The following is a 49,947-nucleotide window of genomic DNA, read 5'->3' on the forward strand; positions in this document are numbered from 1 at the left end:
GGCGAACGCGGCGGGCAGCGCGTCGTCCAGGAGCCGGCCGATGAGGGCGCCCGCCGGGACGCCCATGGCGAGCGCGGGCAGCACGGCGTGCCGGGGGGTGCCCCAGCCGAGCGCGGGGAGCCAGCCGAGCTGGACGGCGACGACCGCGGCGAGCACGGCGGCGATGAGGAACTCGGGGAGCGCGGCGAGGACGGCGGCCGCGGTACCGGCCCGGGGGGCGGCGGTGCGGTGCCGGGCGCCTCGGCGCAGGGTGCGGGCGGTGAGGGCGGCCGCGGTGAGGAGGGCGGCGGTGAGCGAGACGCCCATCAGGGCGAGGGAGACGCCGAGGGCGGACAGGGTGTCGGGCGCGACGGGCTGTCCGGAGACCCAGGAGGTGCCGAGGTCGCCGTGGAGGAGGCCGGTGAACCAGTCGCCGAGGAGGCGCAGGGGGTGGCCGTCGAGGCCGGTCTCGGCCCGGATCGCGTCGAGGGTCTCGGCGGTCGGGGGCCGGTCGGCATAACGGGCGTGGAGGATGGTGCGGGCGGGGTCGGTGTGGGTGAGGCGGGGCAGCAGCCCGATGACGGCGAGGACCGCGAGGAGCGCGGCGGCCCGTCCGGCGAGGTGCTTCACCCCGGTCACCCGACGCGGGTGTCGGCGGTGATGAGGGTGCGTTCCAGCGGGTCGAGGGCCACGCCGTGCACGCGGGAGTCGTCGTACCCCTGGACGAAGCGTTCGTGGACCAGCGGGACGAGGGCGTCGGTGCCGAGGACGCGGGCTTCGGCGGTCGCGACGGCGCGGTGCCGGGCGTCGGTGGCGGCGGTGGACGCGGCCCGGGCGACGGCGGCGTCCACGCGGGCGTCGCAGAGCTGCGAGATGTTGAAGCTGCCGTCGCAGGTGAAGTCGGACGCCAGGTAGGAGACGGGGTCGGCGGTGTCCAGGAGGGTGTTGCGGGCCTGGATGAAGGCGTCGTACTTGCCGGCGAGGGCGTCGGCCTCCATCTGGGCGTAGTCGCGGACGACCTGCTTGACGGTGAAGCCGCGCTTGCGGAGCTGTTCCTGGACGACGGTGGCGGCCTCGGGGAGTTCGGGCCGGTTGGTGTAGGTGGCGAGGACGATCTCCCCCGCCCCGGCGACCTGGGCCCGGTCGGCGGCCTCCGCCCGTCCGGTGGGGGGCGTGCGGACGGCGCCGGCCCAGGGGACGCCGGGGCCGAGGAGCCCCTGTCCGGCGTCGGCGCGCCCTTCGTAGACGGCCTTGACGAGGGCCGGGGAGTCGATGGCCTCGCGGGCGGCGGCGCGCATCGCGGGGTCGGCGAAGACGCCGCGCCGGGTGTTGAGGGAGAGGCCGTTGGTGCGGGCCGAGGAGAAGGCGTGGGCGAGCCCGTCGCCGAGGAGGGACGCCTGGGAGACCGGTATGTACTCGGCGACGTCGACGGCCCCGGTGCGCAGGGCGTTGGCGCGGGCGGTGCCGTCGGCGACGAAGGTGACGTCGGCGCCGGGGGCCTTGGCCTTGCCGCCCCAGTAGGCGTCGTTGCGTTCCAGGGTGGCGCTGACGGCGCCCTTGACGGCGGTCAGCGTGAAGGGGCCGGTGGCGTGGCCTGCGGGGTTCACCCTTCCGTCCTTGTAGGCGGCGCCGGACAGGATGGCGAGGGAGGGGTTGGCGAGGCGCTGGGGCAGCAGCGGGTCGGCCTCGTCGGTGACGATCCGTACGGTGCGGGCGCCCCGCGCCGTGGCGGTGATGCCGGTGTCGGACAGGACGCGGGGGCCGGGTGACGCCTTGTCGGCGGCGTTCAGCGAGCGGGCGACCGAGGCCGCGTCCACGGCGGTGCCGTCCTGGAAGGTCGCCTCGCGCAGGGTGAAGGTCCAGGACGTGGGGGTGTCGCGCTTCCAGGAGGCGGCGAGCGCGGGCGTGGCCGCGCCCTCGTCGTCCAGGGCGGTGAGGCCCTCGACGACCGCGAGGCGGCTGAGGGTGACGGCGTCGTCCCCGTAGGGGGACATGGCCTGGGCGGGCGGGAAGGCCATGACAACCCGGAGGCGCTTCCCGTCCCCGGCCGCGGCCCCGGCATCGGAGCCGCCGGAACAGGCGGTGGCCAGCGGGACGAGGAGGGCGGTCGCGGACAGGATCAGCGGCAGCGCGGAGCGACGACGGCGGGGGGTGGGCATGGCGACGACCTTATATGAAAATCATTGTCATTTACTCGGCGGGGTGCGGCCCGCTCACGACTCCGGGAGGCTCCCGGCCCCCGGCAGCGGCAGCTCGAAGTGGACGATGCCCTGGCCACCGCCCGGCAGTGCGCGCTCGTCGCACACCTCCCGCGCGAGGGACCGCCAGAACGGCTCGGCGCCCGGCACGGCCGGGTCGGTGTGCAGGTAGACCGCCTCGTAGCCGCCGACCCGCGCCGCGAAGGCGCACAGCTCGCGCACCATCCGGCGGGCCAGGCCGTGCCTGCGGTGCTCCGGTCGTACGTAGATCCGGCACAGCTGCGCCGTGGTGCCGGACGGGAAGCGGTCGGCGACCCACTGCGGATTGGGCGGCGCCTGCGGACCCCGGTCGCGCACGGCGCCGGTGGCGACGATCTCCCCCGCGTACTCGGCCACCAGCAGCGTGCAGCGGGCCGGCCGCAGATAGGCGGTCTCCGGATCGATGATGTCGGCGTGCCAGCGCGGTACATAGCCGGAGCGCAGGTCGCGGTAGACGGTGTCGAGCATCACGGCCCGCGCCCCGCCCACGTCCCCGGGGCCCGCGGTGCGCAGGACGTACTCCCCCGCACCGGCCCGCAGCGCCGTCGCCTCTGTGGCCGTCGTCATCCCGCAGCCCCACCGATCCTCGCCGTCACATACTTGCCGTACCAGCGTACGTGCGAACGATGTGCAACAAGGGCGGGGGGCCGGGGACGCCCGTGGCCGGCGGGAGGCCGCGTCAGCCGGTGCGGTACACCAGGGCGGTCGCGATCCCCGCGATCCCCTCGCCCCGGCCGGTGAACCCGAGCCCGTCGGAGGTGGCGGCGGACAGCGAGACGGGAGCGCCGACCGCGTCCGAGAGCACCCGCTGCGCCTCGTCGCGCCGCTTGCCGATCTTCGGCCGTACGCCGACGACCTGGACGGCCACGTTGCCGATCTCGAAGCCCGCCGCGCGGACGATGCGGGCGGCCTCGGTGAGCAGCGTGACGCCCGCGGCGCCCGACCACTCGGGGCGGCCGGTGCCGAAGTGCTGCCCGAGGTCGCCGAGCCCGGCGGCGGAGAAGAGGGCGTTGCACGCGGCGTGCGCGACGACGTCCGCGTCCGAGTGCCCCGCGAGTCCGGGGCCCTCGCCGTCCCAGCGCAGCCCGGCGCACCAGAGCTCGCGGCCCTCCTCGAAGGCGTGGATGTCGGTGCCGATGCCGACGAGCGGGATCACGGGCCCGGGGGCCGGGCCGGTGGTGGGGGTTTCCCCGGGGGCGGGGGTCTCAGAAGCCATCGTTGGCCCTCCTGCGCGCGAGAACGGCCTCGGCCAGGACGAGGTCCAGCGGCCGGGTCACCTTGAACGCCTCCTCGTGGCCGGGCACGACGACGACGGGCTCGCCGAGCTGCTCGACCATGCCGGCGTCGTCGGTCGCGCCCTCGCCGTCCACGGCGACCCGTTCATGGGCGCGCAGCAGCGTCTCGCGGTCGAAGCCCTGCGGGGTCTGAACGGCCCTGAGCCGGGCGCGGACCGGGGTGGAGAGGACCGGCTCCGGCGCGCCGGGGGCACCGGGCTCGACCTCCTTGACGGTGTCGGCGAGCGGCAGGGCGGGGACGACGGCGGGGGCGCCGTCGCGGACGGCCTCGACGACCGCGTCCACGGTGTCCACGGGAACCAGCGGGCGGGCCGCGTCGTGGACCAGGACGGTGGAGACCGTGTCCGGGAGGGCGTCGAGACCCCGCCGCACGGATTCCTGGCGGGTCTCGCCGCCGGGCACGACGAGGAAGTCGGTGCGCTCGGGCAGCGCGTGTTCGTCGAGGAGGTGGCGTACCTCGGCCGCGCCGGCGGGCGGGGCGACGACGACGACCAGGGACACGTGCCGCGAGGCGGCCATGGCCCGTACGGCGTGGATGAGCATGGGCGTACCGCCGAGCGCCCGGAGCGCCTTGGGGGCGCCCGGACCGAGCCGTACGCCGCGGCCGGCCGCGGGAATCACGGCGGCCGTACGGGAAGGTCGCGGTTGTTCAGACATCGGTTGCACTCCGAGGCTTCGGCATGTTTGTGTCCACGGCCGACGTGGGTATGGCCAGAAGCGAGCCGGGCCACCGCGCCATGACTCGACCGGGCCCCTTTCCGTGACCCCGGACGAGCCGGGGCACGCCGTGGCCGCTCGGAGCCGGTTCCGCACGCCGGGTTCAGCAAGATCGCGAGCAACGTACCAAGGTCGTGTACCGGGACGCCGGGCATGGCAGGTGGCTGGAATTCGCCGTTGGATTGCGGTCCGGACATGCCGCAGCGCCCGACGACACACCGTGTACAGGGGTGGTCAGCGGGCACCGCGGCATATTCTCTACGGCCGGTGCGATCCGGTGGTCGTCATGACGACCGGCGCCGTCCGGTTCAGGAGGCGAGAACCTCGTCGAGGAGCGCCTCGGCCTTGTCCTCGTTGGTGTTCTCCGCGAGAGCGAGTTCGCTCACCAGGATCTGGCGGGCCTTGGCGAGCATGCGCTTCTCACCTGCGGAGAGTCCGCGCTCGCGCTCGCGACGCCACAGGTCGCGCACCACTTCGGCGACCTTGATGACATCGCCGGAGGCGAGCTTCTCGAGATTTGCCTTGTAGCGCCGGGACCAGTTCGTCGGCTCCTCGGCATACGGTGCGCGCAGCACCTCGAAGACGCGGTCCAGCCCTTCCTGCCCGACTACGTCGCGCACGCCCACGAACTCCGCATTGTCCGCCGGTACACGCACCGTCAAGTCGCCCTGAGCGACCTTGAGCACCAAGTAGGTCTTGTCCACGCCTTTGATCTGGCGAGTTTCGATAGCCTCGATCAGCGCGGCCCCGTGATGGGGATAGACCACGGTGTCGCCAACCTTGAACGTCATGTGACAGGTACCCCTTCCGTGGCTATCAAGCGTAACACGAGAATCGCAACTCCTGAATGGCGTTTTCGCAGGTCAGGGCATATCTCGGGGCTTGACAACTGCGACACGGACGTGCTGCGGGCGGCCTCCGGAAGACGGTATTCGCAGGTCGGAGCGGCTGTACGGGGACGGAGAAACGCGGACCCTACACGCGCTCCGGCACCCACCGAAGGGGGCGAAAGTCCCGTTTTGTCGGGTTCCGGTTACCGAGCTTTCCGTAGCCCGTTCGATGCTGGATCACTCGTTCGGGCGTAACTGCCGATGGCCCATGAAATTGATCAACGTACGGCCGCGCCGGAGATTATGCGCAAGGAATGCGCCACCGTCCGTGAACAGCCACGGAGCGCGTGGTGAACGCCGGGCCGGAATTTGATCACGCGCGTTTTGTGAAGAGACCGCGAATGCGCGAACACGGCCGGGCCCCGGGATCGCCGTCCCGTCAGGGGCGGGTCGGGTGCGAAGCGGCGAGGAGGGCTCGGTAACCTGGCGGCTGACAGACTCTTAGGGCAGCTTTACAACACCGCCCGACCCGTCCGTACCCGTCCGCTCGTTCAAGGAGTTGCCGCCGCCGTGAGCCGCAGCCTTCGACACGGCGCTCTCGCCGCCACTGCCATCGCGTTCTCGATCACCGCGCTCTCCGCGTGCGCCGCGGGCAACAACGCGGCGACGCTCGGGGTCCGGCCGGACAACGCGTCCACCCACTCCGGCGCGATCAAGGTGCAGAACGTCAACGTCACCACCGAGACCGCGTCCTCGGTCGTCACCGCCACGGTCTTCAACGACGGCCCCAAGGCCGAGACCCTCGACTCCATCACCCTGGACGGCGGCAGCGGCTCGGTGCGGCTGCAGGCCGCGAAGGGCTCCGGCCCGGTGGTCGTCCCGGCCGGCGGCCGGGTCATCCTCGGCGGCAAGGGCAACGCCTCCGCCGTCATCGAGAACGGCGACGAGGCTCCCAAGAACGGCGACGTCCAGCCCCTGGTCTTCACGTTCAGCGAGACGGGCGAGGTCTCCCTCGGCGCCTCCGTCGTCCCGGCCGACGGCTACTTCAAGGACTTCGGCCCCAGCGCGCAGCCCTCGCAGGCGCCGCAGGCCTCGCCGTCCGCCTCCGCGAGCGGCTCCACCGGCCCGGACGCCTCCGCGAGCCCCGACGCCTCCGCCAGCCCGGACGCCTCCGGCGAGTCCGCGGCGAACTAGCCCGGCGCACGGCACGCGCATACGGCTGAGGCGCCTTCCCCGCCGGGGGGAGGCGCCTCAGCCGTATGCGGCGTACGGACCGGCGGACGGGGCCGGTCCGGGCCGCGGTTTACGGCTCGAACTTGTAGCCCAGGCCGCGCACCGTCACCAGGAACCTCGGCGCGCCCGGGTCGGGCTCGATCTTGGCGCGCAGCCGCTTCACGTGGACGTCGAGGGTCTTGGTGTCGCCGACGTAGTCCGCGCCCCAGACCCGGTCGATGAGCTGCATCCGGGTCAGCACCCGGCCCGCGTTGCGCAGCAGCATCTCCAGCAGGTCGAACTCCTTGAGCGGCAGGTCGACCTTGCCGCCGGAGACCGTGACGACGTGCCGGTCCACGTCCATCCGGACCGGGCCCGCCTCCAGGGCGGCGGGCGCGACCTCCTCGGGCTCGCCCCGGCGGCGCAGCACGGCGCGGATACGGGCGACCAGCTCGCGCGAGGAGAAGGGCTTGGTGACGTAGTCGTCGGCCCCTATCTCCAGGCCGACGACCTTGTCGATCTCGCTGTCCTTCGCGGTGACCATGATCACCGGCACGTTGGAGCGGCTGCGCAGCTGGCGGCAGACCTCGGTGCCGGGGAGTCCCGGGAGCATCAGGTCGAGCAGTACGAGGTCGGCGCCGTTGCGCTCGAACTCGTCCAGGCCGTCGGGCCCGGTGGTCGCGATCGCGACCTCGAAGCCTTCCTTGCGGAGCATGTAGGACAGGACGTCGCTGAAGGATTCCTCATCCTCGACGACAAGCACTCGGGTCACGGAAGGGCCTCCGGGGAAGAAGACGGTTCGAAGGGATCGGGGGCGGCGTCCGGGTGGGACGCCTCGTCGCCGTTGACGATGAGCGGGCCGCCCGTCGCGCGGTCCCGGCCGCGTGCGGAGCCCGCTTCGGGCAGCCGCAGGGTGAAGGTGGAGCCCTGTCCTTCCGAGCTCCAAACGGTGACCTCCCCGCCGTGCGAGGCGGCCACGTGTTTGACGATGGCGAGGCCGAGACCCGTACCACCGGTGGCGCGTGAGCGGGCGGGATCGACGCGGTAGAAGCGTTCGAAGACCCGTTCCCGGTCCTTCTCGGAGATCCCGATGCCCTGGTCGGTCACGGCGATCTCGATCTCGTCCCCGCCGGGGACGACCACGCGGCGGGCGGCGATGCCGACGCGTGTGCGGGCGGGGCTGTAGTTGACGGCGTTCTCGACGAGGTTGCCGAGAGCGGCGGCGAGCTGGCCGCGGTTCCCCCATATGCGCAGGTCCGCGGTGCCGCCGGCAGCCATGGTGATCTGTTTGGAGCCGGCCTGCTGACGGCAGCGGTCGATGGCCTCGGCGACCAGTTCGTCCACCCGGACCGGCTCCGCGTCCTCCAGCGGGTCGTCGTTCTGCACCCGGGAGAGGTCGATCAGCTCCTGGACGAGGTTGGTGAGCCGGGTCGCCTCGATCTGCATGCGGCGGGCGAAGTGCTCCACCGCCTCCTGGTCGTCGGAGGCGTCGAGTACGGCCTCCGAGAGCAGCGACAGGGCTCCGGTCGGGGTCTTCAGCTCATGGCTGACGTTGGCGACGAAGTCACGCCGGACCGCCTCGATGCGGCGGGCCTCGGTGAGGTCCTCGACGAGCAGCAGCACCAGCCGGGAACCCAGCGGGGCGACCCGCGCGGAGACCGCCAGGGCCTCGCCCCGGCCCGTGCCCCGGCGCGGGAGGTCCAGCTCGACCTGGCGTATCTCGCCGTCCCGCCGGGTGTCCCGCGCCATGTTGAGCATCGGTTCCACGGCGAGCCGGCCGCCCCGGACCAGTCCCAGCGCGTACGCGGCGGAGCTGGCCTTGACGACGCCGTCGCCCTCGTCCAGCACGACCGCCGAGGAGCTGAGCACGGACAGGACCGTGTCGACACCGGGGGGCAGGGCCGTGCCGCTGTCGGGCCGCGGAGAGGTGCGCGTCGGCTTCTTCTGGTCGCGCTCGCTCCAGCGGAACGCCAGCATGGCGATCACACCGGTACCGACACCGGCGATCGCGGCAGCTGCGGCGACCGCCGCGTTCACGTCCATGTGTCCAGGTTAAGCGGCCTCTCGGACCCCCTCCCAGCCGTCCGGTGGCCTCCTCGGCGACTCGTCGCCCAGAGTTCACCGAGGGGCAAGGGACGGTTCACTTGGCCGGTCGGAATCCGACGCGTACGCCCGTCACGGTGAGGGTGTGGGGCTCGGAGCCGATCGTCGGCGGCCCCCGGGCTCGGACCAGGACTGGAGAGGGACACCCATGCGTGACGCGTACCACGAGGAACTCGACTCGATCGGCGAGGGCCTGGTCGAGATGGCCCGGCTCGTCGGGTCGGCGATCGGCAGGGCGACGACGTCGATGCTCGACGCCGATCTCAAGCTCGCGGAGTCGGTGATCGCCGCCGACCAGAAGGTGGACGACCTCCAGCACGAGCTGGAGGCCCGCGCGATCGCCCTGCTGGCGCGCCAGCAGCCGGTGGCGACCGATCTGCGGATCGTGGTGACGTCGCTGCGGATGAGCGCCGACCTGGAGCGCTCGGGCGACCTCGCCCAGCACGTCGCCAAGCTGGCCCGGCTGCGTTTCCCGCAGACCACGGTCCCGAACGACCTGCACGCCACCATCCTGGAGATGGGCCAGCTCGCGCAGCGCCTGATGGCGAAGGCGGCCGAGGTCATCATCACCAAGGACGTCGACCTCGCGCTCCAGCTGGAGCAGGACGACGACGAGATGGACCTGCTGCACCGCGCGCTGTTCCAGCACCTGATGGACGACCGCTGGAAGCACGGCATCGAGACGGCCGTCGACGTGACGCTGCTCGGGCGGTACTACGAGCGGTTCGCGGACCACGCGGTGTCGGTGGCCAAGCGCGTCGTCTACCTGGTGACGGGCGAGCACGCGGACGAGATCCAGCAGCCTGCCCCCGTGGAGGGTGCGTAGGCGTACGGAGCCGGGGCGCACGCCCGCGCGCACGGCTCGTACTGACGTTCCTGCGCATGTGCGCCGTTGATGCGCCCGTACGGGTGGGCATGCAATGGGGTGGGGCGGCACGACGTGTCCGTACGCCCCGGGTCGCGCCGCCCGTACGGGCCTGCGGCCCCGACGTACGCCTTGAGGAGGAACCATGGCCGATTCCCCCATGACCGCATCCGAGCAGGAGGCCCCCGTCGAGGTGGTGCACCTGACCGTTCTGGGCGCCTGCGGCTGCGGATCGGGCTGCGGGTGCGGCTGCCAGTCCGGTGCGCCGTGCCAGTGCGGGGGCTGCTCGGGCTGACCCGCCGGACCGCACGGGTCACGAGGGCGACGTCTCCGCCTTCGTGACCCGGACCCCGGTCCCCGGCGCGGGCACCGCAGGGACGCTCTCCTTCGGGCCGCCGTCCCCCGTCGCCGGCAGGCCGCGCATGAGCAGCCAGTACCCGGCGGCGGCGACGGTGCCCAGGACGGCGCAGGTCGCCCACAGCCAGCCGGCCCCGAAGTGATCGATGACCACGCCGGACATCAGGGGCGCGACGAGCGCGGCGGCCGACCAGGACAGGGTGTACATCCCCTGGTAGCGGCCCCGGCCGTGCGCGGGCGACAACTGGACGACCAGACCGTTCTGCACGGGCGCGTTGATGATCTCGGCGACGGTCCACACGCAGATGGTCAGCGCGTACACGCCGACCGATCCGGCGAAGGCGGTCAGCCCGAACCCGTACCCCGCGAACAGCGACGAGGCGACCAGCAGCCGGCGCGGGTCGCGGCTCTGGATGAACCGGGTCACGGGGATCTGGAGCGCGACGATGAGGACGCCGTTGACCGCGATCGCCGTGCCGAAGTCCGAGCTGCTGAGCCCGTCCGCGCCCATGGCCACCGGCAGGCCCACGTACCCCTGCTGGAAGATGAGCGCGATCACGAAGGACAGCCCGACGACGCCCATGAAGCGGCCGTCGCGCAGCACGGTGGAGAGCCGCACGCCGTCGTCCTCCCGGCCCCTGCCGGCCGCGGGCGCCCCGGAGCGCTCCGGGCGGGACTCGGGCACCTTCAGGAAGACGACGATCGCGCAGACGAGCGTCATGGCGGCCTCGCCGACGAAGCCCGCGAGGTAGCTGTACTCGGCGATGAACCCGGCGCCGGCGGAGGAGACCGCGAAGCCGAGGTTGATGGCCCAGTAGTTGAGCGAGAAGGCCCGCACCCGGTCCTCGGCGGGCACGATGTCGGCGATCATCGCCTGGACCGCCGGGCGCGAGGCGTTGCTCGCCATGCCGACGAGGAAGGCGACCCCGGCGATGGCCACCGGATGCGTCATGAAGCCGAGCACGGCGACGGACGCGGCGGTGGAGAGCTGGGCGATCAGCATGGTGGGGCGGCGCCCGAAACGGTCCGTCATCACCCCGGCCCCGAGCGAGGACACGACCCCGCCGAGCCCGTGCAGGGCGGCGACGAGACCGGCGTACGAGGCGGAGTAGCCGCGGTCCAGGGTCAGATAGAGGGCCATGAAGGTGGCGACGAACGCCCCGAGGCGGTTGACCAGGGTGCTGGTCCACAGCCACCAGAACTCCCGGGGGAGACCGGAGACCGTCTCCCGGGTGGCCCGGGCGGCTCGTCCGAGACCGGTGGCAGACATACGGGTTCCCCCCAGGGACGTACGAAGGACGGAGCCGGGGCGGTAAGCGGCCCGTCGGCGCTCCGAACCTTACGAATCCGCAGGGCCCGCAGGCCACTCGTTTGACGGCCGCCGTCAAACGTCTCAGGCCGTCCCCTGCCCCTGTCCGCCCTGTGACCGGTCGCGCGCGGCCCGGACCGGTTCGATTACGCTCGGACCCATGGCCGACGCACCGTACAAGCTGATCCTCCTCCGCCACGGCGAGAGCGAATGGAACGCGAAGAACCTGTTCACCGGTTGGGTGGACGTCAACCTCACCGAGAAGGGCGAGAAGGAGGCGGTCCGCGGCGGTGAGCTGCTGAAGGACGCCGGTCTGCTCCCCGACGTGGTGCACACCTCGCTCCAGAAGCGCGCCATCCGCACCGCCCAGCTCGCGCTGGAGGCCGCCGACCGCCACTGGATTCCCGTACACCGCTCCTGGCGTCTGAACGAGCGCCACTACGGCGCGCTGCAGGGCAAGGACAAGGCCCAGACGCTCGCCGAGTTCGGCGAGGAGCAGTTCATGCTCTGGCGCCGCTCGTACGACACCCCGCCGCCCGCCCTCGAGGACGGCACCGAGTTCTCCCAGAGCGGCGACGCGCGCTACGCGACGATCCCGCCGGAGCTGCGCCCGCGCACGGAGTGCCTCAAGGACGTCGTCACGCGCATGCTGCCGTACTGGTACGACGGCATCGTCCCGGACCTCCTGACCGGCCGCACGGTCCTGGTCGCCGCCCACGGCAACAGCCTCCGCGCCCTGGTCAAGCACCTCGACGGCATCTCGGACGCCGACATCGCGGGCCTGAACATCCCCACCGGCATCCCGCTCAGCTACGAGCTGGACGCGGAGTTCCGCCCCCTGAACCCGGGCGGCACCTACCTCGACGCGGACGCGGCGAAGGCCGCCATCGAAGCCGTGAAGAACCAGGGCAAGAAGAAGTAAGCAGAGCCGAAAAAGCCCCCCACCTGCTGGTTTTCCGCGTGGTGGGGGGCTGTTTGGTGCGCTGGGCCATCTGTGGGCCCTCAAGCTCGACCGCGCCAGAAGCGCACGCGGATGTCGAGCATGATCAGTAGCGCCGCCGGGATGGCGATCTCAGGGGATGCGTCTGCCCACAGCGCGAGTGCCCCGCCACCCGTGCCGATCAGAACAATTGGTAGATCACGTGGGCGGACGTCGATGCTCATGCCCGTACGTGGGACCATGAAGTTCTCCTGCTGTGCTTCGGATACACCGGATCAAGGTCATGACTGAAAAGCGGCACGGAGACGAATGCCGCCCCTGGCCGGGCGGCATTCTTATGCCGCTGAGACTTTGACATAGCTGCCACCCCTGAGCCAAATCTGCAGCGCGGCCCGGGTAAATGCGGTAGGGCCGACGCAACCTCCACATCGACTGTAGAAATGTAGATGGATCCAGCAGGATGTAGCGGCTGCCCATCTCCATGGATGAATTGTCCACGCCCGTGGACGTGGGCAACGCGGCGAGCCCGCCTAGGTTGACCTGGCCGACCCTCTCCCAGATGACCCGCTGACGCTTGCGCACCTACACCTTGACGCTCAGCTCTCTAGCGTGCACCCAATACGAGGTTGCAATACGGCATCGCAATACGAGGTTGCAATACGGCATCGCAATACGAGGTCGCAATACGGCATCGCAATACGAGGTCATGATGCACGCTAGGCACCCCCACGAGTACCAGCACCTGTAGCATCTGCCTCAGCGGCAGGCATTGCCGGAGCCTCAGATTTGTACGTTGCAGCAACTGCACTCCGAGTACGCTCCTGGCTCGACGGCATCAGCTGCGCGTACACTCGCAGCGTCAAGCCAGGGTCCGAATGGCCGGGGTACTCGGCAACCACCTTGATGCTCTCTCCGGCATCCAACAGTGCCGACGCGTAGAAGTGCCGCATGGCATGCATGCCGTTTTCGCGTGACTCGGCGTGCGGAGCGCCGGCCACTGGGATCGGGATAACTCCGGCCGAGGCGAGAGCCGGTTTCCACGCCTCGTCATTCAGCGAGGTGCGCCAGACGTGACCATCGCGCGGTCCATGAAGATGAGGCGCTTGGTCACAAGCGGTCCGCCCACGACCTTCCACGGCAACGTGATCTCGACCGCCGGAAATTGCTTCATGTGTGCCCGCAGCGCCTCAGCGACTGGACCGGGGAGCGGTACGTCCCGCTGCTTGCCCCTCTTGGGCGGAGCGAAGACGGGCTTGCTGCGGCTCAGCTTGAGCTGCTGGACGCTGTGCAAGGTGTTCGACCGGAAGTCGATCGCATCCACCGCGACACCCAGGATCTCGCCTTGCCGCAGGACGCAGCCGCCGCCCAGATCGACCATCGCTTGATACCGCTCGGCCAGGCTCGCGCGCTCAGCGAAGAGGCGTTCATCCGTCCACGGCGTCACGCGCTTCGTGTCCACGGTCGGCGGCCGTACCGAGCGGGCAGCGCGAGGGTTCCGAGGAAGGTGCCCGTCGTCCACAGCCGCGCTCAAAGCCGCCCGGACGTTGGAGTAGATCGTCCGGGCGTACGAGCCGCGGACACCGTTCGCTTGGAGCTGCTGCAGCCGGTCACGGATGTTCGCCGGCTGGGACGAACCAAGCGGACGCGTGCCGAGGTACGGGAATGCGTGCAGTCGGAGCTGCGACTCCATCGACGCTTGCGTGTTGGGGTCCGCCCCTTGGGTGGACACCCAGGCCTCCGCGTGCTGCTGGAAGGCGGTCCGGGCCGCGCGGGGATCGATGTACTGTCCCCGCGCCGTGTCCGCTTCGGACTGATCAGCGAGCCGCTTCTGTCGGTCCGGGAAGCTTTTCGACTTCTCCGTGCCGTCCGGCCCGACGTACCGCGCGCGGTAGCGCATGCCCGTGCCGTACCGCTCCGTCCTGACCTTGCGCGTCTTTCCGCCCGGCCCGACTTCAGCCTTGTACCAGCGGTCCTGGATGTGCCCAGCCATCAGGCGGCCACCCCTTCACACTGGGCGTCCACCCAGGCCCGCACGTCCGCCGGGTCGAAGCGCAGGTGTCGACCGACGCGGAAGCCACGGGGACCAGTCCGCTTGCGGCGCCACTGGTAGACGGTCTCGACGCTGGGCAGCTCGAACATCTCGACCAGGTCTTCGGGGGTCAGGTACCGCGAGGGCAGGGGGCGCGATTCGGTGGCCACGTCGGCGAGGGCGAGGCGTCGGTTAGCCACGGGTGGGTTCTCCTTCGGTTCCGGGGCGGGTTCGAGGGATGCGGCGAGCCAGGCTTCGGCGTCGGAGAGGCCGGTCCCGGCGAAGACCCAGTGAGCGAGGACGTACGTCGTCCCGGTGTCGGGTCCGTTCGCGCCTGCCTGTGCTCGACGCCATTCGGCGCGGGCGTCGCGGAGGGCGCCGAGGGTGGTGGAGTAGCGGCGGGACTTGGTGGAGAAGTGGCCGCGGAAGCAGAGCATGTGGGCCCAAGCGCGCAGGCGGAGGTGTTCCAGGTCCTTGCGTGCGCCGAGGTTCCAGGCGGTGAGGATGAGGCGGCGGGCGTGGTCGCTGAGGTCGAGCTGGGCGAGTTCGGCGACGAACTTGAGGGGGCGGTCGAGAGCTCCCGTCGCGGTCTCGGCGCCCTTGGTGGCGTACTTGGCGATGTAGGCGGCGACGGCGCGTTCGGTCAGCTCCTGGCCGTCGTTGAAGTCGGCGGATCGGATGGTGCGGACGTCGAGTTGGCGGCCGAAGGTGAAGGTGTGCGTGCGGCCGTCGAGGATCGGGCCGTCGACGCGGACCTTGGATGCGGCGGCCTGGATGGCGTCGGTCAGCAGGTCGGCGGTTGCCCAGGCCGGGGGCGGGGTGTCTCCGCCGCCGGGGCCGTCGAGGCGGATGACCGCGTGGAAGTGGACGGCGCCGCGTTTCTGGTACTCGGCGACCTTGGCGAAGGAGACGCGGGCATGGTCGCGGAAGCGGCGTTGGGTCAGGCCACGCGCGCCTGGCGACTACCCGGCGGAGGTAGGTCGAGAAGCGCCGCCACAGGGCGCCAGCGTGTGCGTTCCAGAGGACGGCGGCCTCGGAGTCGTAGGTGTCGGGGTCGAGCGGGGTGCCGAGGGCGGGGTCGTGCTGGTCGTGGTGGGCGCCGCAGCGGCAGGGGCGGCCGTCGTTGCGGCGGTTGTGGACTGGGCCGAAGCCGGGGGCGGTGAAGGTGGCGAAGACGCGCGGGTGTGCGGCGACGCGTTCGGGGGTGCCCTTGCCGCCCCGGAGTCCAGCGGTGATCAGGTGGAAGGTGTCGCGGCGGTAGACCTCTGCACACGCCGGGCAGCGGGTGGTGCGGCGGTTGTTGCAGCGGACGAGGAGTTGGCCGGCGGGGAGGGTGGAGGAGTCGAGGTGCTGAGCACGCGGCCGATTTCGCCGGTCGTGGTGTCGATGCCGTACTCGGTGCGGTGGCCGTCGAGGCGGATGGGATTAGTGCAGCCGCCGAGCCCGGAGAGCTGCCGGAGGATGCCCGGCAGAGTGCCGTGCTGGGCGAACTTGGTCAGTTCCGAGAGCGGGGGCGGGGTGGTGCGGGTGAAGATGGCTGTCTCCTTCTGGCTGGATCGGTCAGGAGGGATGGGCCCCGGGGCGGCCGGATGCTTGGCGGTGTCGTGGCCGCCCCAGGGGTCGGGCGCGGTTCAGCGCCGGTGGTAGTCGCGGAGCAGCGAGCGCAGAACGACGGCGGCGATGGCCACGGAGACGGCCGAGACGGCGACGGCGGCCAGGAGCGCGGTGAGGACCACGCCGCCCGTGAGCACGGCGACGACGGCACCGGTGCTGACGGAGACGGCCGGGAGCACGGGGCGCCGGGCGGGAGTCGGTTCGGTCGGGGTGTGGGTCTGCGCGGGCGGCGGGGTCGGGTTGTCGGGTACTTGGGCAGGAACACGGCCGAAGCCTCCTTATCTACTCGTCTAGTCATGTGAGCCGTCTATGACGTCCACGCCGGAGCGCGTGCCGGTCTCGATGGCGGGGGCCAGGAAGGTGTGCGAGAGCCAGAAGCCGAACAGGGCGACCAGGACGACGATCCACGGGCGGACGCCGAGGAACTTGACCGCTCCCCAGGCGAAGAAGCCGAGAACGACGACGAGCGGCAGGTTGACAGTCACGGTGGTTGGGGGTCCTCTCAGCGGACGGGGCAGCGGTGGGCACGGGCGGCGAGTTCGGCGGCGGCGCGGCTGTCGTAGTCGGCGGAGAAGCCGCAGCGCGGGGCGGTGCAGGCGGCGGTGTGCTTCTCGCGGTCCCGGTTGTCGTAGGCCGTGCCGACCTGGACGGGACCGATGCGGATGACGTTGCGGAAGCGGTTCGAGCGGGGTGTCACGGGCGGTCCTCTCCGATGAAGTCGCGGGTGTGGTCGGTGAGCCACTGCCGAATCTCGGGGTGTTCGTCGTCAGTGGACCGGTTGATCGCGGCTTCGGCGACGGCCACGGCCTCGACGAGGTGGTTGTTCCGGGTCAGTTCGGCGGCACGCTCCAGGGCAGACCGGATGGACGGGCGCATGCGCGGGTCTCCTTCGTTGTCAGGTGAGTTGGGCGGCGATGGCTTCGGCCATGGGTGCTGGGACGCCGAGTCGGGCGCGGAGAGTCGGGGTGTCGATCGGGGCGCCGGTGCGGGTGTGGTGTTCGGCGGCGACCTTTCGTGCGTGGTCGACCAGGGCGGCCGGGACCGGGACGGGCGGGTGTGCTGGAGGTGGCTCGACGGCGGGTTGGAAGGGCGTTCCGGCCGGGGTTTCGGGCTCGTCCTCCTGGTCCTCGATGACCTCTACGGCGGTGGACGCCGCAGGGGACGAGTGGGCGAGGAGGGTTCCGCCGAGGAAGGCGACCGCAGGCCAGCCTGCGACGAGGATGCGCAGCCAGGCCGGGACGTTGCAGAGGTCGAGAAGGCCGGCGGTGGCCACGTTTGCGCCGAGGGACGCGGCGAGGGCGTTGACGAACCAGCACCAGGCGGCCGCTTTTGCCGTGCCGGAGCGCAGCCGACGCCAGGCCGCGACGAGCAACAGGTCAACGCTGATCGGGTAGGCCCATGCCTTCCACCCGTCCTGTCCGGCCGCCATGGCGACATCATGGAGGTGAGCGAAGGACAGGGCGGCGGCGATGAGCGCCTGGACCAACACCGCGTCGACGCGAGCCAGGTGGGCGCGCATGATGCGGCTCCTTTTCGGTTCGGGCATGGGAGGGGTAGGGACGTGGCGCGAGACGGTCACGCCGACCGGGGTGAGAGGTGAGGTGAAGGTCAGTCGGCTACCGGATGCGGTCGAACAACCGGGGCCGGAGTCTCGACCGGGCGCACGGGCACGGCGGGCCGGAGGGGCTTGAGCGCGGGCAGGTCGGGCGCCATGTGCGCCGTCTCCCGGCAGATCTCGGCGGCGTCGCCGAGGGAGAGGTAAGGGGTGCGGATGCGGGACCAGCCGCCGGAGGTGTCGCCCGCGACGGCGAGGCCAGGCATCTCTGGGGCGATGGCGCAGGCGGCGAGGACCGCTTCCGGGGCGATGTCGCCGAGGGCCATCTTTGCGGAGGCTTCGTCGTTGACGCGGTGGCAGACGCGGCCGGTGAGTTGGGCGCGGAGCATGGTGGCGCCCTTGCCGAGTTCGGCGCCGAAGCGCTGTCCGCACACCTCCAGGTAGATGCCGGCCGCGCGGCCGAGCTGGGCGAGCCGGATGAGGTGGGTGACCATCTCGTCGCGGCGTTCCTCGTCCTTGCGGGTGGCGGTGAGGAAGAGTTCGGCCACTTCGTCGACGAACAGGACGACGGGCACGGGCCGTTCGCTCTCGGGCAGGCCCCAGATGTCGGAAGTGATCTCCTCATCCGGGGTGTCGGGGGCGATGCCCTGCCCGTCTTTGATCAGGTCGTATCGGTCCTTCATTTCCTTGACCAGGACGGGCAGCAGCTCGGCCGCTTGCTCCGGGTCGGTGGCGAGTGCCGAGAGCCGGGGCGCGAACGGCGCCAGCTCGACGCCCCGCTTGCAGTCGATACCGACCAGGGCGACTGGCTGCGGGGCAAGTCCGGCGACGAGATGCCTCAGGTACATGGACTTGCCCGACAGCGTTGCGCCGAGGGTGAGTTGATGGGGAACGGTCCGGTAGTCGCGTACGAAAACCGTGGCGTCCTCCCGCAGCGCGACGGGCACCCTGAGGAACCCGCCGTCGGTCTTGCGCGGCATGCGCACCTTGCGCAGGACGTCGAAGCCGACGAGCCGCAGTTCGACGACACCGGGCTTGACTGTGTGGACGTAGACAGGCGTGCCGCAGTCGTTCGGCCGAGGCGGCGATGTCAGTGGGTTCCTGTCCCGGCGCCAGCCGGAGCCGGAGCCGCAGCCCGGTCGAGGTGGGCCGGATGATACCCCGCCGGGGCGGAAGCGGCCGCACCTCCCGCCGAGTGGTGGCCTTGACGGCGAGGACCCGCAGCCGGGACGGCGCCACAGTCAGGCCGCAGGCTTCCATGACGGAGGCGTACGAGCTGAGGAGGCGGATCGTGGATATCGGACCGCCGACGGCGGACCAGTACAGGGCGGGATGCTGCGCCCGGGCGTAAGTGGTCCCGCCACCGAGCGCGGCGGCGGGACCACCCACCTCCAGAAGCGTCGTCAGGTCGGTCATCAGGCCGTGGCTCCCATCGTGGCCGGGAACGCGGCCGGGGTGACGGCGGCGGCCCGGAAGGCGATGCTGTGACGCTGCTGCCCGTTGAACACGGACTCCCAGGGCCGGGCGAGGAGGCCCTGCAGCGAGACCGGAGCGCCGAGGGTCAGCCCCTCGGAGACGCCGCCTTCGGGGACGGTGACCTTGATGAGCGAGGACTCGCCGTCCTCGATGTAGACGACGCCGATGGTCATCAGCGCCTCACCGCTCACGGCATCCTTGGCGATCTCGCCCGTCTGCCGGTCGCGGACCTTCGGTTCGGGAGCCTCCGTCAGGAGGATCGTCGCGGCGGAGGTCTCAACACGGATGGTACGCAAGGCACATTTCTATCTACTCGTCTATACAAGAGTCGCCGCGTGTACCCGATCCTCGGGATCACGCGGACCACCCTGCCACATAACTTGCCCACTCGTCTATACGAGTATGCCTGTTGGGGTGTACGAGTTGAGGAACACGGCCCCGCGCACCACCGCTGCTCACGCGATTACGTCGCCGGGAGCTGGTACGACAACACGTACGCGTCCGCCGCCCTGACCGTGTCGCAGATTTCGACGGCTCGACACTCGGTGTCGAACGCGGTCCGGATCAGATGGATCACGGGCACGCCGGAGGCCAGGTGGAGCGTCTTGACCTCGGCGGGCGAGGGCATCCGGGCACGGATCTCTTCCTCGAAGTGGTCGAGGCGGTGCCCCAGCTCTTCAAGTCGGGCATAGATGCCACCGGGGCAGGGGTTCGGTTCGGCGATCTGCGTACCGCGAGCGATGTCGAGCGGCAGATAGGAGGCGGCGAACTCGACGGGCCGCCCGTCGAGGAGGTAACGGCGCCGCCGGGCGAGCACCCGCCGCACGGAGCCGAGCCGGGTGGAGATGTCCTGGCTGGCCTTCTCTTCCTTCACCTCAAGACTGTCGACCTTGGGGTGACTGCCGGCCGCGTCGGCCTCCACGATGAACGCGGACTTGCCCTGCTCGCGATGGCGCCGGGCGAACCGGTCGGAGGCCAGCCGCCGCACGGGAGGCCGGGGCCGGACGAAGACGCCCTTGCCGTGCTCGGCGTGCACCAGGCCCTCGCCCTGGAGGACGGAGAAGGAGTTCCGGACAGTCATCCGGGACACCCCGTAGTGCTCGACAAGCTCAGCTTCCGAGGGCAGCTTTTCACCCTCGCTGAATCGCCCACGGTCGATGGCCTCACGCAGCTGGTCGGCGATCTGCCGGAAGACCGCACGATCGCTCGTGGGGTCGAGATCACCGAGGAGGCCCGAAGGAAGGGCAGGGCTCACGTGTGTACTCCTTTAGGTATCTAGACGAGTGGGCGAGTGTTGTTGCTACGGTGGAGAGCCTAGTCAGCCGAGAGGGCCGAGGAACGTGAGCACAGAACGCCCGCACTCCGTCAGCGTCGCCGGAGTCGTCGTAGACGACCACGGCCGGGCCCTCCTGATCCAGCGCCGGGACAACGGCAAGTGGGAACCGCCGGGCGGTGTCCTCGAACGCGAGGAGACCATCCCCGACGCGCTGCAACGCGAAGTCCTCGAAGAGACCGGCATCAAGATCGCACTTCCCGCGACCCTCACTGGCGTCTACAAGAACATGACGGGCCTGATCGTCTCCCTGGTCTTCCGCTGCGAAGCCGCCGACGGCACGCCCACCACCGGAAGCGAGACCCGCGCACTGCGCTGGGCCACCCGCGAAGAAGTCACCGAGCTTGCCGACGAGGCATACGCGATCCGCGTCCTGGACGCGATGGACGCGGCGTCTCCGCCGGCCATCCGCGCCCACGACGGCGTGAAACTCGTCTAGCCCGAACCCGCTGCACATGGCGGCCTACCAGCATGAAGAAACTTATATGCACGAGTATACGAGCCGGTCCCGGGTCTGGGGGCTCAGTTGCCCAGGATTCCCAGAAGAGGTGAGCCGGGCCCGCCGCTGGACCCGCGACATCTTGCGCGGCTCCCCTTTAGCCGAAGACGCCGAACTGATCGTGAGCGAGCTGAGCGCCAACGCGATCCTCCACACCGCCAGCGGCCAGGAACACGGCAGCTTCCATCTGGCCGTCGCCGTCTCGGCACAGGTGGTCGCAGTCTCCGTGACGGACGACGGAGGCACATGGACGGCCCCCAAGGCCGAGCACCAGGACCAGGACGCCGAACACGGCCGGGGTCTGGGCATGGTCAGTGCCATCGCTCACCGGGTCGTCATCCACGACAGCGAACACGGCCACACGGTCACCGCGGAACTGTTCGCCGGTGCCCGGCGGGGAGGCCACCCGTGCTGATCAAGGAACCCCAACGCGGCTACTGGTGCGAGTGCTGGACAGAAGACCTCACCGAACACCGAAGGCCGGCACTACTGGCATCCCTCGACGCCTACACGGCACCCTAGGCAGACCGATGGGTCGCGGTCACACTCCGCACCATCTCACCGGCCCTCGACGCAGACGCGTCCGACGCAGCGTGGGAGTGGCTGTACGACGGCCGCATCGAGACCCGACGAGCACTGTTGCGCTCCGAGCCCTGCACGGTGTCAGTGACCCACGAGACCACCCGCATCACCTGGACGATCCGGCCCGTGATCTACCTGCCGATGGTCCACCGCCAAGAAGCTGAACTCCCCGCCTGCGCATACGGCTTCAAGCCCCACGCGTCCGACTGAGTTACAACTTTCTCTACGGGTTCAAGGCGGCTCGCTCCGCTCCCCGCGCGCGGCCCGGCCCCCGGCCGGGCCTGCGCTCCTGTCTCCGCCCCGCTCCAGCCCGGCCGGCGCCCGTGCCGCGCACACAGCAATCAGCCACTTGATGCAAAAGAAGGGTATGTCGTGGCTGGGGCGGGCGGCTCCACGGCTTTACGGAGCCACTTTGGCGCGAGCCTCGAAGATCATGGCCCCAACGTCGTGCTTTACCGGGCAGGTCCACAGACTGCCCGACGCGCCGGAAGCTTACGGGGCCATGATCACTCGCGCCAAAGCAGCGCCATCCCAAAGCCGCTCCACCGACCGTTGGAATACCATCGGCCGACGCCTCGGCGGCAGTCGCTCACTGTTGTCATCGCTGAGACTGCGTCGGCAACGCAGGAATCGAGCCGGATTCTAGTTGAATGATGTGATTCTGAAACTCCGACACCCAAGCCAGAGTTTCTGTCTCCATCACCAAGGAGAACCCATCTACGAAGTTGACAAGATCTTGCACCGCTTGTGAAAAATGCTCTGCATTCGGCTCGTGTGAAATTGTCGCCTCAATGCGCGGCCAAGACGCCTGGAACATGACCAGTTGGCGATTCAGAGAGATTGCCGTGGAAACGTACCTCATCCACGAAGATGAGAATCCGCATACCTTATCTACGGCCACACAGCATGCACCCATCCCTATGAGTCCGTATCCCCAAATCGCCTCCTTCGACCACCCCATCCCCACCGTCACTACTGGCGTTACAGTCCCAAGCGCGAAGCTCAGAACCGCCGACAATCGAAGAAAACGCGACCATCGCGCCTTGGATACCTTTTCACGCGAATACCAGTTGATCGATTCGACGGCAAAAGACTCCACCCAGGCAAACAACTCCCGAATGATCGCTGCCGCATCATCCCGCTTCGAAAGGTCAGGAATCTCAACAGCACGCAAATCGCCCGAAAGGTACCGATTGGGTTGCACAACATTGCTCGCGTCACTAGATGACACCATATCCCCCGCCCCAACGCTGCCATTTACGGGTATCAAAAAACTCAATTACACTATCATCGGAACGCGCGATCCTCGCAAATTCCGGCCAGTCGACTAGGCCCAACAGACCCCGCCTCTGCAATGTTTCTTGAGTTTCTGCAGCAGAAAATCCCTTCCGGGAGGCGGTGTAGCGGAGTCTACGCTGCTCATCGACACCCGTTCGTTGCGTGATAAGCCAACAGAGCAGAAGCAAACGAACTTCAAATTCTTCTGCTTCATACTCCCCAGCAAGGGCGTCTACCATCGATTGCCAAGGGTGGCCGGGTAGAAGGTAGCGTTTTTCTCCTGCAATGAATCCCTGCATGGTACTAGTGAAGCCAGAAACCGTGACTTTACCGATCGGAAGCCTGACAAGCGGTGCCGGTGGCCCTCCATAATAGCCGTCGCGCTCTCGCTCCAAAGGCTCAAGAGTGCTGTTCATAATGTGTTCCGGCGTCCACCGCCGGTTATCATCCTTCTTCTGCCACGTGACGCTGCAACTACGGCTACTGATATTTCCAGTAACTGCGCAGATCTCCCACCCAGCCAGAAACAGTTCATCCACCTCATCCGTACGCCCCAAGCGTGTACACAAAACAGGACTCTGCGCTTTGACTTGATCCTGTTGGTCAGCGCTAAGAAGGTTGATTACGGACTCCCGAGTGCCACCGGGGAGTTCCCGAAGAAGATATTCCACGTGCTCCGTTACAGCACTCTCCATCGTCTCGATTTTGTCATACTGGTCCAGCTCCTGAGATGTCACTCGCTTTCTGATACCGCCTTCCTCGACAAGGAAGAACGGTACGTTTTGAAGCGTCTCTCTGAGCATAAGCGGCGAGACGGGGTTTCCTCCGCTTCTGAGAGGCCCTGCGATGAAGGCTGCTTCTTCGGTAGCCCATGTAATGGAGTGCTGACGTTCAGTCTGCAGCTGTTGGATCTCCTCGATTACATGCTGGCAATAAGCTTCGTAGCACTGTCGGACGAAAGTGTTCAGCTCAGGAGTGGGCTCCAAGGCCGACCGAGCAACATTCGTGCGAGGTGACGTCGGACCGAATGTGTTCGCAAGGGCCGCGATCGGCCCAATACTGCGGAACCCAGGCGTGAATTGCTCAACACGAATTCCAGCCACGCAAACACCCGTAGTCGGTACCCACTCGGGCGTAATCCTTCTAGTCGCACCGGGTTGTTGACTGCGCAAGAACGTCCATTCCCTGAAGTGTTCGTTCCACTGCAGCGCGTAGGCGATAGACATGTTTTCGCTTTGTCGCTCCACCACTCTAATCTTGCCCTGTTCCAGCGCTCCCGCATAGGAAGAGTGCGATCGCTTTAGCGCATCCTCTAGGGCCTCGCTTACGGAGGTATAGCCGATTCTCTGTGGGGCATCCTTATCTTCTTGGGCAGTGACATCGCATCCAGGCAAAACGATCCAGTGTTGCGCGGTCTTGGATACATTTTTCAACTCAGCGCTCGGTCGGAGTGTCAATTTCACGATTGTTCCGTGAGGCCGGATACTCGCAGGAACTTCGTGATTCTTATCCAGTGTTCGAACAAGGTACTGCCCGTGTACGGAGCGCAGCGACAACTGTCGAGCCTTCTCCTCGTCTGGGTGGCAGGTGATGATTTCTACTTGGTCTGCCACCATGAAGGTCGAGAGAACGCCGATCCCAAAACGGCTAATAGGATTGAAGGTTGGGTTCTTTTTTCGGAACTCAGGATCCTGATAGAGACTAGACCCTGCTCGGAGAAGGTTGTTCTCAATCACTCCTTGTGTCATTCCTGTACCGTTGTCGCAGACTTCGAGAGTACGTGCCTCGCTATCCCAGCGGATTTTCACATCGCCATCGTTTGATGCCTTAGTGCCGTGTTGCACACGAACCGCGTCAATCGAATTTTGAACAAGTTCTCGAAGGACAACGTTAGTATCATTGTAGAGGGTGTGCCCGGTTAGTAGTTCAAGAACCTTTTCTTGGTCAATGGTGAACTGAAACGGCTCGGTAAGGAAACCTCGTGCCTCAACGCGCGTTGTATCGATCACCCTCCACGGAAAGTAGTACTTAGTACCTTGATTCGAGTTGGAGCGCTGTACCCAGTCGTAGCTCTTACGCAACTGATCGGCAGCATATTTCAGGTACGAGGTGAGTCCGAAGAATCCATTTTCGTCCGTGAAAGTTGCATGAACAGCAATGGTGTCCTGGGGTGCAGAATCGGAAGGAATGCCCTCCTTGTCGATTCCCTTCAACGGCACGACCGCACGGACGGCAGCCTGCTTAGCCCATTCGTTCTGGCTAATGGGGTCGGATGGGTTGAACACGCGAAAAGCGACTGAAGGCGTGCGGTCGCGCGTGATGTGCAGAAGATCTACCGTGCGGAGAAGGATGGCTGCGAACTGCACATTTGCTCGTTCACTTTCGGAGGAGCCATAGTATTGGTCAACTGGATACTTTTTAACGTCATACAGGTCATCCAAGTGGTGACTTTCACAGACCTTGGCTAGATCCTCTTTGAATACAGGGTCGACCGTAGACAGAAGTCGCTGGACTTCAGCTACGATTGCATCGTTCACGCCAAGGTTATGAGACGTGTCTCCCTCAATCCACTTTCGAACCCTGGCAGCGTGATGGTAACGGACGAATTCTTGGTATAGGAACTTCTCCCTTTCGGAGTCACTCAAGCCGCTGAGGCGGGCAAAGTAATCTCGACCTTCGGCGTCAGGAGTATTTAGGGTGCTTTTGCAGAACTCTTCAAAATCAGACTCGTTGCGCTTTTCATATTCACTCTTCGATACCAGCATTCCAAGGTCGTGGAAGTAGACCGAGAGGACAACTAGTAGCCAATCCGCTGGTGTCATCGCCTCGCGCGTTTGCGGGGTAACCAGCCAGTCCAGCTTCATGAGCATCGCATCAATGTGCGTGATGTCGTGTTTGGTGTATTCGTCAAAGAATCCGAACTGCCCAATTCTCCCGAGAAGCTCTTCCAGTTCCCTTCGCGTTTGAGTAAGGCTGAAGCCGCCGAAAGCAGCGAGGTAACATGCCTCGTCTGCGTACTGCTCGGCACACGATGGAAGCGAAGTCACGGAAGCCCCCCTTGGCTGTCGTCTTGAGCACGAGGCTAGCGTTCTTCGGCCAACCATGTGGGGACTCTCGCTAACTAAGATGCCCCTGGCAGCAGGCCGTTGTTCTACACCGACCGAGGCGGAGACCGAAGCGCTCTTCAAGGTCATGGCGCCGACACTTCGCAGCCTGCCGTTCAGGCCGGCGCACATCGTGCTGCGACAGGGGCCCGTGAGACGGACGCATGAGTGGATCCGCCACGCGGTACAACAGTGAAGTACAGCAACTCCATAACCGCAGGCCACCGGTGTCTCTCACGATCTAACCGGCACCCTGTTGACCCTCGTTGACCAAACTGTGTAGAGCTACGTACCAGCAGGTTGTAGGGGATACTACGGAGTCATTCGGCGTCCCGGCCCCAGCTGGTCGGAAGACACCTATCGGCCCCCTCGATCGGCGTGCTCATCTCTGCGGTGGGTAACAGCCGCCGCTGATAACGCTCTTGTGCCTGATGCCAGCACCTACGACAGACGTGCCAGAACCCTGCCAGGTTGTGCGGGGAGCCACGGGGAACACCGGGTACCGACTCGGAGGTCGTACGGGGCCACGGGCGCCTTAGCCGCAGGTCAGCGCGGAAGACGAAGCCAGAGCACACGAGCTTCCCAAGCTGAGGGCTCCGGCATCGTCGTCGCGGATCGGTCGTCGTGGCTTGCTCTGGGCGACGGCATTGGCAGCGTGGCTGAGGCCGGCGGGGGGCAACGAGACACACGCGCGCCTGATCGGTCGGCGCATCCGCCATCGTGGCTGACTGTCGTCGGCTGAGGTTCGGGCGGGCCACATCGAAGGTGCCTGCCTCAGTTAAGCGAGGCCCTGCAACCGTTAAAGCTGGGCCGTCCCTGGGCCGTCCAAGGCCGCTCAGCAGTGGCCAATGACGACCAACGACGACCACCTGGTGCGCGAGCCCACCGCCCCTGACCAGCAAAAACCCAGCTCACCAAGATCCCCGACAACACCCAGGGCAAGAAGTAACGCACCGCCCGAGGAAGCCCCCTGGGCGCGGAGTGTTCCGCGCCCAGGGGGCTTTTCGTCGCCGAGGACCCGGGTCCGTGTGACGCCGCTCACCCTCCGCCGTACGCTGTGCGGCATGCGGGGAAGAGTGGGAGGGCGGTCATGGGTGAGCCTTTGAAGACCTTTGTCGGGGGTGCCGAGGTCGAGGTGCCCAACAGCATTCCGGCGATCCGCGACGCGCTGCCCGAGGGGCGGCGGGCGGAGTTCGACCGGGCCATCAACGAGGCCGGGGTGCACGAGATCCAGGCCGTGATGCGGCACTGGATGCTGGAGGCCGTGCCCGATCCGGAGGCCGAGCGCATCCTGGACCGGCTGGCGCGGGACGAGGCCGAGAGGCGGAGCGTCGCTTGAGCTTCCGGATCTCCTACGCGCCGCCCGCCGACGACACCCTGGCCAAGATGCGGGACGGCGACACGTTCCGGGACCGGATGGCGGCCACCCTGGGGGCCGAGCCGTACGGACACGGCTCGACCGCCGTCAAGGGGGAGCGCGACCGCCGGGAGGCGACGGTCGCCGGGGCGATCGTGCTGTACTACGTCTCCGGGTCGGTCCTGACCGTCACCGTCGTACGGCTCGTCCCGCTGCCCTGAGCGCCCGTCAGGCGAGCTTCTTCGCCTGGGCGTCGACGACCGCGGTCGGCAGGTCGAAGTCCTTGCCGCTGCCCGCGGCCGCGAGGTTCATCGCGCTGAACGAGGCCAGCGTGGTGCCCTGGCGCAGCGCGACCAGCTTGAGCGCCATGTTCCCGTCGTCCGTCTTGATCGTCACCGTCCAGGCCGCGGCCTCCTCGCCGCCCTTGACCTGCGCCTCCTCGATCTTGGCGACCTTCTGCTTCTCACCGGCCGCGGTGATCGTGAAGCCGCTCGCGCAGTCGGTCGCGGCGGTGCGCAGGGAGGCCAGCGTCTCCTCGGCGCCCTTGCCCTCGTAGGCGGCGAGCGTGGTCATGGTCGTCGTGATGTCGAAGGCCGCGTCGAACGCCTCGTCGAGGCCCTCGGTGCCCTTCGCGGGGTCCGACTTCGGCTCGCTGATCACCTTGCGCTGCGTGGAGGCGGCGGGCGCACCGGCCTTGGCGCCCATCAGCAGGTCGGCGACGATGTCGCAGGCGGCCTTGTCCGCGGTGACGTCCTTGGCGTCGATCTTGTCGACCGCGCCGGCCTTGGTGACCTTGTGGCCCGCGACGTCGCCCTGCTTCAGCGAGACGGCCTCCAGTTCGGCGGCGGTCAGGACCTTCGCGGCGGGCTGGTCCGCGCCCTTGTCGGCACCCTTGTCCGAGGGCTGGGCCGACGAGCCGGCCGCCTTGCCGCTGTCCTTGTCGTCGCCGTCCGAACCGCAGGCGGCGGTGAACAGGGCGAGGGACATCACGGTGGCGGCAACGGCGGTACGGCGTATGGCAGTGGGTCGCATGGACCGTCCTTCTGTCTCAAGGTGTTCCGCCCGCACGAGAGCAGCCGCACCGGGGCTCGGCGCGGCCTGGAATGGGGGGTCTTCGTGGGGTGAGCCAACTCTATGAGCCCGCCGAGGTTTGGCAATCCTTTACTTTGGCAAGCGCAGTTGATCGTGACGTCGTCGTGATCACTTCGCGCCATTGCCCGGCGAAATGGGCCGGTTCGGCCGTACGGGCTGACGCGAGGTCAGAGGGCGGGACGCCGGGTGAGGTGGGCGAAGGCGTCCAGGTTGCGCGTGGACTCGCCGCGCGAGACCCGCCAGGCGTACTCCTTGCGGATCGCGGTCGCGAAACCGATCTCCAGCAGCGAGTTGAACGCGCCGTCCGCCGCCTCCAGGACCGAGCCGAGCAGCCGGTCCACCTCCTCGGGCGTCACCACGGAGAGCGGCAGCTTGCCGGTGAGGTAGATGTCCCCGAGCCGGTCGATCGCGTAACCGACGCCGAACAGACGCAGGTTGCGCTCCAGCAGCCAGCGGTGCACCGCCGCGTCGTTCTCGTCGGGGTGGCGGATGACGAACGCGTTGAGGGAGAGGCTGTGCGCGCCGACGATCAGCGAGCAGGTGGTGGCGAGCTTGCGGGTGCCGGGGAGCTGGACGACGTAGTTGCCGGGGGCGGGGCTCTCCCAGTCGAGCCCGGCGTCCGCGAACACCGCTTCGAGGACCTGCGCGGCGCGGGCGGCCTCGTCGTCTGCCGGTACGGGTGCGTCAGCCATGTTTCGAGCGTACGTCAGGCGGTGAAGGCACGCGGTCGGGGGCGGACGCGGGACGGTCCCCGGGGGACGCGAAGGCGGGCCCTGCAAACACGCAGGCGCGAGGGTTACGCGTGGCGGGTCCGGGTACGCCTGCGGTGGCCCTGGACCGCCGCCGTGTAGACCTCGGCCGTACCGGCGGCAGCCGTGTCCCAGCCGAACCGCTGCGCGTGCTCGGCCGCCGCCTCGCCCATCCGGTCGACCAGCTCCGGCGCCGCCGCGAACCGCTCCAGCGCCTGCGCGTACGCGGCCGGGTCGTGCCCCGGTATGAGGAAGCCGCTCACCCCGTCGCGCACGGCCACCGGAAGGCCGCCCACCGACGCCGCGACGACGGGCGTGCCGGCCGCCTGCGCCTCGACGGCGACCAGGCCGAAGGACTCGCTGTGCGAGGGCATGACCAGCACGGACGCGGCCCGGAACCAGTCGGCGAGCTCGTCCTGCCCGACTGGCGGGTGGAACCGGACGACGTCCGCGATGCCCAGCCGGGACGCGAGCTTCTGCAACCCCTCCGGCTTGGCGAGGCCGCTGCCGCTGGGGCCTCCGACGACGGGCACCACGATGCGCGAGCGCAGCGCGGGGTCGCGGTCGAGCAGCACGGCGACCGCGCGCAGCAGCACGTCCGGCGCCTTCAGCGGCTGGATGCGGCCCGCGAAGAGCGGGATCAGGGCGTCCTGCGGGAGACCGAGGCGGGCGCGGGCGGCGGCACGGCCGTCGGCCGGGCGGAAGCGGTCCAGGTTGACGCCGGGGTGGACGACGGCCACGGAGCGCGGGTCTGCGTCGTAGAAGCGGACGAGTTCGTCGGCCTCCCCGGCGGTGTTCGCGATGAGCCGGTCGGCGGCGTCGACGATCTGGGTCTCGCCGATGACGCGGGCGGCGGGCTCGGGGGTGTCGCCCTCGGCCAGCGCGGCGTTCTTGACCTTCGCCATGGTGTGCATGGCGTGGACGAGGGGAACGCCCCAGCGCTGTGCGGCGAGCCAGCCGACGTGTCCGGAGAGCCAGTAGTGGGAATGGACGAGGTCGTAGTAGCCGGGGCGCTGACCGGCCCACGCCTGCATCACGCCGTGGGTGAAGGCACAGAGCTGGGCGGGCAGCTCCTCCTTGGCCAGGCCCTCGTACGGCCCCGCGTCCACGTGCCGGACGAGCACGCCGGGCGCCAGCTCCACGGCGGCGGGCAGCCCGCCGGTGGTGGAGCGGGTGAAGATCTCGACCTCGATGTTGATGGCGGCGAGCCGTCGGGCCAGCTCCACGATGTACACGTTCATGCCGCCGGCGTCGCCCGTCCCCGGCTGGTGCAGCGGGGAGGTGTGCACGGACAGCATCGCGATGCGGCGCGGTCTGCGGTGGCCCGCGGTGAAGGAGCCGGCCAGTCCTGCGGGGAACCTGCGACGCGGTGCGCCACGGCTGGTGCCGAGCCGAGAGACGTACTGGGTCACGTCGTCCGTCCTCCTCGCTGGGCCCCGGTACCGGCGCGGTTCACGGCATGGCACCGAAGGGCGCACGATCCTTCGAAGGTGGCGAACAGCGGAATCTCTCCTTTCATTTCCGCTTTGCCAAATCGTTACGGCGGAAAGCTGGCGCGTCGCCCCGATCATCGCCCGACCGCCCGGCGCCCGCATCCGCCCGGATCGTTACGCTCGGTGCCATGCGCCCGATCGGCACCGCGACGCGCGGCACCACCCATCCGAACCGGCTGCGCCGCATGGACCGCTGGATCGCCGCCACGCACGGCCCCGCCCTGCGCCGCGCCGACGCCCCCGTCGCCGTGGACCTCGGTTACGGGGCGGCGCCCTGGACCGCCGTCGAACTGCTGGCGCGCCTGCGCACCGCCGAGCCGCGCACCGAGGTGGTCGGCATCGAGATCTCCCCGGACCGGGTGGCCGCCGCGCAGCCGTTCGCGCGCGAGGGCCTGACCTTCCGGCACGGCGGCTTCGAGATCGCGCTGCCCCGGCGGCCGGTGCTGATCCGGGCGGCGAATGTGCTGCGCCAGTACGACGAGGGCGAGGTGGCCGCCGTCTGGGAGCGGCTGTGCGGCCGGCTGGCGCCGGACGGGCTGCTGGTGGAGGGCACCTGCGACGAGGTCGGACGCCGGCACGTGTGGGTGGCGCTGGGGCCCGAGGGGCCGCGCACGGTGACCTTCGCGACCCGGCTCGGCTCGCTGGACCGGCCGTCGGATCTCGCCGAACGGCTGCCGAAGGCGCTGATCCACCGCAACGTGCCGGGCGAGCGGGTGCACGCGTTCCTGCGCGACTTCGACCACGCGTGGGCGGCGGCCGCGCCGTACGCGTCGCTGGGTGCCCGGCAGCGCTGGGTCACGGCGGTGCGGGCGCTCTCCGGCGACTGGCCGCTGGCGGACGGGGTACGGCGCTGGCGCCAGGGCGAGGTCACGGTCGAGTGGACGGCCCTGGCGCCCAGGGGGGCGTGAGGGGGCGCGCTCGTACCCGACCGCGAGAGGGGGGGCGGCGCCGGATTTCACCCGTGGGACGGGAACGGCCGACGGCCATCGTTCGTCGGAGTCAGTGGGCACCGAAGCCGCGGGGGCGGCGGGGGGATGACGAAGAGGCGTGCGGGTGCCCGACGGCCGGGGCGTGCCTGCCTCTGTTGCTTTTCGGTACGGCGTGGCACGATCGCGTCGACGCTACATGTTACTGGCGGTTAACCAGATCATCCGGAACTGCTCGACCGGTTGGGAACTGCTCGGAGGGGGAGCTCGTGTACCGACGTCATTGTGGAGCCGCCGCGATCACTCTGGTCTGCGCGCTGGCGGTCCTCGCCTCGCCGGCCCAGGCGTTCGCCGCCCCGGCGCTGCCCGGGCCGGCCGACCCGCCCGTCCCCTCCTCGGCGCCGGCGTCGCCCGGCGGGAAGAGCCTCGAAGAGGTACGCCTGGAGATCGACGAGCTGTACCGGCAGGCGGGCGCCGCCACGGACGCGTACAACCTCGCCGAGGAGAAGGCCAAGAAGCAGTCGGGCGAACTGGTCGAGCTGGCGCAGTCGATCGTCGAGGGCCAGGCGAAGATCGCCGAACTCAAGGACCGGGCAGGCGCCCAGGCCCGCGAGCAGTACCGCAACGCCGGACTGCCCCCGGGCGCCCGGCTCATGCTCAGCGGCGACCCGCAGCTGTTCCTCGACGGCATCAGCCGCGCCCGCCAGGGCCAGCACGCCACCAAGGGCCTCCTGGGTGAACTGACCCGGACTCAGCAGGACTTGGAGACGTACACCAAGGACGCCAACACCAACTGGAAGAAGCTCGAAGCCGACCGGGTCAAGCAGGCCAAGGCCAAGAAGAAGATCAACGCACAGATCGCGGCGGCGAAGAAGCTGGAGTCGCGGCTGGAGAAGCAGGAGCGGGCCCGCCTGCGCGAGCTGGAGCGGGAGGCCGCCCTGCGCGCGCAGAACGCCTGGCTCGGCTCCGGCGCGCTGACGGAGATCAACCGCGAGGCGAGCCCGCTCGGCAAGAAGGCCGTGGCCTTCGCCACCGCGCAGATAGGCAAGCCGTACGTGTGGGGGGCGGAGGGCCCCGGGTCCTACGACTGCTCCGGGCTGACGTCCCAGGCGTGGGCGGCCGCGGGCCGGCCCATCCCCCGCACCTCGCAGGAGCAGTGGCGGCTGCTGCCGCACATCGCGATCGGGGACATGCGCCCCGGCGACCTGATCATCTACCACGCCGACGCGACGCACGTCGGCATGTACGTGGGCGACGGCCAGATCGTGCACGCCCCCCGCCCCGGCCGCGACGTCACCCTGGCGGGCGCGGGCTCCATGCGCATACTCGGCGTGGTCCGCCCCGACGCGTAGCCGCGCACGGGCGGCAGGCGGAAACGGGCACGCCGGGCGGGCGGAACGCGGGTTTCGGGCCCCCAGACACGGCGTGAGCTTCGTCATGCCACCGGGGGCGGCTTCGGGACGATTCATCACGACTGATCCGAGGTGGGAAGCGGTGCGGGCCGGTGCATATGCCGTCCGGCGCCCGCGGGTCGCCATTCCGTTCCCGCGCCCCGGGCCGCTATGGTCCCCGTCTGGCGGGTCGTCGATCGGCGCTCCGCCGCGCCCTCGGGGGGAGGGAAGGAAACCCGAACCGATGCCCGTACCCGAACCGCAGCAGGACTCCGCCGCGGAGAACAGCTCCGGCGCCGCCCTCACGCTCCTGGTGATCGAGGACGATCCGGCGGGGATCTTCAGCGCCCCCGAGCTGTCCGCGGCGGCCGGTGGCCGGGTCCGCATCCGCGCCGCCCGCAACCTCACCGAGGCGGGCCGCCTCCTCACCGACGACGTGGACTGCATCCTGCTGGACCTGGGCCTGCCGGCCGGCGCGGAGACCCGGGCCAACCGGGAGGGCGAGGCGGACGGGCTGGCCACGCTCAAGCACGTCCTGCGGATCGCGCCCCGGCACGCCGTGCTCGCCCTCACCGCCGAGGACGACGCCGAACTGGCCGCCGAGGCCGTCCGGGTCGGCGCGCAGGACTACCTGTTCCGGGACGAGCTGGACAGCCGGCTGCTGAGCCGGGCCATCCGCTACGCCGTCGCCCGCAAACGCGCCGACGTCACACAGCACCAGCTCACCGAGTCCCGGCTGCGCGCCCAGGAGAACGCCCGCCTGGAGCGCGGCCTGCTCCCCACCCCGCTGCTCGACGGCTCCGACCTCCGCTTCGCCGCGCGCTACCGGCCGGGCCGTAGCCGGGCCCTGCTCGGCGGGGACTTCTACGACACGGTCCGCACCCCGGACGGCACGGTGCACGCGATGATCGGCGACGTCTGCGGGCACGGCCCGGACGAGGCGGCGCTCGGCGTGGAACTGCGCATAGCGTGGCGGGCGCTGACCCTGGCGGGGCTGTGCGGCGACGAGTTGCTGTCCACGCTCCAGCAGGTCCTGGAACACGAGCGGGAGAGCGAGGAGATCTTCGCGACGCTCTGCACGGTGGACATCGCCCCGGACGGCCGCCGCGCGGGCCTGTGCCTGGCGGGCCACCCCGCCCCGCTGATCGCCCGCGACGGACGGGCGGCGCTGCTCCCGTACGAGGACGGCGGCCCCGCCCTGGGCCTGCTGCCGCGTGCGCGGTGGCCGCGCACGCAGGTGGAGCTGGGCGGCTCCTGGAGCCTGATGATGTACACGGACGGCCTGATCGAGGGCCGCGTCGGTGAGGGCACGCGGCGGCTGGGCCAGGACGGCATGGTGGCGATGGTCAACCGGCAGCTGGCCGAGGGGCTGACCGGCGAGGACCTGCTGGAGGCGGCGGTCACCCGGGCCCGCGAGCTGAACGGCGGCGAACTGACCGACGACGTCGCCGTCCTGCTGCTCGACCGCGACGAGTCCGCCGCCCGGCGGCGCCCGGCGGGCGGCGGGGCGCACCTGAGCATTCCCCGCCCGCGCCCCGGCCGGGCCCCGTCCTCCGCGTCGGCTCAGCGCCCGCCGTTGTAGGGGCCGTACGGGCCGTCGCTGCTGGATCCGCCGCTGCGGCGCCCGCCACCGGAGACGGCCCGCAGGGCGGGCCGTACGTCCACGAAGAAGACGATGCTGGCGATCAGCCCCGCGAGCTGGAGGAACAGGAACGGCACCCAGAGGTTCACCGCCACCGCGACGCCGAGGACGATCAGCCAGAAGGACTTCTTCTGCTTGTCCGCCGCGCGGTAGGCGTCCTCGCGGGCGACCAGGGCCATGACGAACGCGACCACGGCGAGGACGAGCATGGCCAGGTAGAGCAGCCCGAGGAACGAGTTGAAGCCTTCGAGCAACATGATGTGTACCGCCTAGTCAGTGGAGAGCGCCTCGCGGCCAAGGTACCGGGACAACGACCGGGCCACCGGGAATGTGCCCACCCGCCGCCCCGGCACACCTGCCCGGCGCCTGCACGGCTACTCGCCCGCGGGCGGCGTGGCCTTCTTCGCGGCGGGCTTGCGCGCGGGCGCCTTCTTGGCAGCGGCCTTCGGCTTCGCGGCAGCGGGCTTGGCGCTGGTCGCGGTGTCGGCGGGCTGCGCGGTGTCGCTCGGCTCCGCGGCGGCCGGCTTCGCGTCGGCCGGCGCGGACTCCTCGCGCGGCTCGACGACGACGGCGATCTCGACGATCTCCTCGGCGGCCTCGCCCCGCCACGTCCGCACGGTGCGCTCGCCGCGCTCGGCGACCTTCTCGTACGTCTCACGGGCCCGTACGGCGTACTCGGCGGCCACCCCGACCCCGCGCAGCGCCAGGTCCTGGGCCATCTCACCGAGCTTCTTCGGGTCGTTGTCGAGCGCCTCGATCACCTCGGCGACCTTGGCCTGCAGGGTGGCCTGCGCCTCGCGCGCCTGCCCGGCGACCTTCTCCTGCACGGCCTTGGGGTCGGTGTTGCGGACGGCCTCGATGCGCTCGGGCGCCTCGGCACGCAGCTGCTCGATGAGCGCGGGGACCTTGCGGGCCTGGCTCACGGCGAGTTCGGCGGTGCCGGCGGCGAAGTAGAGGGGGGTGGGGTCGGTGAGGGTCTTGCGCAGGTCGTCGGTGATGGCCATGAGGGGTCCTCCCGGATCATGTGCTCGGTATGAGGGTGGTCGGGACGGTCAAGCTCTCTCGGCGGCACTCCCGCCGGCGTGCTCCTCGCCTGCCCCCGGGGGCTCGTCGTCCAACCCGTTCTCCTTGCGGAAGGAGGCGTAGATCTGCAACAGCACGCTCTTCTGGCGCTCGTTGATCGACGGATCGGCGAGGATCACCGCCCGCGTCTCCAGCTCGTCCTGCTGCCGCTCGTCCAGAATCCCGGCCCGTACGTACAGGGTCTCGGCGGAGATGCGCAGCGCCTTGGCGACCTGCTGCAGCACCTCGGCACTGGGCTTGCGCAGCCCGCGCTCGATCTGGCTGAGGTAGGGGTTGGACACCCCGGCGGCATCGGCGAGCTGCCGCAACGACAGCTGGGCAGTGCGGCGCTGCTCACGCAGATAGTCGCCGAGGCTGCCGACGTTGAGTGAGGCCATACCCCGATGCTGCCCCCAACCGCTAACTTTTGCAAGCACCCGCTTGCAAAAGTGTCCCTCACCACGCTGCGGAGCCCCTGCGACGCTCAGCGGGGACTGTCCCTTCCCAGGAATCTCTGTCACCAGTCGCCCGGAGTCGCCGAGCGGTGAGCCCGCAGGCCCTGGCGGTGTGCGCCGCTAGGTTGGTGTGCGTGGAGACGCGGGGGCAGAGGTATCGGTATGTGGGTCCGGCTGCGCTGAAGGCGCTCGTCCGGGCGGGTGGTGAGGGGCGCAGCATCCGCTCGGCGACGGACTTCGGCGAGTGGGTCTCGGCGCTGACCCCGGAGGAGTTGGCCGAGCCGTTCACGTTCGTCGTCGATGGCGGCGGGGTGCTGCGACTGGCTCCGCGCCGCAGTGAGCACGTGGTGTGCGTCGGCGGCGGAGAGGTCCTGAGCGCCGGTGAGATGAGCTTCCGCGAGGACTCCGGGCGGTGGGTGGTCGAGCAGGTCAGCAACCAGTCGACCGGCTACTGCCCGGACGTCAGCTCATGGCCCGCCGTGGCCGAGGCTCTGGATCGGATCGGGATCCATCGACCGCCCGGATTCACGCACGAGGTCGTCTTTCGCCGATGCCCCTCCTGCCGGGAGCTCAACATCGTGCGGGAGGAGGACTTCGTATGCGTCTTCTGCGGCGAGGGTCTGCCTCAGGGGTGGAACGTCGGTGAGCCCGGGTGACGGGGCAGACCGCGAAGATCGCATCGCTCTGCGAGTGCGGCAGCATGGCGGTGCGGCAGGTGAACCAGTTCGTCCTTCGCGACGAGTTGTGGTGGGACTCGGAGTTCTCCTGCGCGTCCTGTGGCACCTACCTGTGCGAACACGCCGGTCCGGGACCAGCACCCGATGATGTCCGGGAGGCTCTCCTCGCAGCGCACGGGTCCGTCAGACTGCGGCTGGTCGGTTCGGCACCCAGTCTCGTCCCGGCTTTGAAGGTCTTTCGGGAGGTGTCGGCGGCCTCGTTGGCGCGGGCTCGTGAGCTGGTCGGGGAACTGAGCCGCGACGGTCTGGTGGGGACGTTGTCGGAGATGGAGTTCCTGAAGGCTCGGCTGCAGAGGCGTGGAGTTCCCGTCGACGTCGATCGGTAGCTGTCCGCGAGGGGCCGTGTTCTTCCTGTCGGAGGACGAGGAGATGCCTGCCGAGGACGAGGACTACTCGGCCTTCGCGCGACCACCCATGCAGGGGCTGATCGTCGGCGCCGGTTGCTCGGGATCGGTGAACCACGTGCTGCTCGGCCACCTGACGCTCGCTCTCGCCCTCCGCTTCGATGCGCTGGTCGATTTCGACGGCCTCTTGGGTGGTCACCGCACCGCCGGAGACGACACGAGCAACGAGGCGGTCCTGGCCCGGGCGAGAGCACTGGCATCAGACCTCCCGGGACGGCTCGCGGAGGTCTCCTACGACACCGGCGGTGGAAGCCGGTGGCTTCGGCATGTCGGAGACGCGGAGTTTCTGGAAGCCTGGCTGCGACATCCCGACTTTCACTTGATCAAGTAGCGCTCCAGCCTCGATCGCCGCGTCCAGGCTCACGGTGCAGGTCGCCACTCCCGGTCGCGCGCTGTCGCGTACGGGCGGATTCCCTCGATCGTGCTCGGAGTCCTGTGGGTGAGGAGAATTCTCAGCGGCGGGGAGTCCCTGGGAAGTTGCGCATCCTGTCTCCCGGCCTGGGGCTGTGGTTGCCACCGACGTCCCAGGCCGGGGCGTACACGCACAGGTGCCTCCGCTGCCAAACGCCCACAACCCGGGTGGCGACGAGATGTTCGATCTACTCCAGCGTCAGCACCTCTGACAACACCCGGCCCACTGTCTAAGTTCGAGTGGTGGAAGATACGGAGATCATCATCAGGCTCACCCCGGATGAGGCGCTGGTCCTGTCCGATTGGCTGGAGCAGGTTCAGATGACGGACCTCAGTCGGCTCGTCGACGATGCGGCGGTCTGGGCACCCCTTCACCGCATGGCCGGCACGCTCGACAAGTCGCTACCGGGGATGTTCGCAGCGGACTACGCCGAACGTCTGGAAGCAGCCCGCCGCAGGCTTCGCCAGGCCCCGGACGGCGACACCGATGATCATGAGGGCTCGGACGCATGAAGCCCCTCTCGGAAATGACCGAACGCGAATACTTCGCCAGCGTCGACCAACGTCCCGGCATGTTCGTCGGCAAGACCTCCTTCCACATGCTGACGGCGTTCCTGATTGGCTACGACCAGCATGCGCTCCGGCACGGTGGACACGGGCTCACCGGCTGGCGCGACTGGCTCGTCGCCCGTCGCGGACGCGACTGCAACCACGCCTGGCCCGGCCAGGTCCTGCACATCGCCTTCTCGAACGGCTGGGACGAGGACATCTGGAACCTTTCCCGTGAGGACGAGCGACACGCGATCAAGGTGCTGTTCGAGCTCCTGGACGAGTTCACGGCCGAGCACGAAGCAGCCCAGGGGGCACAGTTCTCAGATTGACCGAGACGTCGGCCGCACTGCGTCCCACTCAAGATGACCATCACTGGTCACGACCTCACCATGATTCACCTTCACTGAGACAGGACATCCGGCCTCTCTGGCAGACTCGTCGGTATGGGGGACATGCCGGTGCGGCGGCTCGATCTCGGGTACTTCGTGCGGCCTGCGGGCGAGACGGGTGGGCCGGAGGCGCGGGTGGAGCCGGTGCTCGCTTATCTGGTGCGGCACGACAACGGGTTGATCCTGTTCGACACCGGGATCGGGGACGCGGGCCCCGGGACCGAGGCGCACTACCGGCCGCGGCGCCGTCCGCTGCGGGAGGCGCTGGCGGCGGCCGGGGTGGGCCCGGAGGACATCGCGCTGGTCGTCAACTGCCACCTGCACTTCGACCACTGCGGCGGGAACCCGCTGTTCGGCGGCACGCCCATCGTGGTGCAGGACGTCGAACTGGCCACCGCCCGCCGGGGTGACTACACCGTCGGCGAGCTGGTCGACTTCCCCGGCGCCACGTACGAAGAGGTCTCCGGCGAAGCCGAGTTCTGGCCGGGGGTCCGGGTCGTTCCGACACCCGGGCACACGCGGGGGCACCAGTCGCTGGTCCTCCGGCAGAGCGACGGCACCGTCGTCCTCGCCGGTCAGGCGCACGACTTCGCCTCCCACTTCGCGGCCGACCACCTGGCCCGCCGCGCGGCCCGCGACGGCGTGGAACCCCCGCTTCCGCCCTACCGGCCCTGGCTGGACCGACTCGCCGACTTCGACCCGCGCCGCGTGCTGTTCGCCCACGACAGCTCGGTCTGGGAACCGCCGGGAACGGGGGCCCGTTGAACACGGATGTGCGTACGGCCGAGGCCGTCGTGTCCGAGGCCAACCGCGTCCACGGCCTGCGCTTCCGGCTGGAACGGCGGTTCGACGAGGGGATGCAGTCGGGCGCCTGGCTCCTGAGCGACGCCTCCACGGGCCGGCGGGCGGTCCTGAAGTGGAGCGCGTCCCGTTCCTGGACCGAGCAGACCGGGCGTGCGGCCCGGGCGGTGACGAAGATCCGGGCGGCCGGCTACCCGACCCCGCAGTGGCTCGCCGTCGGTACGAGCGCGAGCGGCTACGGATACCTGGTCCAGGAGTTCACGGCGGGCCGCAGCCCGGACCGCATGGGCGCGGCCGAGGCCCGGCTGCTCGTCGGGCTCCTGGAGACGCACGCCGGGCTCGACCCCGACCCGGGCAGGTGCTGGTCGCGGCTGGTCCACGAGCAGACGGCCGCCCGGCGGGACGGCCTGTGGCAGCGGGCGGCCGGGCCCTCGTGGACGTCTGCGGCCGCCTCCTCGCCGCTCACGGGCCGGTGGAACTGCCCACCGGGGACCTGGTGCACGGCGACTTCCGGCCCGCCAACATCCTCCTGGACGCCGAACGCGTCGCCGCAGTGGTCGACATCGAGGCCCTGGGCAGCGGCACGAGGGCCTTCGACTACGCGACGCTCCTCAGCGCGGAAGGTCTCACCCCCGACGCGGTGCACACGCTCCGCAGGGCCGGTGAACGGGTCGCCGGCCCCGGGGCGTTGGCCTCCTGCTACGCGCACGTGGCCCTGGACCTGACGGTCTTCGTCCACCGGCACCGGCTCGCGCGCGGCATCCGCCACACCCGCACCCTGCTGGACCGGGCCCGGCTCCTCCTCGACCACGCGGACGGCGGAGCCTGACGACTCGGCGTCCTACGCCCCCTGGCGCCCCTCCAGGCCCCACGCCAGCTGGTCGAAGCCGGAGTTCGCGGCGTCGACCGCCTCCGCGTACAGGGCGTCCGCCGTCGCGCCCTCGCTGACGCGGCGCCAGTTCTCGGAGGCGAGGACGCGCTGCACGGCGATGATCTGGCCCGCCGCCAGCCGGGCGCGCGGGGTGTCGCCCAGGGCGTGGGCGAGGGCCGCCTCCGAGCGGCTCAGGTAGGCGTGGAGGCGGGCCACCAGGGCCGGGGTGTCGTACAGGAGCGCGTGGTACGCCCGTACCTCCGGCGCGTCGCACAGCCCCGTGATCGGGTCGCGGCGCGCCAGGCCGTCCAGGAAGTGGGCGCGCAGCGCGGTCAGCGGGGACGTGCCTGGGGGGCGGGCGGCGACCACCCGCGCCGCCTCGTCCTCGTGGTCGGCGAACCGGTACAGGGCCAGGTCCTCCTTGGCCGGGAAGTACCGGAAGAGCGTCGGCTTGGAGATGTCCGCCGCCGCCGCCACCTCCGCCACCGACACCTTGTCGAACCCCCGCTCCAGGAACAGGGCGATCGCGGCATCGGAGACCGCCTGATACGTCAGCCGCTTCTTGCGCTCCCGCAGGCTCATCGGCGCGCGCTCCTCCGCCGCCCCGTCCGACCTGGCCTTCTCCGCGCTCATGAGTCCGAAGCGTACGCCCCCGGCCGCAAGCGGATTTGGGCCCTCCGTAGATCCCCGCGCCACGCCCTCAGAACACGTCCGGGCACCACGCCCGCCGCGCCGCCCGGAACACCGCGTCGGCCCGCGCCCCCGCACCCGGCGTCAGCTCCTCCACCCGGCCCAGCGCCGCCAGCCGCAGAACGGATTCGTCGCCGAGCCAGAGCGTCCCCAGCTCCCGTACGTCCAGCGCCAGGTCCGCCGAACGCGTCGTCGGCGCGCACGTGGCACCGTCGGGCCCGGCGTCCAGGTGGAAGCGGCCGGCCGCGAAGCCCGCCGCGTCCCGGACCTCCAGGACCAGGGAGCCGGGCACCGCGTACGTACGGGCCTCCAGGGCGCGCACGACGTCCAGCACCCGCACCCACAGGAAGTCCGCCTGCGTCACGACGCGCGCCGCGCGCGGGTCCGGCAGCAGCAGCGGGGCGAGGTCGTCGGCGGGGCGCAGCCCGGTACGGATGGTGGAGACCCAGTCCACCGAGCACAGGTAGTGCCACAGCGCCCGCTCCGCCGCCGGGGTGACCGCGATCAGGTCGCGCACCTTCGCGCCGTTCAGCGGCTGCTTGGCGTCGCTCCAGGTCGCGTCGACGCGGTAGATCAGCAGGCCGTCCACCGTGCCGCCGGGCCCCCGGTACACGGCGTAGTAGGGCTCCGTCCAGGGCTGGAACTGGAACTCCGCGAGGCCGGTGGTCTGCTCCCACCAGCGCGCGTCGCGGTCCACCACACCGTGCCGGGAGGCCCGCAGCCGCTCGTGCAGCGCGGGGCCCAGCGCGCGGACCTCCGCGCCGTCCACCAGGTCGATCCGCCCGCCGTCCCCGTCCGCCGGTACGCGCAGCTGACGGTCGAGGCCCGTGCGGTGGGTGTCGATCTCCCACTCGGTGGCGCAGGTGGCCGGCCCGAACCCGTACCGGCCGTAGATCGGGTACTCGGCGGCGATCAGCGTCGCCGCCACGTCGCCGCGCTCCTTCGCCGCCGCCAGGTCCGCGGCCATCATCCGGGTCAGCAGGCCGCGCCTGCGGTGCGTGGAGGTGACCGAGACGTTGGTGATCGCGTCGGCCCGCACCGCGGCGCCGCCCACCGTCGTCAGCTCCTGCGCGAGCGAGCGGAACGTCGCCACGCACCGCCCCCCGTCGAACGCCCCTTGGGTGCGGGCGAAGTCCATGTGGCTCCGGCGCGCGGCCACCTGCTCGTCGCTGGGCGTCGGCGGCCGCAGGAATCCGGTGTTAAGGGCACGGAGCCAGTCGGGCAGTTCGGACGGGGTGATGAGGCGGATATCCAGGTCGGTCATGCGCCTCACGCTAGGGAGCGCGGCGCGGGATGTCGCCTGGTTTTGGGGCCCGTGCCCAGGGGAAGCGCGAGGGCTCAGAACGCCGCCCGGACCTCCCCCACCTCGGCCGGCCCGCCCATCAGCGGCGCGCGGCCGATCCGGGCGACCACCGGGGCGTCCACCCCCAGCAGCCCCAGCGCACGGGCCAGGACCGGGCCCAGCGCGCGGGCCCCGCCGTCGTCGATCTTGAAGGCCAGCGCCCTGCCGTCCGCCAGGGCCACCGCCTGGACGGCCTCGGCGCCCACCTTGGACAGGGTGCCGGGCACCTCGCGCATCAGCCAGGTGTCGTGGCGCCGGGTGCCCGCCACGTACTCCGGGTGCGCGCGCATCGCGTCCGCCACCCGGCGCTCCGCGCTTCCCGGCTCCGCCAGGACGAAACCCCGGAAGGCGCGGGCCAGCCCGACCAGCGAGACGGCCATCAGCGGGGCCCCGCAGCCGTCCGTGCCGACGGCGGCGACCTCCTCGCCCGTCGCCTCCTCCACGACCTGGTGGACCAGCCGCTGGAGCGGATGCGCCGGGTCCAGGTAGCCGGCCAGGTCCCAGCCGTTGAGCGCGCAGGCGGCGAGCATCGCCGCGTGCTTGCCGGAGCAGTTCATCGCGAGGCGGTCGCGGACCTGCCCGGAGACGAGGTACGTCTCCGCCTCCACCGGGTCCAGCGGCAGGTCCGGCGGGGTCTGCAGGTCGTCGGGCGACAGACCGTGCTCGCCGAGCACCTTGCGTACGAGATCGAGGTGGAAGCCCTCGCCGGAGTGGCTGGCGGCGGCCAGCGCCAGCCGCTCGCCGGACAGGTCGAGCCCGGCCCGCAGCACCGCCGCCGCCTGCATCGGCTTGTTCGAGGAGCGCGGGAAGACCGGGGCCGCCGGCTCGCCGAGGGCCAGTTCCACGCTGCCGTCCGCGGCGAGCAGGACCAGCGAGCCGCGGTGGTGCCCCTCGGTGAATCCGGACCGTACGTCCTCGGCCAGCACGGGCAGGCAGGGGGCGGCGTCGGGCGTGGCGGGCGTGCGGGCTGCGCTGGGGGTCATGGCGGCCTTCCGGGGGACGGGCGGAACCCGCTCCCCGGGGGGTCGCCTCAGGCGAGCAGGTCGTCTACGTGTGCTTCCCCGTCACGGTACCTGCGGGCGATCTCCGCTCCGCAACCGTCCGCCGTGCGCTGGAGCCGGTGCCGGCGCCGGGAGACCTGCTGCTCGTAGCGGACGAGGCGCCCCATCGCGGTGTGCAGCTCTTCGTCCGTCCGGGCGTCCAGGTCGGACAGCTCGACCTCGGCGAGCGTCTCGGCCGCGAGCCTGCGGTACTCCGCGCTGCGCGGCGTGGACAGCGTGACGTGCCGGGCGGAGGAGCGCTGCGGCGACGGGGCGTCGGCGAGGATCTCCGACAGCCGGTCCACGACCGGCGCCTCCGGGCCCCGGCGCCGGGCCAGTTCGGCGCGCAGGATGTCGATCCGGCCCTGGACGAGCCGCCGCACGTAACTGAGGTCGGCCTCGTCGCGCTGGGCGTCGCGGCGCAGCGCGCGCAGCTCCGGCAGCCGCAGCGCGCCCAGGTCGGGCCGCACCGCGCCGTCGCCCGCCTCGTCGCCCTGCCCGGTCCGCTGTACGGGCGGGCGCATGGTGCTGATGCTCGTACCGGGGCCCGTGCCGCCGCTGACACCGGGACGCGCGACCGGCACTGCGGCCGGGGACTGCCCGGTTCCATGGGTGCTCATGCTTGTGTCCATCCCCTCGACCGGTGCGTCGGCGCACCGCCTCCCGAGCATGGTGCCACCCCGAGAGCCCCGATGAGGTGGCTCTGTACCCGTTCGGCCCAAGATAGGTTGGTCTGTATGCGTGCAGTGGTACAGAGGGTGGATGGCGCGAGCGTCTCCGTGAAGGACGCCGCGGACGGCGACGGGGGTTCCCGGATCGTCGGGGAGATAGCCGGCGAAGGGCTGTGCGTCCTGGTGGGGGTCACCCACGACGACACCCCGGAGAAGGCGGCGCAGCTCGCCCGCAAGCTCTGGTCGCTCCGCGTCCTGGAGGGCGAGAAGTCCTGCTCGGACGTGGACGCGCCGCTTCTGGTGATCTCGCAGTTCACCCTCTACGGGGATGCCCGCAAGGGCCGCCGCCCCACCTGGAACGCCGCCGCGCCCGGCGAGGTCGCCGAGCCGCTGGTCGACGAGGTCGTGGCGCGGCTGCGGGCGCTCGGGGCGACGGTGGAGACGGGCCGGTTCGGGGCGGACATGCGCGTCTCGCTCACGAACCACGGCCCGTTCACCGTCATCGTCGAGGTCTGAGCCCCGCTCCGGCGCCGCCTACGGCTCGACGACGGTCTCCTGGGCCGCCGCCGTGTCCCCGGCGAGCAGCTCCGCGTCGACCGCCACGTTCCGCTTCACCAGGGCCAGGGCGATCGGGCCCAGTTCGTAGTGGCGGGCGGAGGTGGTGACGAAGCCCAGCTGCCGGCCCTCGGGCCCGTCCGACGCGAGCCGGACCGGGGTGCCGGGGCCCGGCAGGTGCACCTCGCTGCCGTCCAGGTGCAGGAAGACCAGGCGGCGGGGCGGCTTGCCCAGGTTGTGCACCCGCGCCACGGTCTCCTGGCCCCGGTAGCAGCCCTTCTGGAGGTGGACGGCGACGCCGATCAGGCCCAGTTCGTGCGGGATGGTGCGGTGGTCGGTCTCGAAGCCGAGCCGCGGCCGGTGCGCCTCGACGCGCAGCGCCTCGTACGCCAGCACCCCGGCGAGCGGGCCGTGTTCGGCGGCGTACGACTCCAGGTCCGGGCGGGGCAGGAACAGGTCCCGGCCGTACGGCGTCTCGCGTACGACGGCCCCGGCCGGGGGTTCGGCGATCGAACCGGCCGGCAGGTGCACCACCGCGAAGTCCTCGGTGCGGTCGGCGACCTCGACCCGGTAGAAGAACTTCATCGACTCCAGATAGGCGACGAGGTCCTGCCGCGTACCCGGTTCGACGTGCATCCACACGGTCTCGCCGTCGTCCACGAGGTACAGGGCGTGCTCGATGTGGCCGTTCGCGCTGAGGATCAGCGCCTCGGTGGCCCGGCCGGGGGCGAGGTCGGTGACGTGCTGGGTGATCAGGAGGTGCAGCCAGGCCAGCCGGTCGCTCCCGGAGACGGTGACGACACCGCGGTGCGAGAGGTCGACCAGGCCCGAACCGTCGGCGAGGGTGCGCTGCTCGCGGAACAGGTCGCCGTAGTGCGCGGCGACGCCTTCGTCGCGGCCCTCGGCGGGGACGGCGCCGGGCAGGGACAGCAGGGGGCTCTTCATGCGACCAGCGTACGACTGGTGCTCAGGCCCCGGCCGCCGGTGCGGGGCCGTCCTCCGGGGCGGCGGGGTCCGGGCCCGCGGCGGCGTCCGGCTGCCCCGCCTTCGCCGTGCAGCCGGCGCAGCGGCCGAAGATCGCGAAGTGCTTCATGTCGGTCTCGAACCCGAACGCGCCGCGCAGCTTCTCGGTGAACTCCGCGACGACGCTCAGATCGGCCTCGATGACGTCCGCGCAGTCCCGGCACACCAGGTGGATGTGGTGGTGCCGGTCGGCCAGGTGGTACGTCGGGGCGCCGTGGCCCAGATGGGCGTGGCTGACCAGCTCCAGCTCCTCCAGGAGCTCCAGCGTCCGGTAGACCGTCGAGATGTTCACGCCCGAGGCGGTCCGGCGCACCTCGGCGAGGATGTCGTCGGGCGTCGCGTGTTCGAGCGTGTCGACGGCTTCCAGGACGAGCTGGCGCTGCGGCGTCAGCCGGTAGCCGCGCTGCCGGAGGTCGGTCTTCCAGTCGGTGCTCACCACAGGCCCAGTGTAGATCCGGGCGGCGGAACCGTTCTGCGGAATCCCGGGCTACTTGAAGAAGGCGATGCCGTCGTCCGGCAGGTCGCCGAGGCTCTTGGCCATCGCCTCGACCTCCTCGGGCGTGACGGTCTTCTTCAGGTGCGCCGACATGTACGGGCGCAGCTCGACCTCGGGCGTCGCCTTCTCGCCGACCCACATCAGGTCGCTGTTGACGTAGCCGTAGAGGCGCTTGCCCCCGCTGTACGGGCCGGAGGCGGCGGTCCGGGCGACCGCGTCCGTGACAAGGTCGATCTGCGGCTTCTTGTCGGCCAGCTCGCCGTACCAGATCTCGATGACACCCTGGTCGCGGGCCATGACGACCTCGACCTTGCGGTCCTTGTCGATGCGCCAGTAGCCGGTCTCGGTCTCCAGCGGGCGGACCTTGTTGCCGTCGGCGTCGAGGACCCAGGAGTGCGAGGTGTACTCCAGGAAGTCACGGCCGTCGTGGCGGAAGGTGACCTCCTGGCCGAAGTTGCACTTCTCGGCGCCGGGGAAGTCGGAGACTCCCGCACCCACCCAGTTCCCCAGGAGGAACGCCAGCGGGACGAGGTCCGGGTGGAGGTCGGACGGGATCTCGATCATGAGCGGCTCAGTCGATCTGTGAGACGGGAGGCGGGAAGGCCGGGGACGGGCAGGTGGTCAGCGCTGACCCTGGTACAGCTTCTTCACGGTCACGGCGGCGAAGGCGAGGACGCCGACGCAGACCAGGACCAGCAGGGCGGAGAAGAATGCCTCAAGCACGGGGGGCTCCTCGGACGAGCGGTAGGGCGGCAGTACAGGGCAGTACCGGACCGGCCCCAGCCTAATGGGTGGGGCCCGCCCCCGCCGTTCCGGGGCGGCCGGGCGGCGGGGCCGCCCGGCGGCGGAGGATTACAGTGCTGCGTATGCCGAAGAAGCTCGTGATCAAGGTGACCGCAGGGGCCGATTCCGCCGAGCGCTGCTCGCAGGCGTTCACGGTGGCGGCGGTGGCCGTCGCCAGCGGGGTGGAGGTTTCGCTCTGGCTGACCGGGGAATCGGCGTGGTTCGCGCTGCCGGGCCGCGCGGCCGAGTTCGAACTGCCGCACGCCGCGCCCCTGCCGGACCTCATCGAGTCCATTCAGGCGGGCGGCCGGATCACGCTGTGCACGCAGTGCGCGGCGCGGCGCGACATCACGGAGAAGGACGTCCTGGAGGGCGTTCGGATCGCCGGGGCGCAGGTCTTCGTCAGCGAGATCATGGCCGACGACGTGCAGGCGCTCGTCTACTGAGACCCGGAGCGCCCGGGACCGCAGGGGCGCACGGGCCGTTCAGCGGCGCCGTTTCCTGCCGTCCAGCTCCTCCCACCACGCGTCGGACTCCGGATCGCCGGTGGCGCCGCCGTCCTTGCCGGGCGGGGCGGCACCGGGCGGCCGCTCCCGCTCCGCACCCGGCTCGTCCCACCAGCGGTCCTCGGGCCCCTTGCGGTTGCCCACCATCGCCGCGACGGGCGGAATCACCATCGCGACCACACACATCGCGATGGCGGCGGGCATCGACCAGAGCCTCACGAAGGCCCAGGCCGAGACGAAGAGGACGAGGCACACGCCCATCAGCAGGAAGTAGGCGCGCCGGCGTCGGCGGTACATGTCTCCAGCGTAGGCCCGATCGGCCCGCCCGGCCGGTCCGGCGGGCTTCCGCCTCCGGACGGCGCGAAGGGCCGTACCCGTGCCAGGCAAGCGTCCAAACCCCCTGGGGTACGGCCCTTCGGCCGGTCACCGGTGATACCGGGTGCCGTGTCAGACGGCGATGGCCACCTCGGCGAGGCCGCCGGTCTGCGCGACGACCGTGCGGTCGGCGGTGGCGCCGGGCACCAGCGCGCGGACGGTCCAGGTGCCCTCGGCCGCGTAGAAGCGGAACTGGCCGGTCGCCGAGGTCGGGACCTCGGCGGTGAACTCGCCGGTCGAGTCCAGCAGGCGGACGTAGCCGGTGACGGGCTCGCCGTCGCGGGTCACGCTGCCCTGGATGGTGGTCTCACCGGGCTTGATCGTCGAAGCGTCGGGGCCGCCGGCCTTTGCTCCACACATGGTTCAGTCCTTCGGGTCGGTGGTCATGCTGGTCGGTAGCGGGCCGGCGGGTGCCGGCCCGGTGGCACGGGGCCTTACTTGTTGGCGCCGAGCTCGATCGGCACGCCGACGAGGGAGCCGTACTCGGTCCACGAGCCGTCGTAGTTCTTGACGTTCTCCTGGCCCAGCAGCTGGTGCAGCACGAACCAGGTGAGCGCGGAGCGCTCGCCGATGCGGCAGTAGGCGATGGTGTCCTTCGACAGGTCGACCTGCTCGGCCTCGTAGAGGGCGCGCAGCTCGTCGTCCGACTTGAAGGTGCCGTCGTCGTTGGCGTTCTTCGACCACGGGATGTTGCGGGCGGTCGGCACGTGGCCGGGGCGCTGCGACTGCTCCTGCGGGAGGTGGGCCGGGGCGAGCAGCTTGCCGCTGAACTCGTCGGGCGACCGCACGTCGACCAGGTTCTGGGTGCCGATGGCCTTCACGACGTCGTCGCGGTAGGCGCGGATCGACTCGTCCTGCGGCTGGGCCTTGTACTGCGTGGCCGGGCGGGACGGGACCTGGTCGCCGTCCACCAGGTCGCGGGAGTCCAGCTCCCACTTCTTGCGGCCGCCGTCGAGCAGGCGGACGTCCTGGTGGCCGTAGAGCTTAAAGTACCAGAACGCGTAGGACGCGAACCAGTTGTTGTTGCCGCCGTAGAGGACGACGGTGGTGTCGTTGGCGATGCCCTTGGCGGACAGCAGCGCCTCGAAACCGGCCTGGTCGACGAAGTCGCGGCGGACCGGGTCCTGGAGGTCCTTGGTCCAGTCGATCCGGATGGCGTTCCGGATGTGGTTCTTCTCGTACGCGGAGGTGTCCTCGTCCACCTCCACGATGGCGACCTTCGGGTCGTCGAGGTGGGCCTCGACCCAGTCGGCGTCTACCAGGACGTCACTGCGGCTCATTCTGTTTCTCCTCCGGGGCAGTCTGCGGCGAGATGGTGCACGGATCGTGCGTGATGCGGATGTACGGGGCGCGGGCCGGTCCGTGGCGCGGGCGGCGGGCGCGATGGCCCCGACGTACGGTCGAAGGGCCGGGGATCGCGGGAGACGTCCCGCTCAGACAGTGCGACAGAGCATGGCGGCGACGCGGCACAGGTCCACTGCCCGCCGCTTCGTGAGATCCGCCTGTCCCCGCTGCGGGAGACCGCTAATAGAGCACTGCATGGGTCCGATCGTAGGGATGTACGGGCGAACATGTCACCGTTGTGTCGCATTCTGAGACAGGATCGTCCGTAATACGGGATAAGCGACCGCTCGGACGGACTCCCGCGCCCTCGGGCGGGCCAGGGGAACGCGCGGACATCTACGGACCGGACAGGGCCGTCTCACTATGTGGGTGAGGTGTGCGGTGGGCCCTCTACCCGCCCGCGGCCGGGGTCAACCCGCCAGCCGCACATCGGTGCCGGTGACGGCGATCTCCAGGCCCTCGGCGGTCGGCTGGATCTTCTCCAGTTTCAGGCCGTCGGGCAGCCCGCCGACCCGGCGCTCGAAGTCGGTCTTCTCGCGGACCAGCCGCTCCAGACCCGGGATGCCCTCGCCCGGCACCTTGTCCGCGTGGACGCGGACGGTGTGGCCGTCGACCAGCGTGACGGTGGACAGCACGCTGCGCGAGACCGGGCGCCCCAGCAGCGGGATGCTGACGGTCCCGGTCACCTTCACCTTGCCGTTGCCGCCGTACTCGACCGCGACGCCGTCACTGGCGGCCTCGGTCAGGTCCTCGTACGAGATGACCGCCGTGCCCTCGGCCCGGGCGGCGGTGGCGCCGGAGAAGCCGTCGCTCAGCCGGACGTCGCGCAGCTCGGCGTCCATGGTGGAGATCCGCAGCGCGCGGCCGCCGGCGCGGGTCTCGATCCCGGTGAGCCGCACCTCGACCTCGTCCAGCTCGGAGCCGGCGACCTGGGTCAGGAACGGGAAGCCCTTGATGGAGATGTCGGTGGACCCGATCCGCGCGCCCTGCACCTGCACCCGGTCCTCGGCCTGCGACTCGACGACGTACACCGCCACCCGGTCCACGACGGTGAACACCGCCGCCAGGACCACCAGGACGACGACCGATATCCGCAGTGCGCGCATGCTCTCTCTTCCCCCACCCTGCCGTGCCCACGGCCCACCGGGGCCCGCGAGCCTCCTGTCGACCGCACGGCACGTCCCCGCGTGACCGACGTACGAAAGCCCCCCAACGGTTCCCCGCGGAGGGCCTCGTCATGCGGACGACACGCTACGGATACGAGCGGTACGGGACTACGTCAATGCGCGGCCCAGCAGGTAGACGGCCGGAGCCGCCGCGGTCAGCGGCAGCGCCACACCCGCCGTCATGTGGACGAAGCGTGACGGGTAGTCGTAGCTGGCCACCCGCAGTCCGACCAGCGCGCACACCCCGGCCGCCAGGCCCAGCAGCGCGCCCTTCCCGCCCAGGTCGGTGGCCGCTCCGGCCACCGCGCCC

General features: G+C 70.1%; 55 protein-coding genes and 7 pseudogenes. 20 read left to right on the forward strand and 42 right to left on the reverse strand.

The window, feature by feature from the left end:
- The 6 genes and pseudogenes from MHW47_RS05295 to MHW47_RS05320 form a co-directional block, all read right to left on the reverse strand.
- Nucleotides 1-609 (reverse strand): annotated as a pseudogene (locus tag MHW47_RS05295) (ABC transporter permease); the annotation flags it as partial.
- A gap of 5 nt (nucleotides 610-614) precedes the next feature.
- Nucleotides 615-2,138, reverse strand: a complete 1,524-nt coding sequence (locus tag MHW47_RS05300; RefSeq protein WP_239221451.1) for an ABC transporter substrate-binding protein — start codon at nucleotides 2,136-2,138, stop codon at nucleotides 615-617.
- 54 nt (nucleotides 2,139-2,192) lie between these two features.
- Nucleotides 2,193-2,783 carry a GNAT family N-acetyltransferase gene (locus tag MHW47_RS05305; protein WP_239221452.1) on the reverse strand — a complete coding sequence of 197 codons (591 nt, stop codon included), beginning with the start codon at nucleotides 2,781-2,783 and terminating at the stop codon, nucleotides 2,193-2,195.
- Nucleotides 2,784-2,895: 112 nt separating this feature from the next.
- A complete protein-coding gene (ispF, locus tag MHW47_RS05310; RefSeq protein ID WP_239221453.1) occupies nucleotides 2,896-3,432 on the reverse strand; it encodes a 2-C-methyl-D-erythritol 2,4-cyclodiphosphate synthase in 537 nt (178 codons plus the stop codon).
- Nucleotides 3,422-4,168: a 2-C-methyl-D-erythritol 4-phosphate cytidylyltransferase gene (gene ispD / locus MHW47_RS05315; protein ID WP_239221454.1), complete on the reverse strand. Its 747-nt coding sequence runs from the start codon at nucleotides 4,166-4,168 to the stop codon at nucleotides 3,422-3,424. Before ispD ends, ispF begins: the two co-directional genes overlap by 11 nt.
- A gap of 368 nt (nucleotides 4,169-4,536) precedes the next feature.
- On the reverse strand, nucleotides 4,537-5,019 hold the full coding sequence (locus tag MHW47_RS05320; protein ID WP_006380568.1) for a CarD family transcriptional regulator: 483 nt from the start codon (nucleotides 5,017-5,019) through the stop codon (nucleotides 4,537-4,539).
- A gap of 609 nt (nucleotides 5,020-5,628) precedes the next feature.
- Between MHW47_RS05320 and MHW47_RS05325 the strand changes: the two genes are divergently transcribed.
- Nucleotides 5,629-6,252 carry a DUF461 domain-containing protein gene (locus MHW47_RS05325; RefSeq protein ID WP_239221455.1) on the forward strand — a complete coding sequence of 208 codons (624 nt, stop codon included), beginning with the start codon at nucleotides 5,629-5,631 and terminating at the stop codon, nucleotides 6,250-6,252.
- A gap of 109 nt (nucleotides 6,253-6,361) precedes the next feature.
- Here MHW47_RS05325 and MHW47_RS05330 read toward each other — a convergent pair whose 3' ends face one another.
- Complete coding sequence (locus MHW47_RS05330; RefSeq protein ID WP_239221456.1) at nucleotides 6,362-7,042, reverse strand: response regulator transcription factor; 681 nt, start codon at nucleotides 7,040-7,042, stop codon at nucleotides 6,362-6,364.
- The gene (locus MHW47_RS05335) at nucleotides 7,039-8,313 is read right to left on the reverse strand and encodes a cell wall metabolism sensor histidine kinase WalK (protein ID WP_239221457.1); all 1,275 of its coding nucleotides are present in this window, start codon (nucleotides 8,311-8,313) and stop codon (nucleotides 7,039-7,041) included. The genes MHW47_RS05330 and MHW47_RS05335 overlap by 4 nt, the downstream gene beginning before the upstream one ends.
- A 208-nt stretch (nucleotides 8,314-8,521) precedes the next feature.
- Between MHW47_RS05335 and phoU the strand changes: the two genes are divergently transcribed.
- Entirely contained in the window at nucleotides 8,522-9,199 is a 678-nt protein-coding gene (gene phoU, locus MHW47_RS05340; protein WP_239221458.1) for a phosphate signaling complex protein PhoU, read from the forward strand.
- Between the two features lie 184 nt (nucleotides 9,200-9,383).
- Nucleotides 9,384-9,533: a hypothetical protein gene (locus MHW47_RS05345; protein ID WP_239221459.1), complete on the forward strand. Its 150-nt coding sequence runs from the start codon at nucleotides 9,384-9,386 to the stop codon at nucleotides 9,531-9,533.
- A gap of 18 nt (nucleotides 9,534-9,551) precedes the next feature.
- On the opposite strand, the gene MHW47_RS05350 is transcribed toward MHW47_RS05345, so the two are convergent.
- A complete protein-coding gene (locus tag MHW47_RS05350; protein ID WP_239221460.1) occupies nucleotides 9,552-10,865 on the reverse strand; it encodes an MFS transporter in 1,314 nt (437 codons plus the stop codon).
- 199 nt (nucleotides 10,866-11,064) lie between these two features.
- Here MHW47_RS05350 and MHW47_RS05355 point away from each other — a divergent pair, with 199 nt between their 5' ends.
- A complete protein-coding gene (locus tag MHW47_RS05355; protein ID WP_239221461.1) occupies nucleotides 11,065-11,826 on the forward strand; it encodes a phosphoglyceromutase in 762 nt (253 codons plus the stop codon).
- Nucleotides 11,827-11,906: 80 nt separating this feature from the next.
- Here MHW47_RS05355 and MHW47_RS05360 read toward each other — a convergent pair whose 3' ends face one another.
- The 12 genes and pseudogenes from MHW47_RS05360 to MHW47_RS05415 all read right to left on the reverse strand — a co-directional run bounded on the left by MHW47_RS05360 (nucleotide 11,907) and on the right by MHW47_RS05415 (nucleotide 19,773).
- The gene (locus MHW47_RS05360) at nucleotides 11,907-12,068 is read right to left on the reverse strand and encodes a hypothetical protein (protein WP_239221462.1); all 162 of its coding nucleotides are present in this window, start codon (nucleotides 12,066-12,068) and stop codon (nucleotides 11,907-11,909) included.
- Nucleotides 12,069-12,560: 492 nt separating this feature from the next.
- Nucleotides 12,561-13,834: pseudogene (locus MHW47_RS05365) on the reverse strand (tyrosine-type recombinase/integrase).
- Nucleotides 13,834-13,983: an AlpA family transcriptional regulator gene (locus tag MHW47_RS05370; RefSeq protein WP_239221500.1), complete on the reverse strand. Its 150-nt coding sequence runs from the start codon at nucleotides 13,981-13,983 to the stop codon at nucleotides 13,834-13,836. The pseudogene MHW47_RS05365 and the gene MHW47_RS05370 overlap by 1 nt, the downstream one beginning before the upstream one ends.
- Nucleotides 13,984-14,065: 82 nt before the next feature.
- A pseudogene (locus tag MHW47_RS05375) lies at nucleotides 14,066-15,345 on the reverse strand (replication initiator).
- 159 nt (nucleotides 15,346-15,504) lie between these two features.
- A pseudogene (locus tag MHW47_RS05380) lies at nucleotides 15,505-15,752 on the reverse strand (SpdD protein).
- Between the two features lie 25 nt (nucleotides 15,753-15,777).
- Nucleotides 15,778-15,972 (reverse strand): hypothetical protein, encoded by a 195-nt coding sequence (locus MHW47_RS05385; protein ID WP_239221463.1) that lies wholly within the window; start codon nucleotides 15,970-15,972, stop codon nucleotides 15,778-15,780.
- A gap of 17 nt (nucleotides 15,973-15,989) precedes the next feature.
- Nucleotides 15,990-16,184, reverse strand: a complete 195-nt coding sequence (locus MHW47_RS05390; protein WP_239221464.1) for a mobile element transfer protein — start codon at nucleotides 16,182-16,184, stop codon at nucleotides 15,990-15,992.
- Complete coding sequence (locus MHW47_RS05395; RefSeq protein WP_239221465.1) at nucleotides 16,181-16,363, reverse strand: hypothetical protein; 183 nt, start codon at nucleotides 16,361-16,363, stop codon at nucleotides 16,181-16,183. The genes MHW47_RS05390 and MHW47_RS05395 overlap by 4 nt, the downstream gene beginning before the upstream one ends.
- 19 nt (nucleotides 16,364-16,382) lie before the next feature.
- Nucleotides 16,383-17,006, reverse strand: coding sequence for a DUF2637 domain-containing protein (locus tag MHW47_RS05400; RefSeq protein ID WP_239221466.1), 624 nt, complete (start codon nucleotides 17,004-17,006; stop codon nucleotides 16,383-16,385).
- A gap of 89 nt (nucleotides 17,007-17,095) precedes the next feature.
- Nucleotides 17,096-18,458 (reverse strand): annotated as a pseudogene (locus MHW47_RS05405) (FtsK/SpoIIIE domain-containing protein).
- Nucleotides 18,458-18,814: a hypothetical protein gene (locus MHW47_RS05410; RefSeq protein ID WP_239221467.1), complete on the reverse strand. Its 357-nt coding sequence runs from the start codon at nucleotides 18,812-18,814 to the stop codon at nucleotides 18,458-18,460. Before MHW47_RS05410 ends, MHW47_RS05405 begins: the two are co-directional and overlap by 1 nt.
- A gap of 167 nt (nucleotides 18,815-18,981) precedes the next feature.
- Complete coding sequence (locus tag MHW47_RS05415) at nucleotides 18,982-19,773, reverse strand: GntR family transcriptional regulator (protein WP_239221468.1); 792 nt, start codon at nucleotides 19,771-19,773, stop codon at nucleotides 18,982-18,984.
- 85 nt (nucleotides 19,774-19,858) lie between these two features.
- On the opposite strand from MHW47_RS05415, the gene MHW47_RS05420 reads away from it, so the two are divergent.
- From MHW47_RS05420 to MHW47_RS05430, 3 genes and pseudogenes are all read left to right on the forward strand, one after another.
- Nucleotides 19,859-20,290, forward strand: a complete 432-nt coding sequence (locus tag MHW47_RS05420) for an NUDIX hydrolase (protein WP_239221469.1) — start codon at nucleotides 19,859-19,861, stop codon at nucleotides 20,288-20,290.
- 46 nt (nucleotides 20,291-20,336) lie between these two features.
- Complete coding sequence (locus tag MHW47_RS05425) at nucleotides 20,337-20,765, forward strand: ATP-binding protein (protein ID WP_239221470.1); 429 nt, start codon at nucleotides 20,337-20,339, stop codon at nucleotides 20,763-20,765.
- Nucleotides 20,759-21,142, forward strand: a pseudogene (locus tag MHW47_RS05430) (hypothetical protein). The gene MHW47_RS05425 and the pseudogene MHW47_RS05430 overlap by 7 nt, the downstream one beginning before the upstream one ends.
- 388 nt (nucleotides 21,143-21,530) lie before the next feature.
- Here the strand turns inward: MHW47_RS05430 and MHW47_RS05435 are convergent.
- Nucleotides 21,531-22,211: an SLATT domain-containing protein gene (locus MHW47_RS05435; RefSeq protein WP_239221471.1), complete on the reverse strand. Its 681-nt coding sequence runs from the start codon at nucleotides 22,209-22,211 to the stop codon at nucleotides 21,531-21,533.
- Nucleotides 22,153-25,257 (reverse strand): ATP-binding protein, encoded by a 3,105-nt coding sequence (locus MHW47_RS05440; RefSeq protein WP_239221472.1) that lies wholly within the window; start codon nucleotides 25,255-25,257, stop codon nucleotides 22,153-22,155. The genes MHW47_RS05435 and MHW47_RS05440 overlap by 59 nt, the downstream gene beginning before the upstream one ends.
- Nucleotides 25,258-26,404: 1,147 nt before the next feature.
- On the opposite strand from MHW47_RS05440, the gene MHW47_RS05445 reads away from it, so the two are divergent.
- The gene (locus MHW47_RS05445; RefSeq protein WP_111336593.1) at nucleotides 26,405-26,653 is read left to right on the forward strand and encodes a hypothetical protein; all 249 of its coding nucleotides are present in this window, start codon (nucleotides 26,405-26,407) and stop codon (nucleotides 26,651-26,653) included.
- A complete protein-coding gene (locus MHW47_RS05450; protein WP_239221473.1) occupies nucleotides 26,650-26,892 on the forward strand; it encodes a hypothetical protein in 243 nt (80 codons plus the stop codon). Before MHW47_RS05445 ends, MHW47_RS05450 begins: the two co-directional genes overlap by 4 nt.
- A gap of 7 nt (nucleotides 26,893-26,899) precedes the next feature.
- Here MHW47_RS05450 and MHW47_RS05455 read toward each other — a convergent pair whose 3' ends face one another.
- The 3 genes from MHW47_RS05455 to mshA form a co-directional block, all read right to left on the reverse strand.
- A complete protein-coding gene (locus MHW47_RS05455; protein ID WP_239221474.1) occupies nucleotides 26,900-27,703 on the reverse strand; it encodes a hypothetical protein in 804 nt (267 codons plus the stop codon).
- A 227-nt stretch (nucleotides 27,704-27,930) separates the two neighbouring features.
- On the reverse strand, nucleotides 27,931-28,455 hold the full coding sequence (locus MHW47_RS05460) for a YbjN domain-containing protein (protein WP_239221475.1): 525 nt from the start codon (nucleotides 28,453-28,455) through the stop codon (nucleotides 27,931-27,933).
- Nucleotides 28,456-28,559: 104 nt separating this feature from the next.
- Nucleotides 28,560-29,924 carry a D-inositol-3-phosphate glycosyltransferase gene (gene mshA / locus MHW47_RS05465; RefSeq protein WP_239221476.1) on the reverse strand — a complete coding sequence of 455 codons (1,365 nt, stop codon included), beginning with the start codon at nucleotides 29,922-29,924 and terminating at the stop codon, nucleotides 28,560-28,562.
- 209 nt (nucleotides 29,925-30,133) lie between these two features.
- Here mshA and MHW47_RS05470 point away from each other — a divergent pair, with 209 nt between their 5' ends.
- The 3 genes from MHW47_RS05470 (at nucleotide 30,134) to MHW47_RS05480 (ending at nucleotide 33,904) form a co-directional block, all read left to right on the forward strand.
- A complete protein-coding gene (locus tag MHW47_RS05470; protein WP_239221477.1) occupies nucleotides 30,134-30,913 on the forward strand; it encodes a class I SAM-dependent methyltransferase in 780 nt (259 codons plus the stop codon).
- 287 nt (nucleotides 30,914-31,200) lie between these two features.
- The gene (locus MHW47_RS05475) at nucleotides 31,201-32,283 is read left to right on the forward strand and encodes a C40 family peptidase (protein WP_239221478.1); all 1,083 of its coding nucleotides are present in this window, start codon (nucleotides 31,201-31,203) and stop codon (nucleotides 32,281-32,283) included.
- 283 nt (nucleotides 32,284-32,566) lie between these two features.
- Nucleotides 32,567-33,904: a PP2C family protein-serine/threonine phosphatase gene (locus tag MHW47_RS05480; protein ID WP_239221479.1), complete on the forward strand. Its 1,338-nt coding sequence runs from the start codon at nucleotides 32,567-32,569 to the stop codon at nucleotides 33,902-33,904.
- Here MHW47_RS05480 and MHW47_RS05485 read toward each other — a convergent pair.
- The 3 genes from MHW47_RS05485 to MHW47_RS05495 form a co-directional block, all read right to left on the reverse strand.
- Entirely contained in the window at nucleotides 33,886-34,221 is a 336-nt protein-coding gene (locus MHW47_RS05485) for a DUF2516 family protein (RefSeq protein ID WP_239221480.1), read from the reverse strand. The two genes, MHW47_RS05480 and MHW47_RS05485, sit on opposite strands and share 19 nt — an antisense overlap.
- 117 nt (nucleotides 34,222-34,338) lie before the next feature.
- Nucleotides 34,339-34,968, reverse strand: a complete 630-nt coding sequence (locus MHW47_RS05490) for a hypothetical protein (RefSeq protein ID WP_239221481.1) — start codon at nucleotides 34,966-34,968, stop codon at nucleotides 34,339-34,341.
- Nucleotides 34,969-35,016: 48 nt separating this feature from the next.
- On the reverse strand, nucleotides 35,017-35,424 hold the full coding sequence (locus MHW47_RS05495; protein WP_239221482.1) for a helix-turn-helix domain-containing protein: 408 nt from the start codon (nucleotides 35,422-35,424) through the stop codon (nucleotides 35,017-35,019).
- A 191-nt stretch (nucleotides 35,425-35,615) separates the two neighbouring features.
- Between MHW47_RS05495 and MHW47_RS05500 the strand changes: the two genes are divergently transcribed.
- From MHW47_RS05500 to MHW47_RS35665, 6 genes are all read left to right on the forward strand, one after another.
- Nucleotides 35,616-36,137, forward strand: coding sequence for a hypothetical protein (locus MHW47_RS05500; protein ID WP_239221483.1), 522 nt, complete (start codon nucleotides 35,616-35,618; stop codon nucleotides 36,135-36,137).
- A 423-nt stretch (nucleotides 36,138-36,560) separates the two neighbouring features.
- Nucleotides 36,561-36,953, forward strand: a complete 393-nt coding sequence (locus MHW47_RS05505; protein WP_239221484.1) for a DUF6368 family protein — start codon at nucleotides 36,561-36,563, stop codon at nucleotides 36,951-36,953.
- 323 nt (nucleotides 36,954-37,276) lie between these two features.
- Entirely contained in the window at nucleotides 37,277-37,546 is a 270-nt protein-coding gene (locus tag MHW47_RS05510; RefSeq protein ID WP_239221485.1) for a hypothetical protein, read from the forward strand.
- Nucleotides 37,547-37,560: 14 nt separating this feature from the next.
- Nucleotides 37,561-37,914, forward strand: a complete 354-nt coding sequence (locus tag MHW47_RS05515) for a hypothetical protein (protein WP_239221486.1) — start codon at nucleotides 37,561-37,563, stop codon at nucleotides 37,912-37,914.
- 114 nt (nucleotides 37,915-38,028) lie between these two features.
- On the forward strand, nucleotides 38,029-38,739 hold the full coding sequence (locus MHW47_RS05520) for an N-acyl homoserine lactonase family protein (protein ID WP_239221487.1): 711 nt from the start codon (nucleotides 38,029-38,031) through the stop codon (nucleotides 38,737-38,739).
- A 445-nt stretch (nucleotides 38,740-39,184) separates the two neighbouring features.
- Nucleotides 39,185-39,604 (forward strand): phosphotransferase, encoded by a 420-nt coding sequence (locus MHW47_RS35665; RefSeq protein ID WP_308381449.1) that lies wholly within the window; start codon nucleotides 39,185-39,187, stop codon nucleotides 39,602-39,604.
- Between the two features lie 12 nt (nucleotides 39,605-39,616).
- On the opposite strand, the gene MHW47_RS05535 is transcribed toward MHW47_RS35665, so the two are convergent.
- The 4 genes from MHW47_RS05535 to MHW47_RS05550 all read right to left on the reverse strand — a co-directional run bounded on the left by MHW47_RS05535 (nucleotide 39,617) and on the right by MHW47_RS05550 (nucleotide 43,338).
- On the reverse strand, nucleotides 39,617-40,279 hold the full coding sequence (locus MHW47_RS05535; protein ID WP_239221488.1) for a TetR family transcriptional regulator: 663 nt from the start codon (nucleotides 40,277-40,279) through the stop codon (nucleotides 39,617-39,619).
- Nucleotides 40,280-40,346: 67 nt separating this feature from the next.
- Complete coding sequence (locus MHW47_RS05540) at nucleotides 40,347-41,600, reverse strand: GNAT family N-acetyltransferase (protein WP_239221489.1); 1,254 nt, start codon at nucleotides 41,598-41,600, stop codon at nucleotides 40,347-40,349.
- A gap of 74 nt (nucleotides 41,601-41,674) precedes the next feature.
- Nucleotides 41,675-42,661 carry an asparaginase gene (locus tag MHW47_RS05545; protein ID WP_239221490.1) on the reverse strand — a complete coding sequence of 329 codons (987 nt, stop codon included), beginning with the start codon at nucleotides 42,659-42,661 and terminating at the stop codon, nucleotides 41,675-41,677.
- Nucleotides 42,662-42,708: 47 nt separating this feature from the next.
- Nucleotides 42,709-43,338, reverse strand: a complete 630-nt coding sequence (locus MHW47_RS05550; protein WP_239221491.1) for an ABC transporter substrate-binding protein — start codon at nucleotides 43,336-43,338, stop codon at nucleotides 42,709-42,711.
- Between the two features lie 117 nt (nucleotides 43,339-43,455).
- Between MHW47_RS05550 and dtd the strand changes: the two genes are divergently transcribed.
- Nucleotides 43,456-43,905 carry a D-aminoacyl-tRNA deacylase gene (gene dtd, locus MHW47_RS05555; RefSeq protein ID WP_239221492.1) on the forward strand — a complete coding sequence of 150 codons (450 nt, stop codon included), beginning with the start codon at nucleotides 43,456-43,458 and terminating at the stop codon, nucleotides 43,903-43,905.
- An 18-nt stretch (nucleotides 43,906-43,923) separates the two neighbouring features.
- Here dtd and MHW47_RS05560 read toward each other — a convergent pair whose 3' ends face one another.
- The 3 genes from MHW47_RS05560 to MHW47_RS05570 are packed head-to-tail and all read right to left on the reverse strand — an operon-like array spanning nucleotide 43,924 to nucleotide 46,027.
- Nucleotides 43,924-44,889: a folate-binding protein YgfZ gene (locus MHW47_RS05560; protein WP_239221493.1), complete on the reverse strand. Its 966-nt coding sequence runs from the start codon at nucleotides 44,887-44,889 to the stop codon at nucleotides 43,924-43,926.
- A gap of 22 nt (nucleotides 44,890-44,911) precedes the next feature.
- A complete protein-coding gene (locus MHW47_RS05565) occupies nucleotides 44,912-45,406 on the reverse strand; it encodes a Fur family transcriptional regulator (RefSeq protein ID WP_239221494.1) in 495 nt (164 codons plus the stop codon).
- A gap of 48 nt (nucleotides 45,407-45,454) precedes the next feature.
- Nucleotides 45,455-46,027, reverse strand: a complete 573-nt coding sequence (locus tag MHW47_RS05570; protein WP_239221495.1) for an FABP family protein — start codon at nucleotides 46,025-46,027, stop codon at nucleotides 45,455-45,457.
- A 302-nt stretch (nucleotides 46,028-46,329) separates the two neighbouring features.
- On the opposite strand from MHW47_RS05570, the gene MHW47_RS05575 reads away from it, so the two are divergent.
- Nucleotides 46,330-46,692 (forward strand): DsrE family protein, encoded by a 363-nt coding sequence (locus MHW47_RS05575; protein ID WP_239221496.1) that lies wholly within the window; start codon nucleotides 46,330-46,332, stop codon nucleotides 46,690-46,692.
- 39 nt (nucleotides 46,693-46,731) lie between these two features.
- On the opposite strand, the gene MHW47_RS05580 is transcribed toward MHW47_RS05575, so the two are convergent.
- From MHW47_RS05580 to MHW47_RS05600, 6 genes and pseudogenes are all read right to left on the reverse strand, one after another.
- Nucleotides 46,732-47,049, reverse strand: a complete 318-nt coding sequence (locus MHW47_RS05580) for a DUF3099 domain-containing protein (RefSeq protein ID WP_239221497.1) — start codon at nucleotides 47,047-47,049, stop codon at nucleotides 46,732-46,734.
- A 150-nt stretch (nucleotides 47,050-47,199) separates the two neighbouring features.
- Nucleotides 47,200-47,487 carry a DUF1416 domain-containing protein gene (locus MHW47_RS05585; RefSeq protein ID WP_142217934.1) on the reverse strand — a complete coding sequence of 96 codons (288 nt, stop codon included), beginning with the start codon at nucleotides 47,485-47,487 and terminating at the stop codon, nucleotides 47,200-47,202.
- Nucleotides 47,488-47,561: 74 nt separating this feature from the next.
- A complete protein-coding gene (locus MHW47_RS05590; RefSeq protein ID WP_239221498.1) occupies nucleotides 47,562-48,407 on the reverse strand; it encodes a sulfurtransferase in 846 nt (281 codons plus the stop codon).
- A gap of 153 nt (nucleotides 48,408-48,560) precedes the next feature.
- Nucleotides 48,561-48,668, reverse strand: coding sequence for a putative leader peptide (locus MHW47_RS36060; RefSeq protein ID WP_353961645.1), 108 nt, complete (start codon nucleotides 48,666-48,668; stop codon nucleotides 48,561-48,563).
- Nucleotides 48,669-48,881: 213 nt separating this feature from the next.
- Nucleotides 48,882-49,577 (reverse strand): DUF2993 domain-containing protein, encoded by a 696-nt coding sequence (locus MHW47_RS05595; RefSeq protein WP_239221499.1) that lies wholly within the window; start codon nucleotides 49,575-49,577, stop codon nucleotides 48,882-48,884.
- A 168-nt stretch (nucleotides 49,578-49,745) separates the two neighbouring features.
- Nucleotides 49,746-49,947 (reverse strand): annotated as a pseudogene (locus MHW47_RS05600) (hypothetical protein); the annotation flags it as partial.

It is taken from the genome of Streptomyces sp. OfavH-34-F, assembly GCF_022347745.1.
Taxonomy (GTDB): domain Bacteria; phylum Actinomycetota; class Actinomycetes; order Streptomycetales; family Streptomycetaceae; genus Streptomyces.

What these genes read in the sequence shown, in the direction of transcription:
- MHW47_RS36060 (WP_353961645.1), bottom strand. Translation starts at nt 48,668, where the DNA reads ATGCAGTGCTCTATTAGCGGTCTCCCGCAGCGGGGACAGGCGGATCTC.
- MHW47_RS05370 (WP_239221500.1), bottom strand. Translation starts at nt 13,983, where the DNA reads ATGTTCGAGCTGCCCAGCGTCGAGACCGTCTACCAGTGGCGCCGCAAG.
- MHW47_RS05455 (WP_239221474.1), bottom strand. Translation starts at nt 27,703, where the DNA reads ATGCGACCCACTGCCATACGCCGTACCGCCGTTGCCGCCACCGTGATG.
- MHW47_RS05570 (WP_239221495.1), bottom strand. Translation starts at nt 46,027, where the DNA reads ATGATCGAGATCCCGTCCGACCTCCACCCGGACCTCGTCCCGCTGGCG.
- MHW47_RS05480 (WP_239221479.1), top strand. Translation starts at nt 32,567, where the DNA reads ATGCCCGTACCCGAACCGCAGCAGGACTCCGCCGCGGAGAACAGCTCC.
- MHW47_RS05345 (WP_239221459.1), top strand. Translation starts at nt 9,384, where the DNA reads ATGGCCGATTCCCCCATGACCGCATCCGAGCAGGAGGCCCCCGTCGAG.
- MHW47_RS05575 (WP_239221496.1), top strand. Translation starts at nt 46,330, where the DNA reads ATGCCGAAGAAGCTCGTGATCAAGGTGACCGCAGGGGCCGATTCCGCC.
- MHW47_RS05395 (WP_239221465.1), bottom strand. Translation starts at nt 16,363, where the DNA reads ATGCGCCCGTCCATCCGGTCTGCCCTGGAGCGTGCCGCCGAACTGACC.
- MHW47_RS05580 (WP_239221497.1), bottom strand. Translation starts at nt 47,049, where the DNA reads ATGTACCGCCGACGCCGGCGCGCCTACTTCCTGCTGATGGGCGTGTGC.
- MHW47_RS05560 (WP_239221493.1), bottom strand. Translation starts at nt 44,889, where the DNA reads ATGAAGAGCCCCCTGCTGTCCCTGCCCGGCGCCGTCCCCGCCGAGGGC.
- MHW47_RS05545 (WP_239221490.1), bottom strand. Translation starts at nt 42,661, where the DNA reads ATGACCCCCAGCGCAGCCCGCACGCCCGCCACGCCCGACGCCGCCCCC.
- MHW47_RS05585 (WP_142217934.1), bottom strand. Translation starts at nt 47,487, where the DNA reads ATGTGTGGAGCAAAGGCCGGCGGCCCCGACGCTTCGACGATCAAGCCC.
- MHW47_RS05520 (WP_239221487.1), top strand. Translation starts at nt 38,029, where the DNA reads ATGGGGGACATGCCGGTGCGGCGGCTCGATCTCGGGTACTTCGTGCGG.
- MHW47_RS05300 (WP_239221451.1), bottom strand. Translation starts at nt 2,138, where the DNA reads ATGCCCACCCCCCGCCGTCGTCGCTCCGCGCTGCCGCTGATCCTGTCC.
- ispD (WP_239221454.1), bottom strand. Translation starts at nt 4,168, where the DNA reads ATGTCTGAACAACCGCGACCTTCCCGTACGGCCGCCGTGATTCCCGCG.
- phoU (WP_239221458.1), top strand. Translation starts at nt 8,522, where the DNA reads ATGCGTGACGCGTACCACGAGGAACTCGACTCGATCGGCGAGGGCCTG.
- MHW47_RS05335 (WP_239221457.1), bottom strand. Translation starts at nt 8,313, where the DNA reads ATGGACGTGAACGCGGCGGTCGCCGCAGCTGCCGCGATCGCCGGTGTC.
- dtd (WP_239221492.1), top strand. Translation starts at nt 43,456, where the DNA reads ATGCGTGCAGTGGTACAGAGGGTGGATGGCGCGAGCGTCTCCGTGAAG.
- MHW47_RS05355 (WP_239221461.1), top strand. Translation starts at nt 11,065, where the DNA reads ATGGCCGACGCACCGTACAAGCTGATCCTCCTCCGCCACGGCGAGAGC.
- MHW47_RS05535 (WP_239221488.1), bottom strand. Translation starts at nt 40,279, where the DNA reads ATGAGCGCGGAGAAGGCCAGGTCGGACGGGGCGGCGGAGGAGCGCGCG.
- MHW47_RS05470 (WP_239221477.1), top strand. Translation starts at nt 30,134, where the DNA reads ATGCGCCCGATCGGCACCGCGACGCGCGGCACCACCCATCCGAACCGG.
- MHW47_RS05360 (WP_239221462.1), bottom strand. Translation starts at nt 12,068, where the DNA reads ATGAGCATCGACGTCCGCCCACGTGATCTACCAATTGTTCTGATCGGC.
- MHW47_RS05350 (WP_239221460.1), bottom strand. Translation starts at nt 10,865, where the DNA reads ATGTCTGCCACCGGTCTCGGACGAGCCGCCCGGGCCACCCGGGAGACG.
- MHW47_RS05515 (WP_239221486.1), top strand. Translation starts at nt 37,561, where the DNA reads ATGACCGAACGCGAATACTTCGCCAGCGTCGACCAACGTCCCGGCATG.
- MHW47_RS05445 (WP_111336593.1), top strand. Translation starts at nt 26,405, where the DNA reads ATGGGTGAGCCTTTGAAGACCTTTGTCGGGGGTGCCGAGGTCGAGGTG.
- MHW47_RS05540 (WP_239221489.1), bottom strand. Translation starts at nt 41,600, where the DNA reads ATGACCGACCTGGATATCCGCCTCATCACCCCGTCCGAACTGCCCGAC.
- ispF (WP_239221453.1), bottom strand. Translation starts at nt 3,432, where the DNA reads ATGGCTTCTGAGACCCCCGCCCCCGGGGAAACCCCCACCACCGGCCCG.
- MHW47_RS05495 (WP_239221482.1), bottom strand. Translation starts at nt 35,424, where the DNA reads ATGGCCTCACTCAACGTCGGCAGCCTCGGCGACTATCTGCGTGAGCAG.
- MHW47_RS05460 (WP_239221475.1), bottom strand. Translation starts at nt 28,455, where the DNA reads ATGGCTGACGCACCCGTACCGGCAGACGACGAGGCCGCCCGCGCCGCG.
- MHW47_RS05595 (WP_239221499.1), bottom strand. Translation starts at nt 49,577, where the DNA reads ATGCGCGCACTGCGGATATCGGTCGTCGTCCTGGTGGTCCTGGCGGCG.
- MHW47_RS05550 (WP_239221491.1), bottom strand. Translation starts at nt 43,338, where the DNA reads ATGAGCACCCATGGAACCGGGCAGTCCCCGGCCGCAGTGCCGGTCGCG.
- MHW47_RS05485 (WP_239221480.1), bottom strand. Translation starts at nt 34,221, where the DNA reads ATGTTGCTCGAAGGCTTCAACTCGTTCCTCGGGCTGCTCTACCTGGCC.
- MHW47_RS05320 (WP_006380568.1), bottom strand. Translation starts at nt 5,019, where the DNA reads ATGACGTTCAAGGTTGGCGACACCGTGGTCTATCCCCATCACGGGGCC.
- MHW47_RS05590 (WP_239221498.1), bottom strand. Translation starts at nt 48,407, where the DNA reads ATGAGCCGCAGTGACGTCCTGGTAGACGCCGACTGGGTCGAGGCCCAC.
- MHW47_RS05400 (WP_239221466.1), bottom strand. Translation starts at nt 17,006, where the DNA reads ATGCGCGCCCACCTGGCTCGCGTCGACGCGGTGTTGGTCCAGGCGCTC.
- MHW47_RS05490 (WP_239221481.1), bottom strand. Translation starts at nt 34,968, where the DNA reads ATGGCCATCACCGACGACCTGCGCAAGACCCTCACCGACCCCACCCCC.
- MHW47_RS05425 (WP_239221470.1), top strand. Translation starts at nt 20,337, where the DNA reads ATGCACGAGTATACGAGCCGGTCCCGGGTCTGGGGGCTCAGTTGCCCA.
- MHW47_RS05305 (WP_239221452.1), bottom strand. Translation starts at nt 2,783, where the DNA reads ATGACGACGGCCACAGAGGCGACGGCGCTGCGGGCCGGTGCGGGGGAG.